This window comes from Pseudomonas sp. BMW13 (genome assembly GCF_013357275.1).
GTDB lineage: Bacteria > Pseudomonadota > Gammaproteobacteria > Pseudomonadales > Pseudomonadaceae > Aquipseudomonas > Aquipseudomonas khazarica.
Map to the genome: position 1 here is coordinate 113,922 of NZ_SUKD01000001.1, position 55,448 is coordinate 169,369.

The 55,448-nt window shown below is 66.8% G+C and carries 52 protein-coding genes (2 of these 52 cut by a window edge); 28 read left to right on the forward strand and 24 right to left on the reverse strand.

Annotated elements, in window-relative coordinates:
- The 6 genes from E4487_RS00525 to glyQ all read right to left on the reverse strand — a co-directional run.
- A protein-coding gene (locus tag E4487_RS00525; RefSeq protein WP_175252510.1) for a bifunctional alpha/beta hydrolase/class I SAM-dependent methyltransferase crosses the window boundary here: on the reverse strand, positions 1 to 770 show its 5' end (the start). Its footprint begins 985 nt before the window's first position; 770 of the gene's 1,755 nt are visible here — the first part of the coding sequence; its start codon is at positions 768 to 770; the stop codon falls past the left edge of the window.
- 25 nt (positions 771 to 795) lie between these two features.
- On the reverse strand, positions 796 to 1,401 hold the full coding sequence (locus E4487_RS00530) for a CDP-alcohol phosphatidyltransferase family protein (protein WP_152487458.1): 606 nt from the start codon (positions 1,399 to 1,401) through the stop codon (positions 796 to 798).
- A gap of 209 nt (positions 1,402 to 1,610) precedes the next feature.
- Positions 1,611 to 2,378, reverse strand: coding sequence for a 1-acyl-sn-glycerol-3-phosphate acyltransferase (locus E4487_RS00535; protein ID WP_134676629.1), 768 nt, complete (start codon positions 2,376 to 2,378; stop codon positions 1,611 to 1,613).
- Between the two features lie 13 nt (positions 2,379 to 2,391).
- Positions 2,392 to 2,922, reverse strand: coding sequence for a D-glycero-beta-D-manno-heptose 1,7-bisphosphate 7-phosphatase (gene gmhB / locus E4487_RS00540; protein ID WP_047592359.1), 531 nt, complete (start codon positions 2,920 to 2,922; stop codon positions 2,392 to 2,394).
- A gap of 83 nt (positions 2,923 to 3,005) precedes the next feature.
- A complete protein-coding gene (gene glyS, locus E4487_RS00545) occupies positions 3,006 to 5,060 on the reverse strand; it encodes a glycine--tRNA ligase subunit beta (RefSeq protein WP_037052321.1) in 2,055 nt (684 codons plus the stop codon).
- Complete coding sequence (gene glyQ, locus E4487_RS00550) at positions 5,057 to 6,004, reverse strand: glycine--tRNA ligase subunit alpha (protein ID WP_037052319.1); 948 nt, start codon at positions 6,002 to 6,004, stop codon at positions 5,057 to 5,059. The genes glyS and glyQ overlap by 4 nt, the downstream gene beginning before the upstream one ends.
- 171 nt (positions 6,005 to 6,175) lie before the next feature.
- Between glyQ and E4487_RS00555 the strand changes: the two genes are divergently transcribed.
- The 6 genes from E4487_RS00555 to E4487_RS00580 all read left to right on the forward strand — a co-directional run bounded on the left by E4487_RS00555 (position 6,176) and on the right by E4487_RS00580 (position 12,685).
- On the forward strand, positions 6,176 to 6,730 hold the full coding sequence (locus E4487_RS00555; protein WP_037052317.1) for a DNA-3-methyladenine glycosylase I: 555 nt from the start codon (positions 6,176 to 6,178) through the stop codon (positions 6,728 to 6,730).
- Entirely contained in the window at positions 6,727 to 7,338 is a 612-nt protein-coding gene (locus E4487_RS00560) for a pyridoxamine 5'-phosphate oxidase family protein (RefSeq protein ID WP_175252511.1), read from the forward strand. Before E4487_RS00555 ends, E4487_RS00560 begins: the two co-directional genes overlap by 4 nt.
- A gap of 56 nt (positions 7,339 to 7,394) precedes the next feature.
- The gene (locus E4487_RS00565; protein WP_175252512.1) at positions 7,395 to 8,282 is read left to right on the forward strand and encodes a lysophospholipid acyltransferase; all 888 of its coding nucleotides are present in this window, start codon (positions 7,395 to 7,397) and stop codon (positions 8,280 to 8,282) included.
- Between the two features lie 128 nt (positions 8,283 to 8,410).
- A complete protein-coding gene (locus E4487_RS00570) occupies positions 8,411 to 8,677 on the forward strand; it encodes a PilZ domain-containing protein (protein ID WP_037052309.1) in 267 nt (88 codons plus the stop codon).
- Between the two features lie 116 nt (positions 8,678 to 8,793).
- The gene (gene mprF / locus E4487_RS00575; RefSeq protein ID WP_175252513.1) at positions 8,794 to 11,430 is read left to right on the forward strand and encodes a bifunctional lysylphosphatidylglycerol flippase/synthetase MprF; all 2,637 of its coding nucleotides are present in this window, start codon (positions 8,794 to 8,796) and stop codon (positions 11,428 to 11,430) included.
- A 1-nt stretch (position 11,431) separates the two neighbouring features.
- Positions 11,432 to 12,685 (forward strand): virulence factor family protein, encoded by a 1,254-nt coding sequence (locus E4487_RS00580; RefSeq protein WP_373921495.1) that lies wholly within the window; start codon positions 11,432 to 11,434, stop codon positions 12,683 to 12,685.
- A gap of 103 nt (positions 12,686 to 12,788) precedes the next feature.
- Here E4487_RS00580 and ehuA read toward each other — a convergent pair whose 3' ends face one another.
- Genes ehuA through ehuB form a run of 4 tightly spaced genes read right to left on the reverse strand, consistent with a single transcriptional unit; the run spans position 12,789 to position 15,834 of the window.
- Complete coding sequence (gene ehuA, locus E4487_RS00585; protein ID WP_037052305.1) at positions 12,789 to 13,568, reverse strand: ectoine/hydroxyectoine ABC transporter ATP-binding protein EhuA; 780 nt, start codon at positions 13,566 to 13,568, stop codon at positions 12,789 to 12,791.
- Positions 13,569 to 13,609: 41 nt separating this feature from the next.
- Positions 13,610 to 14,272 (reverse strand): ectoine/hydroxyectoine ABC transporter permease subunit EhuD, encoded by a 663-nt coding sequence (gene ehuD, locus E4487_RS00590; RefSeq protein ID WP_037052304.1) that lies wholly within the window; start codon positions 14,270 to 14,272, stop codon positions 13,610 to 13,612.
- On the reverse strand, positions 14,269 to 14,928 hold the full coding sequence (gene ehuC, locus E4487_RS00595) for an ectoine/hydroxyectoine ABC transporter permease subunit EhuC (RefSeq protein ID WP_037052301.1): 660 nt from the start codon (positions 14,926 to 14,928) through the stop codon (positions 14,269 to 14,271). Before ehuC ends, ehuD begins: the two co-directional genes overlap by 4 nt.
- Before the next feature lie 60 nt (positions 14,929 to 14,988).
- Complete coding sequence (ehuB, locus tag E4487_RS00600) at positions 14,989 to 15,834, reverse strand: ectoine/hydroxyectoine ABC transporter substrate-binding protein EhuB (protein WP_175252514.1); 846 nt, start codon at positions 15,832 to 15,834, stop codon at positions 14,989 to 14,991.
- Positions 15,835 to 16,087: 253 nt separating this feature from the next.
- Between ehuB and E4487_RS00605 the strand changes: the two genes are divergently transcribed.
- The 6 genes from E4487_RS00605 (at position 16,088) to E4487_RS00630 (ending at position 22,910) form a co-directional block, all read left to right on the forward strand.
- On the forward strand, positions 16,088 to 17,485 hold the full coding sequence (locus E4487_RS00605; RefSeq protein ID WP_047590717.1) for a PLP-dependent aminotransferase family protein: 1,398 nt from the start codon (positions 16,088 to 16,090) through the stop codon (positions 17,483 to 17,485).
- A 488-nt stretch (positions 17,486 to 17,973) separates the two neighbouring features.
- Entirely contained in the window at positions 17,974 to 18,945 is a 972-nt protein-coding gene (eutB, locus tag E4487_RS00610) for a hydroxyectoine utilization dehydratase EutB (RefSeq protein WP_175252515.1), read from the forward strand.
- A gap of 9 nt (positions 18,946 to 18,954) precedes the next feature.
- Positions 18,955 to 19,932, forward strand: coding sequence for an ectoine utilization protein EutC (eutC, locus tag E4487_RS00615; protein ID WP_037052291.1), 978 nt, complete (start codon positions 18,955 to 18,957; stop codon positions 19,930 to 19,932).
- Positions 19,933 to 20,015: 83 nt separating this feature from the next.
- Positions 20,016 to 21,206 (forward strand): ectoine hydrolase DoeA, encoded by a 1,191-nt coding sequence (gene doeA, locus E4487_RS00620; protein WP_175252516.1) that lies wholly within the window; start codon positions 20,016 to 20,018, stop codon positions 21,204 to 21,206.
- A 119-nt stretch (positions 21,207 to 21,325) separates the two neighbouring features.
- Positions 21,326 to 22,327 carry a N(2)-acetyl-L-2,4-diaminobutanoate deacetylase DoeB gene (gene doeB / locus E4487_RS00625; protein ID WP_175252517.1) on the forward strand — a complete coding sequence of 334 codons (1,002 nt, stop codon included), beginning with the start codon at positions 21,326 to 21,328 and terminating at the stop codon, positions 22,325 to 22,327.
- A 106-nt stretch (positions 22,328 to 22,433) separates the two neighbouring features.
- The gene (locus tag E4487_RS00630; protein WP_037052284.1) at positions 22,434 to 22,910 is read left to right on the forward strand and encodes an Lrp/AsnC family transcriptional regulator; all 477 of its coding nucleotides are present in this window, start codon (positions 22,434 to 22,436) and stop codon (positions 22,908 to 22,910) included.
- Positions 22,911 to 22,956: 46 nt separating this feature from the next.
- On the opposite strand, the gene choX (E4487_RS00635) is transcribed toward E4487_RS00630, so the two are convergent.
- Positions 22,957 to 23,883 (reverse strand): choline ABC transporter substrate-binding protein, encoded by a 927-nt coding sequence (gene choX, locus E4487_RS00635; protein ID WP_175252518.1) that lies wholly within the window; start codon positions 23,881 to 23,883, stop codon positions 22,957 to 22,959.
- A 204-nt stretch (positions 23,884 to 24,087) separates the two neighbouring features.
- Between choX (E4487_RS00635) and E4487_RS00640 the strand changes: the two genes are divergently transcribed.
- The 4 genes from E4487_RS00640 to E4487_RS00655 all read left to right on the forward strand — a co-directional run bounded on the left by E4487_RS00640 (position 24,088) and on the right by E4487_RS00655 (position 28,646).
- On the forward strand, positions 24,088 to 24,654 hold the full coding sequence (locus E4487_RS00640) for a C40 family peptidase (RefSeq protein ID WP_175252519.1): 567 nt from the start codon (positions 24,088 to 24,090) through the stop codon (positions 24,652 to 24,654).
- Between the two features lie 144 nt (positions 24,655 to 24,798).
- Positions 24,799 to 25,449 (forward strand): 7-cyano-7-deazaguanine/7-aminomethyl-7-deazaguanine transporter, encoded by a 651-nt coding sequence (locus E4487_RS00645; protein ID WP_175252520.1) that lies wholly within the window; start codon positions 24,799 to 24,801, stop codon positions 25,447 to 25,449.
- 231 nt (positions 25,450 to 25,680) lie between these two features.
- Positions 25,681 to 27,147 (forward strand): NAD-dependent succinate-semialdehyde dehydrogenase, encoded by a 1,467-nt coding sequence (locus E4487_RS00650; protein ID WP_150607359.1) that lies wholly within the window; start codon positions 25,681 to 25,683, stop codon positions 27,145 to 27,147.
- A 122-nt stretch (positions 27,148 to 27,269) separates the two neighbouring features.
- Positions 27,270 to 28,646: an aspartate aminotransferase family protein gene (locus tag E4487_RS00655; RefSeq protein WP_175252521.1), complete on the forward strand. Its 1,377-nt coding sequence runs from the start codon at positions 27,270 to 27,272 to the stop codon at positions 28,644 to 28,646.
- 211 nt (positions 28,647 to 28,857) lie between these two features.
- Here the strand turns inward: E4487_RS00655 and E4487_RS00660 are convergent, their stop codons facing one another.
- The 5 genes from E4487_RS00660 to def all read right to left on the reverse strand — a co-directional run bounded on the left by E4487_RS00660 (position 28,858) and on the right by def (position 33,449).
- On the reverse strand, positions 28,858 to 29,172 hold the full coding sequence (locus tag E4487_RS00660) for a tetratricopeptide repeat protein (RefSeq protein ID WP_037052268.1): 315 nt from the start codon (positions 29,170 to 29,172) through the stop codon (positions 28,858 to 28,860).
- Positions 29,173 to 29,258: 86 nt separating this feature from the next.
- Entirely contained in the window at positions 29,259 to 30,632 is a 1,374-nt protein-coding gene (gene trkA / locus E4487_RS00665) for a Trk system potassium transporter TrkA (protein ID WP_037052265.1), read from the reverse strand.
- 11 nt (positions 30,633 to 30,643) lie between these two features.
- Positions 30,644 to 31,957, reverse strand: coding sequence for a 16S rRNA (cytosine(967)-C(5))-methyltransferase RsmB (gene rsmB, locus E4487_RS00670; RefSeq protein ID WP_150607365.1), 1,314 nt, complete (start codon positions 31,955 to 31,957; stop codon positions 30,644 to 30,646).
- Positions 31,954 to 32,886 carry a methionyl-tRNA formyltransferase gene (fmt, locus tag E4487_RS00675; RefSeq protein WP_047592741.1) on the reverse strand — a complete coding sequence of 311 codons (933 nt, stop codon included), beginning with the start codon at positions 32,884 to 32,886 and terminating at the stop codon, positions 31,954 to 31,956. The genes rsmB and fmt overlap by 4 nt, the downstream gene beginning before the upstream one ends.
- Positions 32,887 to 32,942: 56 nt before the next feature.
- Positions 32,943 to 33,449 (reverse strand): peptide deformylase, encoded by a 507-nt coding sequence (gene def, locus E4487_RS00680; protein ID WP_175252522.1) that lies wholly within the window; start codon positions 33,447 to 33,449, stop codon positions 32,943 to 32,945.
- 153 nt (positions 33,450 to 33,602) lie between these two features.
- Between def and E4487_RS00685 the strand changes: the two genes are divergently transcribed.
- The 3 genes from E4487_RS00685 (at position 33,603) to E4487_RS00695 (ending at position 36,648) form a co-directional block, all read left to right on the forward strand.
- Positions 33,603 to 34,640, forward strand: coding sequence for a LysM peptidoglycan-binding domain-containing protein (locus E4487_RS00685; protein ID WP_037052257.1), 1,038 nt, complete (start codon positions 33,603 to 33,605; stop codon positions 34,638 to 34,640).
- 86 nt (positions 34,641 to 34,726) lie between these two features.
- A complete protein-coding gene (gene dprA / locus E4487_RS00690) occupies positions 34,727 to 35,842 on the forward strand; it encodes a DNA-processing protein DprA (protein WP_037052254.1) in 1,116 nt (371 codons plus the stop codon).
- A 248-nt stretch (positions 35,843 to 36,090) separates the two neighbouring features.
- Positions 36,091 to 36,648 carry an L-threonylcarbamoyladenylate synthase gene (locus E4487_RS00695; protein ID WP_037052251.1) on the forward strand — a complete coding sequence of 186 codons (558 nt, stop codon included), beginning with the start codon at positions 36,091 to 36,093 and terminating at the stop codon, positions 36,646 to 36,648.
- A 97-nt stretch (positions 36,649 to 36,745) separates the two neighbouring features.
- Here E4487_RS00695 and E4487_RS00700 read toward each other — a convergent pair whose 3' ends face one another.
- Positions 36,746 to 37,723 carry an NADPH:quinone reductase gene (locus tag E4487_RS00700; RefSeq protein ID WP_037052249.1) on the reverse strand — a complete coding sequence of 326 codons (978 nt, stop codon included), beginning with the start codon at positions 37,721 to 37,723 and terminating at the stop codon, positions 36,746 to 36,748.
- A 148-nt stretch (positions 37,724 to 37,871) separates the two neighbouring features.
- Between E4487_RS00700 and hemF the strand changes: the two genes are divergently transcribed.
- The 3 genes from hemF (at position 37,872) to E4487_RS00715 (ending at position 40,127) form a co-directional block, all read left to right on the forward strand.
- On the forward strand, positions 37,872 to 38,789 hold the full coding sequence (gene hemF / locus E4487_RS00705; protein ID WP_037052384.1) for an oxygen-dependent coproporphyrinogen oxidase: 918 nt from the start codon (positions 37,872 to 37,874) through the stop codon (positions 38,787 to 38,789).
- 155 nt (positions 38,790 to 38,944) lie between these two features.
- Positions 38,945 to 39,766, forward strand: coding sequence for a shikimate dehydrogenase (gene aroE, locus E4487_RS00710; protein WP_175252523.1), 822 nt, complete (start codon positions 38,945 to 38,947; stop codon positions 39,764 to 39,766).
- Positions 39,767 to 39,776: 10 nt separating this feature from the next.
- Positions 39,777 to 40,127, forward strand: a complete 351-nt coding sequence (locus E4487_RS00715) for a DOPA 4,5-dioxygenase family protein (protein WP_175252524.1) — start codon at positions 39,777 to 39,779, stop codon at positions 40,125 to 40,127.
- 32 nt (positions 40,128 to 40,159) lie between these two features.
- Here E4487_RS00715 and E4487_RS00720 read toward each other — a convergent pair whose 3' ends face one another.
- The 3 genes from E4487_RS00720 to betC all read right to left on the reverse strand — a co-directional run bounded on the left by E4487_RS00720 (position 40,160) and on the right by betC (position 44,412).
- Entirely contained in the window at positions 40,160 to 41,731 is a 1,572-nt protein-coding gene (locus tag E4487_RS00720; protein WP_175252525.1) for a SulP family inorganic anion transporter, read from the reverse strand.
- Positions 41,732 to 41,789: 58 nt separating this feature from the next.
- Entirely contained in the window at positions 41,790 to 42,710 is a 921-nt protein-coding gene (choX, locus tag E4487_RS00725) for a choline ABC transporter substrate-binding protein (protein WP_134676648.1), read from the reverse strand.
- A gap of 193 nt (positions 42,711 to 42,903) precedes the next feature.
- Positions 42,904 to 44,412 carry a choline-sulfatase gene (gene betC / locus E4487_RS00730; protein WP_037052235.1) on the reverse strand — a complete coding sequence of 503 codons (1,509 nt, stop codon included), beginning with the start codon at positions 44,410 to 44,412 and terminating at the stop codon, positions 42,904 to 42,906.
- A 113-nt stretch (positions 44,413 to 44,525) separates the two neighbouring features.
- Here betC and E4487_RS00735 point away from each other — a divergent pair, with 113 nt between their 5' ends.
- Positions 44,526 to 45,446, forward strand: a complete 921-nt coding sequence (locus tag E4487_RS00735) for a choline sulfate utilization transcriptional regulator (RefSeq protein WP_037052233.1) — start codon at positions 44,526 to 44,528, stop codon at positions 45,444 to 45,446.
- Positions 45,447 to 45,537: 91 nt separating this feature from the next.
- Positions 45,538 to 46,440: a D-alanyl-D-alanine endopeptidase gene (gene pbpG / locus E4487_RS00740; protein ID WP_037052230.1), complete on the forward strand. Its 903-nt coding sequence runs from the start codon at positions 45,538 to 45,540 to the stop codon at positions 46,438 to 46,440.
- 43 nt (positions 46,441 to 46,483) lie between these two features.
- Here pbpG and E4487_RS00745 read toward each other — a convergent pair whose 3' ends face one another.
- Positions 46,484 to 47,419 carry a LysR substrate-binding domain-containing protein gene (locus E4487_RS00745; protein WP_037052229.1) on the reverse strand — a complete coding sequence of 312 codons (936 nt, stop codon included), beginning with the start codon at positions 47,417 to 47,419 and terminating at the stop codon, positions 46,484 to 46,486.
- A gap of 224 nt (positions 47,420 to 47,643) precedes the next feature.
- Between E4487_RS00745 and dkgB the strand changes: the two genes are divergently transcribed.
- Positions 47,644 to 48,447, forward strand: a complete 804-nt coding sequence (gene dkgB, locus E4487_RS00750) for a 2,5-didehydrogluconate reductase DkgB (protein ID WP_175252526.1) — start codon at positions 47,644 to 47,646, stop codon at positions 48,445 to 48,447.
- 79 nt (positions 48,448 to 48,526) lie between these two features.
- Here dkgB and E4487_RS00755 read toward each other — a convergent pair whose 3' ends face one another.
- The 3 genes from E4487_RS00755 to E4487_RS00765 all read right to left on the reverse strand — a co-directional run bounded on the left by E4487_RS00755 (position 48,527) and on the right by E4487_RS00765 (position 52,651).
- On the reverse strand, positions 48,527 to 50,734 hold the full coding sequence (locus E4487_RS00755; RefSeq protein WP_175252527.1) for a TonB-dependent siderophore receptor: 2,208 nt from the start codon (positions 50,732 to 50,734) through the stop codon (positions 48,527 to 48,529).
- A gap of 135 nt (positions 50,735 to 50,869) precedes the next feature.
- Positions 50,870 to 51,817, reverse strand: a complete 948-nt coding sequence (locus tag E4487_RS00760; protein ID WP_037052378.1) for a helix-turn-helix transcriptional regulator — start codon at positions 51,815 to 51,817, stop codon at positions 50,870 to 50,872.
- Positions 51,818 to 51,907: 90 nt separating this feature from the next.
- On the reverse strand, positions 51,908 to 52,651 hold the full coding sequence (locus E4487_RS00765) for an SDR family oxidoreductase (RefSeq protein WP_175252528.1): 744 nt from the start codon (positions 52,649 to 52,651) through the stop codon (positions 51,908 to 51,910).
- Between the two features lie 232 nt (positions 52,652 to 52,883).
- Here E4487_RS00765 and E4487_RS00770 point away from each other — a divergent pair, with 232 nt between their 5' ends.
- The 3 genes from E4487_RS00770 to E4487_RS00780 form a co-directional block, all read left to right on the forward strand.
- Positions 52,884 to 54,326 (forward strand): SulP family inorganic anion transporter, encoded by a 1,443-nt coding sequence (locus tag E4487_RS00770; RefSeq protein ID WP_037052208.1) that lies wholly within the window; start codon positions 52,884 to 52,886, stop codon positions 54,324 to 54,326.
- A gap of 147 nt (positions 54,327 to 54,473) precedes the next feature.
- A complete protein-coding gene (locus E4487_RS00775) occupies positions 54,474 to 55,076 on the forward strand; it encodes a nucleotidyltransferase domain-containing protein (protein ID WP_175252529.1) in 603 nt (200 codons plus the stop codon).
- Positions 55,066 to 55,448: the 5' portion of a hypothetical protein gene (locus E4487_RS00780; RefSeq protein WP_175252530.1), read on the forward strand. Its footprint extends 52 nt past the window's final position; only the first 383 of its 435 coding nucleotides appear in the window; the start codon lies at positions 55,066 to 55,068; its stop codon lies off the right edge, out of view. Before E4487_RS00775 ends, E4487_RS00780 begins: the two co-directional genes overlap by 11 nt.

The window sequence follows — 55,448 nt, forward strand, 5'->3', positions numbered from 1 at the left end:
AAGCCGGGCAGCAGGTGCTTCTCCTTGCGTACGCTGCCGAGGCGCTCGAAGAAGGCTTCCTGCGGTTTGCGCTGTACGACGAAGTCCGCAGCGGAAATCAGCAGCTGGGTCGGCACCTGAATCGCCTGGGCATCGGCGACGATGCGATCGGCCGCCTCGTACAGGCCCAGGAGCATGGTGACCGAGATGGGGCGGGCGATCAGCGAATCGTTGTCGAACGAGGCGATGCGCTCCGGGTCGTGGGTCAGGAACCTGGCCTTGACGTAGCTGTTGACGAAGAAATTGCCGCGCCAGGCATGCAGCAACTTCAAGCCGGGGCGGGCGAACGGCACGTAGAGCTTGACCTTGAAGGCCGGCGAGGCGAGCACCAGGCAGCGCACCTTGGGGGCATAGTCGTGGGCCCAGGTGGCGATGATCACCGCCCCGACGCTCTGCGCGACCACGGCCAGGTCCTGCTCGACGATGCCATGCCGGCTGCCGATGTGCTCGACGAAGGTCTGCACGTCACGCACGCTGGTGGCGAAGCTCGGGCTGTCGCCCCGCGCGCCGGGCGAAAGGCCGTGGCCACGGGCGTCCCAGGCGAAGAAGTCGCAGTGTGGCAGGTCCAGCTCATCCACCAGGTGAGCCATGCGCCCGCCGTGCTCATGGCCGCGATGGAACAGCAGGACCGCCTGTCGCGGGCCCTCTTCGGGGGCGCTGGCGGGCCAGTGGCGATAGCTCAGTTCGACGCCGTCGTGGGTGGTGAAGGTGTGCAGTTGGACGGGGCGCATGGAATCTCCTTATTCCGAGGATGGCTCAGGCCGTTTCGGCCAGCCCATGGCGAACGCGGTTGTAGAGGGTATAGAGCAGCAGGGCCAGGACCAGCGCCAGCAGGGCGTTGATCCACCAGGCCGAGAGCAGCCCGGTGGCGACGCCGGCACCGAGCACGCCGAAGCAGAAGGCGCGGTCGCTCTTGCCCATCGGGCCGTCGTAGCGGCGTGACGCGCCGACCATGGGGCCGAGCACGCCGGCGTATTCGCTGATCACTGCCAGCAGGACCACGACCACCACCAGCAGCGGTGAGACGCCCGGCAGCAGGGCGAAGGGCAGGTACAGGGCGCTGTCGGCGATCACGTCGCAGAGTTCGTTGAGGTAGGCGCCGAGTTTCGATTGCTGGCCGAATTCACGGGCCAGCATGCCATCGACGGCATTCAGCGCCATGCGCAGCAGCATCCACAGCGGGATCAGGGCGAACAACCAGGCCAGCTGGCTGTAGGCCGCGAGCAGGGCACCGAGCAACAGGGAAACGATCGCGGCCGTCAGGGTCACCTGGTTGGCGGTGACGCCACGCGCATGGAGGCGTTCGACGCCCGGGCGCAACAGATTCTGGAAGGCAGGCTTGAGCTGGTAGATCGATGGCATGGCAGCGAATTCCTTTTCCCGATCGGATCATCGGCCATCTGCAGGGGCGAGACTGTGCGCCCGTCGAGCCTTGTGAGGCATGCATTGGCATTCAGGCAAGTTATACCCTACAGGCCGATTTTCCTAGTGCTGCCCAATCTCCAGGAAAATCATGTGCTTGAACCTTATGATGGCGCATTGCTGGTATTTGACGCACAGCTTATCCACAGCTAGAGCGATTCGCCGAGGCGGCTCAGTACCGGTTCTTCACCGCGCATCGCCGCCTGTTGCTGGCAGACCCACTGGAAGGCACGCTCGTTGAGCTCGGCGATGGCACGCGGGCCCTCGCCCTCGGCATGCATGGGCGCGCCGATGATCACCTGGATGGTGCCGGAGCGCTTGCCCCAGCCCTCCTTGGGCCAGAACTCGCCGGCGTTGTGGGCGATGGGCAGTACCGGCAGGCCGGCGTTGACCGCGAGCGCCGCGCCGCCGCGGGAGAACTTGCCGATCTGCCCTGGCTGAATGCGCGTGCCTTCGGGGAACACCAGGACCCAGGCACCCTGCTTGAGGCGCTCGTCGCCCTGCTTGGCCATCTGCTTGAGCGCCGCCTTGGGGTTGCTGCGGTCGATGGCGATGGGCTTGAGCAGGGCCATGCCCCAGCCGAAGAACGGCACGCGCAGCAGCTCGCGCTTGACCACTTGCGACAGCGGCTCGAAGAAGCCGGAGAGGAAGAAGGTTTCCCAGGTGCTCTGGTGATTGGCGAGGATCACGCACGGGCGCTCGGGGATGTGCTCCAGGCCACGCACCTCGTAGCGGATGCCGACGATCACCTTGGCCAGCCAGACCGCGCAGTTGCACCAGGCCTGGACCACGAAGCGATAGCGCTGGCGGAAGGGCAGCAAGGGCGCGACCAGCAGGCTGATCAGGCACCAGAAGAAGGAGCTGGACGACAGGAGCAGGTAGAAAAGCGTGATTCTGAGGGCCTGCACGATCGCCATTGAACTTCGCACCTTATGAGAGCAGTCGATCGGCGACAGCCGCCAGATCGTCGAATACCAGGGTTCCTGGCGGCAATGCCTTGGCCAGGGTTCGTTCGCCCTTGCCGGTCTTCACCAGCACAGGTTGACAGTCGACGGTCAGCGCCGCCTGCAGGTCACCGCTGCTGTCACCGACGAACCAGATACCTGCCAATTCCGTGCCGTAGTGCGCAGCGATCTGCCTGAGCATACCCGGCTTTGGCTTGCGGCAGTCGCAGCCATCGTCCGGGCCGTGTGGACAGTAGACGATCAGACCGACTTCACCGCCCTGCTCCGCCACCAGCTCGCGCAGGCGCGCATGCATCGACTCCAGGGTCGCCAGGTCGTAGTAGCCTCGGGCGATTCCGGACTGGTTGGTGGCCACGGCCACCGTCCAGCCGGCACGCGACAGGCGCGCGATGGCGGCAATCGACGAGGGAATCGGCAGCCACTCGTCGAGGCTCTTGATATAGGCGTCGGAGTCTTCGTTGATGACACCGTCGCGGTCGAGGATCAGTAACTTCATAGCAGCAAGCTCCGAGCCGCAAGCTACAAGTCAGCGACGGCCTGCTTGCCGCCATGCTGCCTGTAGCTTGCCGCTGCCGTGTGTCAGCCGAGCAGGGAGATATCCGCGACGCCGAGGAACAGGCCACGCAGACGGGCCAGCAGGGCATAGCGGTTGGCACGTACGCGTGCATCCTCGGCGTTGACCAGCACCGCCTCGAAGAAGGCGTCCACCGGCTCGCGCAGGCTGGCCAGCTTGGCCAGGGCCTCGTCGTACTGGCGGCCAGCGGCCAGCGGCTGTACGGCCTGGTCGGCCTGCTGGATCGCCGCGTGCAGGGCGAACTCGCTGGGGTTGTCGAAGTAGTGCGCTTCGACCTGGGCGGCGACGCCACCTTCGGCCTTGCTCAGCAGGTTCGACACGCGCTTGTTGGCGGCGGCCAGGGCCTCGGCCTGTGGCAGTTTGCGGAAGGCCTGCACGGCCTGCACGCGCTGGTCGAAGTCCAGCGGCGAGGTCGGGTTGACCGCCCGCACGGACTGGTACACGGCGACGTCGATGCCTTCGTCTTCGTAGCGCGCACGCAGGCGGTCGAAGATGAATTCCAGCACCTGGGCCGCCAGGCCATCGTGCTTGACCTTGCCGGCGTACTGGGCGACGGCGAAATCGACGGCGGCAGCCAGGTCCAGGTCCAGACCCTTCTCGATGAGGATGCGCAGCACGCCGAGGGCAGCGCGGCGCAGGGCGTAGGGGTCCTTGGAGCCGGTGGGCAGCATGCCGATGCCGAAGATGCCGACCAGGGTGTCGAGCTTGTCGGCCACGGCCACCGCGGCACCGGTCAGGGTGCTCGGCAGCTCGGCACCGGCACCGCGCGGCATGTACTGCTCGTTCAGGGCCAGGGCGACGTCTTCCGGCTCACCGTCGTTGAGCGCGTAGTAGTAGCCGGCGATGCCCTGCATTTCCGGGAACTCGCCGACCATCTCGGTGGCCAGGTCGCATTTGCTCAGCAGGCCGGCACGGGCGGCACGCTGGGCATCGCCACCGACTTCGCGGGCGATGAAGCCGGCCAGCGCCGAGACGCGCTCGGCCTTGTCGAACACCGAACCGAGCTGGGCCTGGAACACCACATTGGCCAGGCGCTGGTTGAAGCCTTCGAGCTTCTGCTTCTTGTCCTGCTTGAAGAAGAACTCGGCGTCGGTCAGGCGCGGGCGCACGACCTTCTCGTTGCCGGAAACGATCTGCGCCGGGTCCTTGGACTCGACGTTGGCCACGGTGATGAAGCGCGGCAGCAGCTTGCCGTTCGCGTCCAGCAGGCAGAAGTACTTCTGGTTGTCCTGCATGGTGCTGATCAGCGCCTCCTGCGGCACCTCGAGGAAGCGTTCCTCGAAGGAGCAGACCAGCGGCACCGGCCATTCGACCAGGGCGGTGACTTCGTCCAGCAGCGCCGGCGGCACGATGGCCGTGCCCTGCTCCGCGGCGGCCAGCTGGTCGACGCGCTGGCTGATCAGCGTACGGCGCTCGGCGAAGTCGGCCAGCACATAGGCGCTGCGCAGGTCCTCGGCGTAGTTCGCCGGGCTGCTGATGCGCACGTCACGGTTGGCGTGGAAGCGATGGCCACGGGACACGCGGCCAGCCTTCTGGGTGAGGATCTCGCAGTCGACCACGCTGTCGCCGAAGAGCATCACCAGCCACTGGGTCGGGCGCACGAATTCGTCGCGGCGAGCGGCCCAGCGCATGCGTTTGGGAATCGGCAGGTCGTTGAGCGAGTCGGCGACGATGGTCGGCAGCAGGTTCACGGCCGGCTGGCCAGGGATGTGCTGGGCGAAACGCAGTTTCGGCCCGCTGCGGTCGATCTCGGCAATGTCCACGCCGCACTTGCGGGCGAAGCCCAGGGCGGCCTGGGTGGGATTGCCGTCGGCGTCGAAGGCGGCCTGGATGGGCGGGCCGTCGAGGTTCATGCTGCGGTCGGCCTGCTGCTCCTCGAGCTGCTCGACCAGCACCGCCAGGCGGCGCGGCGCGGCATAGGCACGGGCGCTGGCGTAGTTCAGGCCAGCGGCCTTGAGGCCCTTCTCGATACCGGCGAGGAAGGCGTCGCCCAGGGTTTTCAGGGCCTTAGGTGGCAGCTCTTCGGTGCCCAGCTCGACCAGGAAATCTTGTGCACTCATGCTTGCGCCTCCAGCTTGGCCAGTACTTCGTCACGCAATTCCGGGGTGGCCATGGGGAAGCCGAGTCGGGCACGTGCCTGCAGGTAGCTCTGCGCCACGGCGCGGGCCAGGGTGCGTACACGCAGGATGTACTGCTGACGCGCGGTCACCGAGATGGCGCGGCGAGCGTCGAGCAGGTTGAAGGTGTGCGAGGCCTTGAGCACCATCTCGTAGGTCGGCAGCGGCAATTGCAGCTCGATCAGGCGGTTGGCTTCGCTCTCGTAGAAGTCGAACAGTTCGAACAGTTTCTCGACGTTGGCGTGCTCGAAGTTGTAGGTCGACTGCTCCACTTCGTTCTGGTGGAACACGTCGCCATAGGTCACGGTGCCGAACGGACCGTCGGTCCAGATCAGGTCGTAGACCGAGTCGACGCCCTGCAGGTACATGGCCAGGCGCTCCAGGCCATAGGTGATCTCGCCGGTCACCGGGTAGCACTCGATGCCACCGACCTGCTGGAAGTAGGTGAACTGGGTGACTTCCATGCCGTTGAGCCAGATTTCCCAGCCCAGGCCCCAGGCGCCGAGGGTCGGCGACTCCCAGTTGTCCTCGACGAAGCGGATGTCGTGGACTTCCGGATCGAGGCCGATGGCCTTGAGAGAACCCAGGTACAGCTCCTGGAAGTTCTCCGGGTTGGGCTTGAGGACCACCTGGAACTGGTAGTAGTGCTGCAGGCGGTTGGGGTTTTCCCCGTAACGGCCGTCGGTCGGGCGGCGCGAGGGCTGCACGTAGGCGGCGTTCCAGGTTTCCGGGCCGACGGCGCGCAGGAAAGTGGCGGTGTGGAAGGTGCCGGCGCCGACTTCCATGTCATAGGGTTGCAGCACGACGCAGCCCTGTTCGGCCCAGTAGTTCTGCAGGGCCAGGATCAGGTCCTGGAAGGTGCGTGCGGCAGGCTTGTTCTGGCTCACGAAGAAATCACCTGTGGAGGCTTGCGAGGGAAAGCCGGGGAGTATATCGAAACTCGACGCAAGCCGCAGGGTACGGCACATCGGCATCATCCAATGGCGGCGCCGACTGTATTTATATCCAGTTGTTTTGCGGCTATAGTCACCCCCTCATCCTGACCGAGGCCTACCGCCATGCCCCGTTGCTTCTGGTGTACCGACGATCCGCTCTACCAGGCCTACCACGACGAGGAATGGGGTGTGCCGCAGCGCGATGCGCGCCATCTGTTCGAGATGCTGCTGCTCGAAGGCGCGCAGGCCGGGCTGTCGTGGATCACCGTGCTGAAGAAGCGCGAGCGCTATCGCCAGGTGCTGCACGGCTTCGACCCCGAGCGCCTGGCGCGGTTGAGCGACGAGGAGATCGAGCTGCTGATGCAGGACCCCGGCATCATCCGCAACCGCCTCAAGCTCAAGGCCGTGCGCCAGAACGCGCAGGCCTGGTTGCGCCTGGAGGACCCGGTGACGCTGCTCTGGTCGTTCGTCGGCGGCGCGCCGAAGATCAACCACTTCAGCGACCGCAGCCAGATGCCGGCCGTGACCCCCGAGGCCGAGGCGATGAGCAAGGCGCTGAAGAAGGCCGGCTTCACCTTCGTCGGCCCGACGATCTGCTATGCCTTCATGCAGGCCACGGGTATGGTGATGGACCACACCACCGACTGCGACCGTTACGCGCAATTGAAGGGCTCATGACCACCATCACCACGCTGGATGAATTGCTCGCACTGTACGGCGAAAGCCACGAACGCTCGCGGCGCAAGGAGCTGCCACGGCTGATCGCACCCTACCGTGCGCTGATCGAGGCCTCGCCCTTCGTGGTCCTGGCCAGCACCGGCGCGGACGGCATGGACTGTTCGCCACGAGGCGATGCGCCGGGGTTCGTGCAGATTCTCGACGACCAGACCCTGTTGCTGCCGGACCGCCCCGGCAACAACCGCATCGACAGCCTGCGCAACATCGTGCAGAACCCTCAGGTGGCGCTGCTGTTCCTGATCCCCGGAGTCGGCGAGAGCCTGCGGGTCAATGGTCGCGCGGAAATCTCTCTCGACCCCGAACTGCTCGAACTGGGGCGCGCCCAGGGCAAGTTGCCACGCAGCGTGCTGCGCATCCACATCGACAGTTGCTACTTCCAGTGTTCCAAGGCGGCGCTGCGCTCCGGGTTGTGGGATGCCGCGCGTCAGGTCGAGCGGGCCAGCCTGCCCCGTGCCGGCGATATCTTCCGCTGCATCCTCGACGACGAGTTCGACGTCGAGGCTTACGAGCGCGACCTGCAGCAACGGGTTCGGACGAGCCTGTACTGACTGCACTGCTCCTGCGCCGCTACAATTGACGCCTTTCCGAGCGGTTGGAGTCTGTCGTGGAGAAACTCAAGGGCGCCCTGGTCGTGGGGTTCCTGCGCTTGTTCGCACTGCTGCCCTGGCGTGCCGTGCAGGCCGTGGGCAATGCCATCGGCTGGTTGATGTGGAAGCTGCCGAACGGTTCGCGTGACGTCGCGCGCATCAACCTGGCCAAGTGCTTTCCCGAGCTGAGCGAGGCCGAGCGCGAGCGCCTGGTCGGGAAAAGCCTCAAGGACATCGGCAAGACCCTGACCGAAAGCGCCTGCGCCTGGATCTGGCCGGCGCAGAAGTCGCTCCAGCTGGTCCGCGAAGTGGAAGGCCTGGAAGTGCTGCAGCAGGCGCTGGCCTCCGGCAAGGGCGTGGTCGGCATCACCAGTCACCTGGGCAACTGGGAAGTGCTCAATCACTTCTACGGCAACCAGTGCAAACCTATCGTTTTCTACCGCCCGCCGAAGCTCAAGGCGGTCGACGAGTTGCTGCAGCAGCAACGCGTGCAGATGGGCAACCGTGTGGCCCCGTCAACCAAGGAAGGCATCCTGCGCATCATCAAGGAAGTGCGCTCGGGCGGCGCCGTGGGTATTCCCGCCGATCCGGAACCGAGCCGTTCGGCGGGGGTGTTCGTGCCCTTCCTCGGTACCCTGGCCCTGACCAGCAAGTTCGTCCCTGGCATGCTCACCGGCGGCAAGGCGGTCGGGGTGTTCCTGCATGCCGTGCGCCTGGATGACGGCAGCGGTTACAAGGTGATTCTCGAGGCCGCGCCGGAAGGCATGTACAGCGAAAACGTGGAAGAGGGCGTGGCGGCGATGAGCGAAGTGATCGCACGTTACGTGCGCACCTATCCGAGTCAGTACATGTGGAGCATGAAGCGCTTCAAGAAACGCCCGGATGGCGAGGGCAAGTGGTACTGACGTCCTGCTTCAGGGCAGGATTGTCGAAGAAGGCGCCATGATGGCGCCTTTTTTCTGCCACCTGCTGGGCCTCGGCGCGGTAATGCGCTATTAAAGGCGACATCGCTCGACCAATCCTCGGAGCCGTCATGTCCAACCAGCGTCAGCAGGTACGTACCCCGATGAAGTGCCGGATCAAGATCAGCCATCCGAGTTTCGGTGAGCTGCTGGCACAGACTCGCGACCTGTCCGACAGCGGCGTGTACGTGAAGCATCCGGACATGGCCGGCCTGGCCGTTGGCACCCACGTCACCGGGCAGGTCCAGGATCTGCCTTTCCCCGCGCCCATCCTGCAGATGGAAGTGATGCGGGTGGATGCCGAGGGCGCGGGCCTGCGTTTCCTCGACGAAGCCTGACGGCGCAAACGCTGCGGTACGCGTGACGAAAAGCGGAAAGCCGAGGAACATTTCGTTACATCTGCACTCTGACCAAGACCTCGCTCCGAGGTGGCGTCCATCAGAGGCGTTTCGACATGAGTCGAGCGGTATCCGAACTCCCCGCTAACGGCGCCGATGCGCCGGAACTTCCTCCCCCTTCTCGCCCCGGCTGGCTGCACCGTCAGCGTCACCTGATCGGCCTCGGCCTGTCGTTGCTGCTGTTCGGCCTGGCGCTGCTGGCCTGTTGGCATCTGGTGCGCGAGATCAACCCGGATCAGGTGCGCGACTCACTGGCGGCGGTACCGCCACGGGCGTTGTTCGCGGCCATGCTGGCCACCGTGCTGGGTTTTCTGCTGATGCTCGCCTACGAGTGGTCGGCCAGTCGTTATGCCGACGTCCGCCTGCCCGCGTCGACCCTGGCGCTGGGGGGCTTCTGCGCCTTCGCCATCGGCAACGCGGTGGGCTTGTCGGCGCTGTCCGGGGGCTCGGTGCGCTATCGCCTGTACACGCGCAATGGGCTCGGCGCGGGCGATGTGGCGCGAATGAGCCTGTTCGCCAGCCTGTCGCTCGGCATCAGCCTGCCGATTCTCGCGGCCCTGGCCGCCCTCTTCGACCTGGCGGACGCCTCGGCGGCGCTGCGCCTGCCGGCGCCGTTGCTGGCGTTGCTGGCCGTGGCGGTGCTGCTCGCCGCCCTGACGCTGGTCCTGCTGCTGGCGCGCAAACGCCTGGCCGAGCGGCCTGCCCCCGGCTGCTGGCAAGTGGACCTGGGGCGCTTCAGCCTGCGCCTGCCCGGCGTGCGCATGAGCCTGGTGCAGCTGCTGATCAGCAGCCTCGACGTGCTGATCGCCGCCAGCGTGCTCTACTGCCTGCTGCCCGAGGCGCCGCCGTTCTCGTCCTTCGTGCTGATCTACATGCTGGCGCTGGCCGCCGGTGTGCTGAGTCATGTGCCGGGTGGTGTCGGGGTGTTCGAGGCCGTGCTGCTGGCGGCGTTCTCCTCGCGCATCGACCCGGCCGGGCTGGTCGCGGCCATGCTGCTCTACCGTCTGCTCTACGTGCTGCTGCCGTTGCTGGTCGCCGGGCTTCTGCTGCTGGCGGTGGAGGCGCGGCGCTTGTGGTTCCCGCGCCACGTGGCAAGGGTGGCCAGCAACCTGGCGGTACCGCTGCTGGCACTGCTGGTGTTCTGCGCCGGCGCAGTGCTGCTGTTTTCCGGGGTCACGCCGACCATGGACGAGCACCTCGAGGCCCTGGGTTTTCTCATGCCGCCGCCGCTGATCGCCGCCTCGCACCTGGCGGCGAGCCTGGTCGGCACGCTGTGCCTGCTGCTGGCGCAGGGGCTGCGCCGGCGCCTTTCCGCCGCCTGGGTGCTGACCCTGGTGTTGCTCTGCCTGGGCGTGGTGCTGTCGCTGCTCAAGGGCTTCGACTGGCCGGAGGCGCTGGTGCTGGCGGCTATCGCCGGGGTGCTCGCGCTGTTTCGCCGGGAGTTCTACCGACCCAGTCGGCTGCTCGACATGCCGGCCTCGGGCCTGGCGCTGGCGGCCACCAGTGGCGTGATCGCGGCCTCGGTCTGGCTGCTGCTGTTCGTCTATCAGGATGTCGCCTACAGCCACCAGCTGTGGTGGCAGTTCGAACTGGACGGCAATGCCCCGCGTGGCCTGCGTGCCGCCCTGGGCAGTGCCCTGGTGCTGCTGGCGGTCGGCCTGACCTGGCTGCTGCGTGCCACGCCACCGAGCATCCGCCTGCCTGACGGCGAGGCCTTGGCGCGGGCACGAACCATCGTCGAGGCCTCGCGGCAGCCGGAAGGTGGCCTGGCGCTCAGTGGCGACAAGGCGCTGCTGTTCCACCCGGATGGCCAGGCGTTTCTCATGTACGCCCGCCGTGGCCGCAGCCTGGTGGCGTTGTTCGACCCCATCGGCCCGCCAGCGGCGCGCGCCGAGCTGATCTGGCAGTTCCGCGACCTGTGCGACCGTCACCATGCGCGGCCGGTGTTCTACCAGGTGCGGGCGGAGAACCTGCCCGGCTACATCGACATCGGCCTGACCGCACTGAAACTGGGTGAGGAGGCGCTGGTGGATCTGCACACCTTCGACCTGGCCAGCAACGGCAAGGAGATGAAGGCGCTGCGCTACACCTGGAACCGTGGCCAGCGCGATGGCCTGAGTCTGGAGCTGCATGCCCCCGGCGCGGCACCCCTGGACGCTTTGCAGGGCATATCCGCTGCCTGGCTGGCGGGCAAGCAGGTACGCGAGAAGGGCTTCTCCCTCGGCCGCTTCAGCCCCGAGTACCTGGCGCACTTTCGGATTGCGGTGGTGCGCTTCGAGGGGCGCGCGGTGGCCTTCGCCAACCTGCTGGAGTGCCAGACGCGAGCGGTCGCCAGCCTCGACCTGATGCGCGTGCTGCCGGATGCGCCGAAGTCGACCATGGAATTCCTCATGCTCGGGCTGATCCAGCAATTCCAGGGCGAGGGCTATGCGCGCTTCAGCCTCGGCATGGTGCCGCTGGCTGGCCTGCAGACGCGCAAGGGGGCGCCGCTGCCGTTGCGCCTGGGCGCGCTGGTGTTCGATCGCGGCGAGAGCTTCTACAACTTCCAGGGGCTGCGCCGCTTCAAGGACAAGTTCCTGCCGCAGTGGGAACCGCGCTATCTGGCCGTGCCGGCCGGGCTCGACCCCTGGGTGGCATTGGCCGACACCGCCGCGTTGATCGCCGGCGGTCTGGGTGGACTGGTGAGGCGTTGAGATGAACAAGGCGACAGGGGTACTGGGCGGGTTGTTGCTGGTGGCTGCCCTGGCGGTGGGCGGGGTGACCTGGTGGTGGTCGATGCGTGCGCTGCCGCATCTGCAGACGGTGCAGATCCAGGGGCTGAGCGCGCAGCTGCTGAGCCAGGGCGAGGCGCGCCAGCGCCTGCTGCTGATCGCGCCGCCCGAGCAGGCGCTGGACGAGGCGCTGCTGCGACGGCTGGCCGACGCAGGAGACGTGCGTGTGCTGCAGATGCCCTTCGTGGCGCACGACTGCGGCGCGCAGCGGCGCCTGATCGATCAGGCCGGCGGGCTGCTGGGCGGCAAGCCGACCCTCGTCGCCGGCGTCGGGCCGGCCGCCGCTTCGGCCTGGCGCTGGCTGGCGACGCAGGACGATGACCAGGCGCAGGCGCTGTCGGTGGGCTTCGACCTGGGCCAGCCCGATTGCGCCGAAGCGCTGCCGAAGAAGGCCGCGCACGGCCACTGGATCGCCCTGTGGAACGACAACCCCGGCGATGCCAACGCGCGCTTCCTGCGCGAGCAGGGCAATGGCGAGCCGCGCATCGGCACCCTGGGGACGCCGCTGCCGACCCTGCTGGCCGACCAGTTGCAGCAGCTGCTTGCCGGCCAGGGCGCGCCGCTGCCGGTGGTCGAGCACCCTTCGGCGCAGGCGGCCGATACCCTGACCCTGTTCTACTCCGGTGACGGCGGCTGGCGCGATCTCGACCGGGCCTCGGCCGAGCACCTGGCCGCAGCCGGCTATCCGGTGGTGGGCATCGATACCCTGCGCTACTACTGGCAGCGCAAGAGCCCGGAACGCAGTGCCGCCGACCTGTCGCGCCTGATGCAGGAGTACCGCGAGAAATGGCACATCAGGCGCTTCGTGCTGGCGGGCTATTCCTTCGGCGCCGACGTGCTGCCGGCGATCTACAACCGTCTGCCGGCGAGTGACCAGCAGCAGGTGGATGCCATGCTGCTGCTGGCCTTCGCCCGCAGCGGCAGCTTCGAGATCGCCGTCAGTGGCTGGCTCGGCAAGGATGGCGCGGAGGCTGCCACCGGACCGGAGCTGCGCAAGGTTCCGGCGGCCAAGGTGTATTGCATCTACGGCAGCGAGGAAGCGACCGAGAGCGGCTGCACCGAAGCCGGAGCCCCCGGAGAGCGCCTGCAGATCAGCGGTGGCCACCACTTCGACGGTGACTACGCGGCGCTGGCGCAGAAGATGCTGGCGGCGATCAGGGCGCGGCAGCAGCGTTAGTCTCGTTGGCGCATGCCACTGAACTGGCGTGATTCCGTAGGAGCGGATTCATCCGTGAACAATCGCGGCTGAAGCCGCTCCCACGACAGGGCCTGCGACGGCCTCAGTGGGCCTCGTTCACCGCGCTGAGAAATGCCTGCGTGCGTTCCTGCTGCGGATTGCCGAACAACTCCTCGGGGGTGCCCTGTTCGTGGATGCGGCCCTGGTGGAAGAAGCACACGCGGTCGGCGAACTCGCGGGCGAAGCCCATCTGGTGGGTGACCATCAGCATGGTCAGGTTGTGCTCGCTGCCGAGGCGGCGGATCACCCCCAGCACTTCGCCGCACAGCTCCGGGTCGAGCGCCGAGGTGACCTCGTCGAACAGCATCACCTTGGGCCGCATCGCCAGCGCACGGGCGATCGCCACGCGCTGTTGCTGGCCGCCGGACAGTTGCGAGGGGAAATGGCGCAGCTTCTCGCTCAGACCGACCATCGCCAGCAGCTCCTCGGCGCGTTCGCTGGCTTCCTTCCGGCCCAGGCCGAGCACCTGCATCGGCGCCTCGATGACGTTCTGCAAGGCGCACATGTGCGGGAACAGGTTGAAGCTCTGGAACACCATGCCGATCTTGCCGCGCACCTTGCGCTGGTAGCTGGCGCTGGCCGGCACCAGACGGCCGTCGCGGGTACTCATGTGGGTCAGCGGCTCGTCGTCGACGGCGATCAGGCCTTCGTCGATGCTTTCCAGGGTCATCAGTGCGCGCAGCAGGGTCGACTTGCCCGAGCCACTGGGGCCGATGATCGCCACCTTCTCGCCGGGGGCGACATCCAGGTTGAGCTTGTCGAGCACGGTGAGGTTGCCGTAACGCTTGGTCACGTCGGTGAAGCGGACGATGGGCTGGGGCATGCTGGAACTCCCTGCAGCGGCGGTCGAGTTGATAAAAGCAGTCATCGGGCAGTGACCTCCAGGCGATCTTCCATGCGCCGCACGCACCAGGCCAGGACCAGGCTGAGGGCGAGGAAGAACAGGCCGACCAGGGTGATGGGCTCGAGGTAGCGGAAACTCTCCGAGCCGATGTTCTTGGCTTGCTGCATGATCTCCACCACGGTGATCGCGGACAGCACCGGGGTGTCCTTGAGCATGGCCACCAGGTAGTTGCCCAGCGCGGGGAGGATCGGCCGCAGCGCCTGCGGCAGGATGATCTGCCGGTACGCCGACAGCGGCGCCATGTTCAGCGCCGTCACCGCTTCCCACTGGCCGCGCGGCACGGCGTCGAGGCCGGCGCGATAGACCTCGGCGGTGTAGCAGGCGTAGTGCAGGGCGATGCCGAGGATCCCCGCCTGCAGCGCGGTGAGGTTCAGCCCGTAGTTGGGGAACACGTAGAACAGGAAGTACACCTGGATCAGCAGCGGCGTGCTGCGGATGAATTCGATCAGCCCGGCCACCGGCCAGGACAGCCACAGGTGCCTGCTGCGCCGGGCGATGGCCAGCAGCAGGCCGACGACGATGGCGATGGCGAAGCCGGCGAAGGTGATCAGCAGGGTATTGAGCGAGGCCTTGAGCAGGTCCGGGAGGATGCTCAGGGCGAAGTCCCAGTCGAAGAAGTTCATTGCAGGCCTCCGCGCATCCGGCCACGGGCAAGGCGTCGTTCCAGCAGGCGCATGCCGAGGTTGATCACCTGTGCCATGAGGAAATACAGCAGCAGCGCCAGGGCGAAGATCTCCAGGGTCATGAAGGTCGCCTGGTCCAGCTGGCGGGCGCGGAAGGCCAGGTCCGACAGGGTGATCAGCGACACCAGCGAGGTGTTCTTCAGCAGCTCGATCAGCAGGTTGGTGCCGGGTGGAATCGCCGCCAGCAGGGCCTGCGGCAGGATGATGCGGGTGAAGCGCCGCAACGGCGTCATGTTCAGCGCGGTGCAGGCTTCGTACTGGCCCTTGGCGACCGAACGGATGGCGCCGCGCATGACTTCCGCGCCATAGGCGCCGATGTGCAGGCCGAGGCCGACCACGGCCACGGCGAAGGCGCTCATCTCGATGTTGAACGGCGGCATCGGCAGCACGAAGTACAGCCAGAACAGCTGCACCAGCAGCGAGGTGCCACGGAAGATCTCGATGTAGGTGATCGCCAGCCAGCGCAGCGGGCCGATCGGCGACAGCCGGCCGAGGGCGGCGAGCACGGCGCTGGCAATCGCCAGCAGCGAGCCCCAGAAGGTGACTTGCACGGTGACCCAGGCGCCTTGCAACAGCAGGGGGAGAAGATCGGTCATGAATGTCTACCGGTCGAAGGATTCATGCCGCGCACTGGCGTGCGCGGCAGACACCGCAGGTTACTGAGCGCAGAGTTCGGCAGCGGTCTTGTCGGTGATGTTGGACTGGTCGAAGCCGAAGGGCTTCACCGTGGCCAGGTGATCCTCGCTGCCGAGCCATTGCTTCAGCGCGGCGTTCACCGCATCGCGCAGGTCCTTGTCTTCCGGGCGGAAGGCCAGGGCGCCATAGCCGGTGTGGGCCGGGTCGTCGTTGAATTCGGCGATGGCCTCGACGCCGTCGCCACCCTTCTCGGCCAGGCCCTTCATGGTCAGCTGGGTGCCGACCGCCGCATCGGCGCGGCCAGCGCGCACGGCCTGCAGCTGGGCGGTGGTGTCCGGTACCTGGAGAATCTGCTCGTCGGTGATACCGGCGCTGCGGGCGTATCCCAGATTCACCGTACCGGCCATGATCGCCACCTTGGCACCGCTCTTGGCGATGTCGGCGTAGCTGTGCAGATTCTTCGGGTTGCCGGCCTTGGTCAGCAGGGTGTCGGGCAACTGGTAGTGCGGATCGGTGAACAGCACCTGCTTGCAGCGTTCGGGGGTGATGTACATGCCGGCGGCGATCAGGTCGAAACGGCTGGCACGCAGGCCGGGGATCAGCGAACCCCATTCGGTGAGCACCGGGTTGATGGTCTTGACGCCCATCTGCTCGAAGATCTTCCTGACGATCTCCGGCGACTCGCCGGTGACGCTGCCGTCCAGCGCGGTGTAGGCGAAAGGCGTCTCGTTGGCGTAGCCGATGCGCACGCTGCTGCTGTCCTTGACCTTGTCCAGGGTCGAGGCCTGGGCGCCGGCGACGAAGCCGCCGAGCAGGGCGCAGGTCAGTGCGAGGTGACCGAAGCGGGAGGGGATAACGCTACTCATCTTGGTGTTCTCCTGTTTCTTGTAGTCCGCCAGCGGCGGCGTGCTGTGTTAGGAGGCAGGTAAATCAAGAGCGTTGGCGCGCAGATCGGGACCTGCGCCGGCCGGGTGGTGTTGTTCTGGGGTGCCGAGGCACTGTTCTCCACCCTTGGCCCGAGCATACAAAGGCTTTTTTCGCTGCGGCATTGCACTAGGACAATTGAATCGCACTGCCCCACGCGGGATGCTTGCCTGCAGTCGCCAGAGGAAGCCATCGATGCAGAACTGGAAGAAGGCCCTGGCCAACGCGCGTCCGGGCGAGTCGAAATACAAGCTCCTGGTCCAGGCGGTCGCCGCCGACATCGAACAGGGTAACCTGATCGACGGTCAACGGTTGCCCCCGCAGCGCCAGGTCTCCGATGCCCTGGGCATCAGCGTGCAGACCGTGACCAACGCCTACAAGGAGCTGGAGCGTCAGGGCCGCGTGCGCTGCGAGGTGGGCCGTGGCAGCTTCGTCTCGCGGCGTACCAGCGAGCGGGTGGCCAGCAGCATGCTCGACCGCAGCGAGCAGGCGCTGATGGACTTTTCCAACGCGCGCATCCTCCACACCGAGGCCCACGATCGCCTGTGGCGGCAGACCTGCCTGGAGCTGGCGCAGGAACCTGACCAGCCCTGGATTCACGCCTTCCGCCCGATTGCCGGCATGCAGCACCAGCGCGAGGCGGCGGTACGCTGGCTGGCACGTCTGGGCATGGATGTGGGGACCGAGGACGTGTTGCTGACCAGCGGCGCGGCCCACGGCATCTTCCTCGCCCTGGCGACGCTGGCCGGCCCGGATGACGTGGTGCTCTGCGAAGGCCTGACCGACCACGGCGCCATCGGCAGCTCGCAGGTGCTCGGCTTTACCCTCAAGGGACTGGAGATGGACCGCCACGGGTTGAATCCCGAGCACTTCGAGGACATGTGCGGCAACGAGCGCATCACCGCGCTGGTCTGTACGCCCAACCTGAACAACCCGACCAGCGCGCTGATGCCCGATGAGCGCCGCCGCGAGATCGCCGAGATCGCCCGTCGCTATGGCGTGTACATCATCGAGGACGACGTCTACGGCCCGCTGCTGGCCGGTCAGCAGGCCTCGCGGCCGCTGAGCCATTACGCGCCGGAGCTGTCGTTCTACTGCACCAGCCTGACCAAGTCGGTGCTCACCGGCCTGCGCATCGGCTACCTGGTGATGCCCAAGCGCCTGGCGCTGCGCACCGAGAGCATCCTGCGGGTCAACAGCTGGATGGCGCCGTCGCTGCTCGGCGAAGTGGCGACGCGCTGGATCGACTCCGGCGAAGCCGAGGACCTGGTGCAGCTGCAGCGTCAGCTCCTGGCCAACCGCCAGGCGCTGGTCGAGCAGGAGCTGGGCGAGCACCTGATCGGCAACCACCCCTACTCGCTCAACAGCTGGCTGCGTGTGCCGGAGGGCTGGGAGACCGACAGCCTGCTGCGCGAGCTGCGCCGACGCAACGTGGCGCTGACCCTGCCCGACCCCTTCGTCCCGCCTGGCATGCCCAGGCCACGCGCGGTGCGGCTGTGCGTCGGCGCCGAATGCAGCGAGGCGAAGATGCGCCAGGGCGTGCAGATCGTCCGAGACGTGTTCGGCCAGTACCCGAAGGTGCATGATTTTTGAGAACCGTAGGGTGGACGTCGCCTTTCCTCGTCCACCGAAGCGGTGGATCGGTGAAGCGTGATCCACCCTACGTTCACTGGCGTGAGGCGTACGTTTCGCGGCTGAAGCCGCTCCTACGACCCGCCCCGTAGCCCGGATGAAATCCGGGAACGTAGGGTGGACGTCGCCATTCACGTCCACCGCAACGGTGGATCGGTGAAGCGTGATCCACCCTACGTTCACTGGCGTGAGGTGTACGTTTCGCGGCTGAAGCCGCTCCTACCACCTGCCGTAGCCCGGATGAAATCCGGGAATGTAGGGTGGACGTCGCCTTTCACGTCCACCGTGATGGTGGATCGATACAGCGTGATCCACCCTGCGTTCGCCGGCGTGACGACACCCTTGCGGCAATGCCTATCCGCAAGCCGAAGAAAAAATCGTCCTAGTACATTCGGCCAGTCAATTTCCCGCTCATACACTCGGCCGCACACCTTCACGGAACGTGCGCCATGCCCTCCATTGCCTTCGATGACCTGCTCCAGGCCCGCCAGCGTATCGCCGGCCTGGTACGCCAGACGCCGCTGGAGCACTCGCCCAGCCTGAGTCGCCTGCTCGGCGTGCCGGTGTGGCTGAAGCTGGAGTCGCAGCAGGCCACCGGCAGCTTCAAGCTGCGTGGCGCGAGCAACGCGGTGGCGCAGCTGGATGCCGGGCGCAAGCGCTGCGGCGTGGTCACCGCCTCCACCGGCAACCACGGTCGCGCACTGGCCTTTGCCGCCGCGCAGCAGGGCGTGAAGGCCATCGTCTGCCTGTCCGAGCTGGTGCCGCAGAACAAGGTGCGCGCCATCCGCGAGCTGGGCGCCGAGGTGGTGATCAGCGGCCGCAGCCAGGACGATGCCCAGCTCGAAGCGCTGCGCATCGCCCGCGAGCAGGGCGCGGCGTTCATCCCGCCCTTCGACCATCCCCATGTGATCGCCGGCCAGGGCAGCCTGGGCCTGGAGATTCTCGAGCAATGCCCGGACGTCTGCGAGGTGCTGGTGCCGCTGTCCGGCGGCGGCCTGTTCGCCGGCGTGGCGCTGGCGATCAAGGCGGCCAGCCCGGCGATTCGCGCTCACGGCGTCAGCATGCGGCTGGGGGCGGCGATGCACGCCAGCCTGGAGGCCGGCGCGCCGGTCGAGGTGGAGGAGCTGCCGACCCTGGCCGACTCCCTCGGCGGCGGCATCGGCCTGGACAATCGCTACACCTACGCCATTACCCGCGACCTGTGCGACCAGGTGCATCTGCTCGACGAGGCGTCCATCGCCCGCGGCATCCGCCACGCCTACCGCGAGGAGCGACTGGTGGTCGAAGGTGCGGCCGCAGTGGGCATCGCCGCGCTGCTCGACGGCCTGATTCAACCGCGTGGCCCGGTGGTGGTGGTGATCAGCGGGCGCAACATCGATATCGACCAGCACCTGCGCATCATCAATGGTGCGGAAGCCTGAGGAGTGGCCATGGCCAAGACCCTGATTCTCAACCAGGCCGACCTGCGCGCCTGCGTCGGCCTCGACAGCGCCAGCCTGGCGGTGGTGGAGAACGCCTTCCGCCTGCTCGCCACCGCCGCCGTGGCCATGCCGCCGATCCTGCGTCTGGACGTCCCCGAGCACAACGGCGAGGTGGATGTGAAGACCGCCTACCTGCCGGGCGTTGCGCACTTCGCCATCAAGGTCAGCCCCGGGTTCTTCGACAACCCCAAGCTTGGCCTGCCCAGCCTCAACGGTCTGATGATGCTGTTTTCCGCGCAGACCGGCCTGGCCGACGCCCTGCTGCTCGACAACGGCTACCTCACCGCCGTGCGCACCGCGGCTGCCGGCGCCGTCGCGGCCCGCTGGCTGGCGCGCGAGGACGCCGGGGTGGTCGCCATTCTCGGCGCCGGCGAGCAGGCGCGCTTGCAGCTGCAGGCGCTGCGCCTGGTGCGCGAAGTACGCGAGGTGCGTATCTGGGCACGCGACCCGGCCAAGGCCCGGGCCATGGCCGCCGAGTTGGAGGATGCCCGCGCCGTGGACAGCGTCGACGCCGCCCTGGAGGGCGCCGATATCGCCGTCAGCACCACACCCAGCCGTGAACCGCTGATCCAGCCACGGCACCTGCGCCCTGGCCTGCACATCACCGCCATGGGCTCGGACGCCGAACACAAGAACGAGATCGCCCCGGCCGTGCTGGCGCAGGTCGACGCCTATGTCGCCGACCGCCTGAGCCAGACCCGCGTGCTCGGCGAGCTTAACCACGCCATCGCCGCAGGCCTGGTGGCTGCCGATGCCGACTTCGCCGAACTGGGCCAGGTGATCGCCGGCCAGCGGCCCGGGCGCAGCGCCGATGAGCAGATCACCCTGTGCGACCTGACCGGCACCGGCGCCCAGGACACCGCCATCGCCAGCCTGGCCTATCAGCGTGCGCGGCAGGCCGGCAAAGGCCTCAACTTCGATTCATGACCCTGTGAGAGGAGCTTCGTCGCGGCGCAAACGGAACGTCGCCCGGCCCCTCTCACAGCCCAAAAAACCACGGGGATTCATCCATGTCCGAAATCGTCGTCAACCTCCCCTTCAGCCGAGAGGAATATGCCCAGCGCCTGGCCAAGACCCGCAGCGCCATGCAGGCCAGGGGCATCGAGCTGCTGATCGTCAGTGACCCGTCCAACATGGCCTGGCTCACCGGCTATGACGGCTGGTCGTTCTACGTGCACCAGTGCGTGCTGCTGGCGCTCGACGGCGAGCCGGTCTGGTATGGCCGTGGCCAGGATGCCAATGGCGCCAAGCGCACGGTGTTCATGGAGCAGGGCAACATCGTCGGCTACCCCGATCACTACGTGCAGTCCACCGAGCGCCACCCGATGGACTACCTGTCCCGTGAGGTCATCGCCGCACGTGGCTGGGACAAGCTCAGCATCGGCGTGGAGCTGGACAACTACTACTTCAGCGCCGCCGCCTACGCCTCGCTGCAACGCAATCTGCCCAACGCACGCTTCGTCGACTGCACCGCGCTGGTCAACTGGCAGCGGGCGATCAAGTCGCCGACCGAGATCGGCTACATGCGCATCGCGGCGAAGATCGTCGAGAAGATGCATGCGGCGATCTTCGACAAGATCGAGCCCGGCCTGCGCAAGAACGAGCTGGTCGCCGAGATCTACCGCACCGGCATCCTCGGTGCCGACGGTCATGGCGGCGACTACCCGGCCATCGTGCCGCTGCTGCCCACCGGGGCGGACGCCAGCGCGCCGCACCTGACCTGGGACGATTCGCCGATGCGCAGCGGCGCCGGCACCTTCTTCGAGATCGCCGGCTGCTACAAGCGCTACCACTGCCCGCTGTCGCGCACCATCTACCTGGGCAAGCCGCCGCAGCATTTCCTCGATGGCGAGAAGGCGGTGGTCGAGGGCATCGCCGCCGGCCTGGAGGCGGCCAGGCCGGGCAACACCACCGGCGATATCGCCCGTGCCTTCTTCAAGGTGCTGGAGAAGTTCGGCATCCACAAGGACAGCCGCTGCGGCTACCCCATCGGTATCAGTTATCCGCCGGACTGGGGCGAACGCACCATGAGCCTGCGTCCGAGCGACGAGAGCGTGCTGCAGCCGGGGATGACCTTCCACTTCATGCCCGGCCTGTGGCTGGACGACTGGGGCCTGGAAATCACCGAATCGATCCTGATCACCGAACGCGGCGTGGAAACCCTCTGCGACGTGCCGCGCCAGCTGTTCGTGAAGGATTGATTGCCCTCGGTCGCAGGAGCCGGCTTGCCGGCGATCCGCATCAACAGCTTATCGCTGGCAAGCCAGCTCCTACGGAAAGCGACGCCACAGAGACATACATTCATGCCGGGCTTTGCATCATGACCCAACTGCGCGACAACCCCATCAGCCCCACGCTCGACTTCGAGCGTGACGGCGTGCAACACGGCTATCTCAAGCTGCCCTATTCCCGTGACGATTCGGCCTGGGGCGCGGTGATGATCCCGGTGACCGTGGTGAAGAACGGCAGCGGCCCCACCGCGCTGCTCACCGGCGGCAACCACGGCGACGAGTACGAAGGCCCGCTGGCGCTGAGCAAGCTGGCCCAGCGCCTGCGCGCCGAGGACATCACCGGCCGGGTGATCATCGTGCCGTTCATGAACACCCCGGCGGTGCAGGCCGGCAGCCGTACCTCGCCGATCGACAAGGGCAACCTCAACCGCAGTTTCCCCGGCAAGCCGGATGGCACGGTGACGCAGAAGATCGCCGACTACTTCCAGCGCACGCTGCTGCCCATGGCCGACGTGGTGCTGGACATCCATTCCGGTGGCAAGACCCTGGACTTCCTGCCCTTCGCCGCCTGCCACGTGCTCCCGGACAAGGCCCAGGACGCGGCCTGCGCCGCCGGCATGCGCGCCTTCGCCGCGCCCTACTGCATGCGCATGCTGGAGCTGGACGCGGTGGGCATGTACGACACCGCCGCCGAGGAGCAGGGCAAGGTGTTCGTCACCACCGAGCTGGGTGGCGGCGGCAGCAGCACGGCGAAGAGCCTGGCCATCGCCGAGCGCGGCGTGCGCAATCTGCTGATCCATTGCGGCCTGCTGCAGGGGGAGATCGAGGCCGGCGAGTCGGTGATGCTCGACATGCCCGATGGCGACTGTTTCGTCGCCAGCGAGGACGACGGCCTGCTGGAGATGTGCCGCGACCTGGGCGACAGGGTGGAGAAGGGCGAGGTGATCGCGCGCGTGCACAGCCTGCGGCGCACCGGCGCGCCCGCCAGCGAGTACCGCGCCCGGCGCAGCGGCCTGCTCGCCGCCCGGCATTTCCCGGGGCTGGTGCAGTGTGGTGATACCCTCGCGGTCATCGCCGAGGTGGTGGGCTAACCTGTCGCGACTAAAGCCCCTCCCTCAGACTTACAGATCGTGGGAGGGGCTTTAGCCGCGACCGGGGGCCATACACCCCATGAACGCTCAATCGACCGAGGCACCGATGCACAAGCTCGACCGCTATGACCTGAAGATCCTGCGCATCCTCGCCGAGGACGGGCGGATCACCAAGTCGGCCCTGGCCGAGGCGATCAACCTCTCGGTGACCCCGGCCTGGGAGCGCGTGCGCAAGCTGGAAAGCGCCGGGCTGATCAAGGGTTACCGCGCGCTGATCGACTGGGCGGCGCTGTTCCGCAGCCAGCAGGTGCTGGTGGAAATCACCCTGGCCCGGCATACCGCGCAGGACATGCGCCGCTTCGAGCAGCGCCTGAGCGAGGCGCCGGAGGTGGGCTTCTGCTACGCCACCGGCGGCGGCGTCGACTACATCGCCATGATCCGCGCCCGTGACATCGACCACTACCAGCGTTTCATCGACCAGCTGCTGCTGGAAGACCTCGGCATCGAGCGCTACTTCACCTACATCGTCACCAAGACCATCAAGGCGGACGCGTCGGGTGCGCCCGCCGAACTGGACGACTGACCTACGCCAGGCCTGAGATGTCGGGCATCTGCAGGCTGACGTGGCATCAGAGCCTGGCCTTCACCGCGGCCAGGCCGTCAGCGCCGTCGCGGGTGGTCACCCCGTCCAGCCAGCGCTCCAGCACCTGCGGGTTGGCCTTGATCCAGGTGCTGATCGCCGTGGCGCTGGCCACCTTGCGGTTGAGCACCTCATCCATGATGGTGTTTTCCATCTCCTGGGTGAAGGTCAGGTTGCTCAGCAGCCTGCCGATGTTCGGGCACTCGGCGACATAGCCCTTGCGCGCCAGGGTGTTGACCGAGCCAGTGCTGCCGAAGAATTTCTCGCCGCCCTTGAGGTACTGCATGTCGAACTGCACGTTCATCGGGTGCGGCGTCCAGCCGAGGAACACCACGAACTCGTCGCGCTTCACCGCGCGGCCGACCTGCACCAGCATCGCCTGTTCGCTGGACTCCACCAGCTTCCAGTCGCCGAGGCCGAACTCGTTGCCCTCGATCATCTGGCGGATGTAGTCGTTGGCCGGCGAGCCGGAGCCGATGCCGTAGATCTTCCAGTCGAAGCGCTCGGCGAAGCGCTTCAGGTCGCTGAAGTCCTTCACCCCTGCGGCGTAGGTGTAAGTGGGCACGGCCAGGGTGTACTCGGTGCCGCCGAGGTTCTCCACCACCTTGTCCACCTGACCGCTCTCCACGTAGCGCGCGTAGTCGTGCTGGCCTGCCGGCATCCAGTTGCCGAGGAACACATCCACCTGGCCCTTCTGCAGCCCGGCGAAGATGATCGGTACGGCCAGGGTGCGGGTCTGTGCCTTGTAGCCGAGGCCGTCGAGCAGCAGGCTGGCGATGCCGTTGGTCACGGCGATGTCGCTCCAGCCCGGATCGGCGAGGGTGACTGCGCTGCAGCTGGCGCTGTCGGTCTGTGCCTGGGCGCCAAGGCTGACGGCCAGCAGCGAGGCGGCGAACAGGGTGGTTCTCAGGTTCATGCACGAGTCCTTTGCGGTGGTGGGCAGCCGGGTGACCTTAACGGTCGAGCGGGTGCGGCTCAACAGTCGGGGCGCAAATGGCGGTGATCGGTCACGAATGTGCAGCTTCAGGCCGGGAACCGTTCGTCGATTGACGAGGCCGGCAGTGAACCAGGTGGGCTTTTCGATGGTCCGTCTCCGGGACGGGCGGGAAGCCCGTTTTCTATGCAATGCCTTGATTCGGAGGGGGTTCCGTTCGCTGGCCAGTCACCAGGATCACTGGGTTTGAACAAGTTTTTCACGTCACTTTGCCTGGGAGGCGCTCTTTTACTGGGAATTTGTACCCAAGTCTCCGCCACCTTCCGTATCCAGACCATTCCCGCCACCGCGCCAGCGGCCGAGCCGGCGCCGGCCCGCGAGGTGATCGACCGCGCCCTGGGCGCCCTGGGCATACCCTATCGCTGGGGCGGCACCAGCCCCCGGCAGGGCTTCGATTGCAGCGGCCTGGTGCAGTACGCCTTCAAGACCCAGAGCGACCTCGACCTGCCACGCACCTCTCGCGCCCTGTCACGCCTGGACGCGCCTTCGGTGAAGCGCAGTGACCTGCAACCGGGCGATCTGCTGTTCTTCCGTATCCGTAGCCGCTCTGTGGACCACGTGGCCATCTACCTGGGCGACGGCCGCTTCATCCATGCCCCGCGACGTGGCAGCAACGTGCGCATCGACCACCTCAGCAACGCCTATTGGCAGCGTCATTTCCAACTGGCCAAGCGAGTCGTGCCGGAAGCCTGAACAATCGAGCGGACCAACGGCGCGGGAGCGCTCGGGCAAAACCTATCCCGCGAGTCAACAACGCGCTAGAATGCGCGCCGCTCGTGGCCATGTCGGCTGCGGCAGTGGGTTCCCTCACCCCACTTCACGAAAAAGGACATCGACATGACCCTGATTCCCGCGTCGGTCAGTCGGCCCGTGCTGGCCGGCCTGATCGCCTTCCACATCCTCATCATCATCGCCAGCAACTACCTGGTGCAGCTGCCGATCACTCTGTTCGGCTGGCATACCACCTGGGGTGCGTTCAGCTTCCCGTTCATCTTCCTCGCCACCGACCTCACCGTGCGCCTGATTGGCAAGCATGCCGCGCGCGTGGTCATCGCCCGCGTGATGCTGCCGGCGCTGCTCGCTTCCTATGTGGTCTCGGTGCTGTTCCACGAGGGGGCCTTCGGCGGCCTGGCAACGCTGGGCGAGTTCAACCTGTTCGTCTTCCGCATCGCCGTGGCCAGCTTCCTCGCCTATGCCTTCGGCCAGTTGCTGGACATTCAGGTGTTCGACCGCCTGCGCAGGATGCGTCAGTGGTGGGTGGCGCCCACCGCCTCGACCATCTTCGGCAACCTGCTGGACACCTTCCTGTTCTTCTCGGTGGCCTTCTGGCACAGCGACGATCCGTTCATGGCGGCCAATTGGGTGGAAATCGCCACGGTGGACTACGTGATCAAGCTGGCCATCAGCCTGATGCTGTTCGTGCCGCTGTACGGCATGCTGCTCAGCGCCATCGTGCGTGCCCTGCCGCAACGTACTGCCACGACGTGAAGCACGCTCGCCGCTAAAGCGCCTCCCACGGTGGCCGGTGGCGAGTGTGTGTGAGGGACTTTAGCCGCGATTGTCTGAGTGCCGCTGCCGAGGCGCGACGGGGCCTCAGAAATCTTCTGTTCGCCGTGGTCCTTCAGAAAAAACTGCGGTAGCGCCTGGCCGGCTTGGAAAAAACACCAAGCCGCCCTTCCCTAGCATGTCTCCCATGCCCATCGGCCCGGAGACATCGCCATGCCCCTCGACCACCCCCTGCTGTTCAAGTCGCTCTGCTATGTCGACGGTCACTGGGTACACAGTGACGACGGTGCCAGCGTCGCGGTGCAGAACCCGGCCGACCAGAGCCTGATCGGCCATGTACCGATGCTCAGCGCGCAGCAGATCGGCAGCGCCGTGGATGCCGCCCAGCGTGCCTTCATCGCCTGGCGCGAGCAGAGCCTGGACGCCCGCGCGGCGTTGCTGCGGCGCTGGGCCGAGCTGATCCTGCAGCATCAGGAAGACCTGGCGCGCATCCTCAGCCTGGAGCAGGGCAAGCCGCTGGCCGAGGCGCGTGGCGAGATCCGCTACGCCGCCAGCTTCATCCCCTGGTTCGCCGAGGAGGCGCGCCGGCTCTACGGCCAGACCATCCCCAGTCATATCCCCGGTGCCCAGCTGGGTACGCTCAAGGAGCCGGTGGGCGTCTGCGCCCTGCTCACGCCCTGGAACTTCCCCAGCGCGATGATCACTCGCAAGGCTGCCGCTGCCCTGGCCGCCGGCTGCACCGTGGTGGTCAAGCCGGCGCACGAAACGCCCTACTCCGCCTTCGCCCTGGCCCAGCTGGCCGAGGAAGCGGGCTTCCCCGCCGGTGTGTTCAACGTGGTGCTGGGTGAGCCGCAGATGGCCATGGAGACCCTGGTCAAGGATGCGCGGGTGCGTTCGGTGAGCTTCACCGGCTCGACCCGCGTCGGCAAGCTGGTGCTGCAGGCTGCCGCCGATGACGTGAAGAAGGTGGCCCTGGAGCTGGGCGGCAACGCGCCGCTGATCGTCTGCGCCGATGCCGACCTCGATCACGCCGTGCAGGTGGCGCTGGACGCCAAGTTCCAGACCTCCGGGCAGGACTGCTGCGCGGCCAACCGTATCCTGGTGCAGCGCCCGGTCTACGAGGAATTCCTGCAACGCTTCGCCAGGGCCGTGCGCGACCTGCGCGTGGGGCCGGGGCATGACGAACGCAACCAGATCGGCCCGCTGATGCACCAGGCGGCGCTGGACGGCACGGCTGCGCGGGTGGCCGATGCCATCGAGCAGGGGGCGCGGCTGCTGGTCGGTGGCGAGCCCCATGCGCTGGGCGGCTGGTTCTGGCAGCCGACGCTGCTGGCCGACGTCACAGGCGGCATGCGCATCTACCGCGAGGAGAACTTCGCGCCCATCGCCGGCGTGCGCGCCTTCGACAGCCTGGACGACGCCGTGGCCATGGCCAACGACACCGAGTACGGCCTGGCCGCCTACATTTGCTCCAACCGGGTGGACGTCGTCCATCCGCTGATTCGCCGCCTCGAGCATGCCATGGTCGCGGTCAACGGCAGCAAATTCACCGGCCACCCGATCCCCTTCGGTGGCATGAAAGCCTCCGGCCTCGGCCGCGAAGGCGCTACGGAGGGCTTCGAGCCCTTCGTCGAAACCAAGTACTTCTGCATTCATCACCAGGGCCAGCGCTACCCCTGATGCACCCGGAGAGCCGCTGGGAGGGACTTCAGCCGCGCCTGACCTTGCAGGCGCTGCAAGCCCCTCCCACAAACCTGTGAATGACCTTTATCGCCACCCCAGCGAGTCAGATGGAGACCGCCATGACCGACTACCAGAAGCTGTTCGAGCAGGACCGTGCCCACTTCATGCACCCGTCCACCCACGCCCACGATCATGCCAGCGGCGCGCTCAAGGGCCGCATCATCAAGGGCGCTTCGGGCATCCGCATCCAGGACCAAGAGGGCCGCGAGCTGATCGACGCCTTCGCCGGTCTGTACTGCGTGAACATCGGCTATGGCCGCACCGAGGTGGCCGAGGCCATCTACAAGCAGGCCAAGGAGCTGGCCTACTACCACACCTACGTCGGCCACTCGACCGAGGCCATCATCGAGCTCTCGGCGCGCATCATCGACTGGGCGCCGCAGGGCATGAAGAAGGTCTACTACGGCATGTCCGGCTCGGACGCCAACGAGACCCAGATCAAGCTGGTGCGTTACTACAACAACGTGCTCGGGCGCCCGGCGAAGAAGAAGATCATCTCGCGCCAGCGCGGCTATCACGGCTCGGGCATCATGACCGGCAGCCTCACCGGCCTGGCCAGCTTCCACCAGCATTTCGACCTGCCGCATGCCGATATCAAGCACGCCGCCTGCCCGCACTTCTACAAGGCGCCGGCCGGCATGGACGAAGCCGCCTTCGTGCAGCACTGCGCCGAGGACCTGGAGCGCCTGATCCTGGCCGAGGGCCCGGAGACCGTGGCGGCCTTCATCGGTGAACCGGTGATGGGCACCGGCGGCATCATCGTGCCGCCCAAGGGCTACTGGCAGGCGATCCAGGCCGTGCTGGCGAAGTACGACATCCTGCTGATCGCCGACGAAGTGGTCTGCGCCTTCGGCCGCCTGGGCACGCCGATGGGCAGCCAGATGTTCGGCATGCAGCCGGACCTGATCACCACCGCCAAGGGCCTGACCAGCGCCTATGCACCGCTGTCGGCGGTGATCGTCGGCGAGAAGGTGTGGAACGTGATCGAAGAGGCCTCCAGTCGCGACGGTGCCATGGGCCATGGCTGGACCTACTCCGGCCACCCGATCTGCGCCGCCGCTGCGCTGGCCAACCTGGATATCCTGGAGAAGGAAAACATCGCCGCCAACGCCGCCGATGTCGGTGCCTACCTCAACCAGCAACTGTGCCAGACCTTCGAAGGCCACCCGCTGGTGGGCGAAGTCCGTGGGGTCGGCATGCTCGCCGCGCTGGAATTCATGGCCGACCGCGAGGCGCGTACGCCCTTCGATGCCGCGCTCAAGGTCGGCCCGCGTGTCTCGGCGGCGTGCCTGGAACGCGGCATGATCGCCCGCGCCATGCCGCACGGCGACATCCTCGGCTTCGCCCCGCCGCTGGTGCTGAACAGGGCCGAGGCGGACGAGGTGGTGGGTATCGCCAAGGCGGCGGTGGACGCGGTGGCCAGCGAGGTGCTCTGAGCCGCTGCAGTGCGCAGGAGCGTGCGCTTCAGCCGCATGCTCCCTGCCCCCGTGCCGTTGGCGACGTCAAGAGCGCGTCGCCGGAGTGCCTGGCGCAGAGCGCGCTACGGCATGCGTGGGAGGGGCTTCAGCCGCGAGCGACTGGAGGCTGTCCCCGGATTGCATCCGGGCTACGTTGGTGTGCGTCGATAGCTCGCGCTGGCCTTGTCGATCAGCGCGGCTTGTCCAGCTTGCGCAGGAACACGCTCATTTCCTTCTCGGCCTGCTTGTCGCCCTTGGCCTGGGCGGCGGCGATGCCCTGCTGCCAGGCCTGGCGCGCGGCGTCGTGCTCGCCCTGGGCCAGCAGCGCCTTGCCCAGCAGCTTCCACGCCGCCGAATAGCCCGGGTCGAACTCGACGCAGCGTTGCAGGTGTTCGGCGCCCTGTGCGGCGTCACCGCCGTCCAGGTGGGCCTTGCCCAGGCCGAAGCGCAGCAGGGCGTTGTCCATGCCCTTGGCCAGCATCTTTTCCAGTGCCTCGGTACTCATTTCGCCCTCCTTCGTTGGCCTGCCACAAGCCTCAAGCTGCAAGCCACAAGCGCTTTACGTGCCGCTTGAAGCTTGCGGCTTGCTGCTCAGAAGAACGTCAGGCCGGCCTGGAACAGGCGCTCGACGTCGCGGATGTACTTCTTGTCGACCAGGAACAGGATCACGTGGTCGCCGGACTCGATCACCGTGTTGTCGTGGGCGATCAGCACTTCCTCGTCGCGGATGATGGCGCCGATGGTGGTGCTCGGTGGCAGGGCGATGTCCTCGATGGCACGGCCGATGACCTTGCTCGACTTGGCATCGCCATGGGCGATCACTTCCAGCGCTTCCGCCGCGCCTCGGCGCAGGCTGTGCACGCTCTCGATGTCGCCACGGCGCACGTGGGTCAGCAGGGTGCCGATGGTGGCCAGCTGCGGGCTGATGGCGATGTCGATCTCGCCGCCCTGCACCAGGTCGACGTAGGCCGGGTTGTTGATGATGGTCATCACCTTGCGCGCGCCGAGGCGCTTGGCCAGCAGCGACGACATGATGTTGGCCTCGTCGTCGTTGGTCAGGGCGAGGAAGATGTCGGCGTCGTTGATGTTCTCTTCCACCAGCAGGTCGCGGTCCGAAGCACTGCCCTGCAGCACGATGGTGCTGTCGAGGTTCTCCGAGAGGTAGCGGCAGCGTGCCGGGCTCATCTCGATGATCTTCACCTGGTAGCGGCTCTCGATGGCCTCGGCCAGGCGCTCGCCGATGTTGCCGCCGCCGGCGATGACCACGCGCTTGTAGCTGTCCTCGAGGCGACGCATCTCGCTCATCACCGCACGGATGTGGGCCTTGGCGGCGATGAAGAACACCTCGTCATCGGCCTCGATGACGGTGTCGCCCTTGGGCATGATCGGCCGGTTGCGGCGGAAGATGGCGGCCACGCGGGTATCCACCGTGGGCATGTGCTGGCGCAGCTGGCGCAGCTGCTGGCCCACCAGCGGTCCGCCGTAGTAGGCCTTGACCGCCACCAGCTGGGCCTTGCCCTCGGCGAAGTCGATGACCTGCAGGGCGCCGGGGTATTCGATCAGGCGCTTGATGTAGTTGGTCACCACCTGCTCGGGGCTGATAAGCACGTCGACCGGGATCGCCTCGTTGTCGAACAGCGCTTCGCGGGTCAGGTACGCCGCCTCGCGCACGCGGGCGATCTTGGTCGGCGTGTGGAACAGGGTGTAGGCGACCTGGCAGGCGATCATGTTGACTTCGTCGCTGTTGGTCACCGCGACCAGCATGTCGGCGTCATCGGCGCCGGCCTGGCGCAGCACGGTGGGGAACGAGCCCTTGCCCTGCACGGTGCGGATGTCCAGGCGGTCGCCGAGGTCGCGCAGGCGGTCGCCGTCGGTGTCCACCACGGTGATGTCGTTGGCTTCGCTGGCGAGGTGCTCGGCCAGGGTGCCACCGACCTGACCTGCGCCGAGAATGATGATTTTCACTGATCGCTCCGTTAGCCGTGGGTCGCCACGGCAGTCTTTATCAGCTTGGCATAGTAGAAGCCGTCATGGCCGTCCAACTGCGGCAACAACTGGCGGCCGTGTTCTGGCTGCAGGCCGAATTCACCAGCGATGGCGAGCTCCTGCGCATCGGCCGTGCGGGCGAGGAAGGCGGCGATGGTGTCGCTGTTTTCCGTCGGTAGCACCGAACAGGTGGCGTAGAGCAGGATGCCGCCCGGGGCCAGCGTCGGCCACAGGGCATCGAGCAGCTCGCCCTGCAGCGTGGCCAGGGCGGGAATGTCTTCGGCCTTGCGGGTCAGCTTGATGTCCGGGTGACGGCGGATCACCCCGGTGGCCGAGCAGGGCGCGTCGAGCAGGATGCGCTGGAACGCCTGGCCATCCCACCAGGCGCCGGTATCGCGGCCATCGGCGGCGATCAGCGTGGCCTCGAGCTGCAGGCGTTCGAGGTTTTCCCGCACGCGGGCCAGGCGCTTGGCTTCCAGGTCGACGGCGACCACTTCGGCCAGTCGCGGCTCGACCTCGAGCAGGTGACAGGTCTTGCCACCCGGTGCGGCGCAGGCATCGAGCACGCGCTGACCAGGTGCCAGCTCGAGCAGCTCGGCGGCCAGCTGCGCGGCCTCGTCCTGCACGCTGACGCGGCCTTCGCTGAAGCCGGGCAGGCTGGTCACGTCGCAGGGCTGCAGCAGGCGCACGCCATCGCGGCTGAAGTCGCAGGGCGCGGCCTCGATGCCGGCGGCGCGCAGTTCGACGAGGTAGTCGTCACGGCTGCCATGGCGGCGGTTGACCCGCAGGATCAGCGGCGGGTGGGCGTTGTTGGCGGCGCAGATGGCCTGCCAGTGCTCGGGCCAGTGCGCCTTGAGCGATTTCTGCAGCCAGCGCGGATGAGCGGTGTGCAGCACCGGGTCGCGATCCAGCTCGGCGAGCAGCGCCTCGTGCTCGCGCTGCGCACGACGCAGCACGGCGTTGAGCAGGCCCTTGGCCCAGGGCTTCTTCAGCGCGCCGGCGCAGCCGACCGTTTCGCTGATGGCGGCGTGCTCCGGGATGCGGCTGTGCAGCAACTGGTAGAGGCCGACCAGCAGCAAGGCTTCGACGTCCTTGTCGGCGGCCTTGAAGGGTTTTTCCAGCAGCTTCTCGGCGAGCAGTTGCAGGCGCGGTTGCCAGCGGGCGGCGCCGAACGCCAGGTCCTGCGCCAGGGCGCGGTCGTGGTGTTCGACCTTGTCCAGCTGCGGCGGCAGGCTGCTGCCCAGCGAGGCCTTGCCGGACAGCACGGCGGTCAAGGCGCGGGCGGCGGCCAGACGTGGGTTCATTGACCGAGCACCAGGCCGGGGGCGAACTGTTCGCGACGACTGTTGTACAGGTCGCTGAAGGCCAGCGGCTTGCCGCCGGGCAGCTGCAGGCGGGTCAGGCGCAGCGCGCCCTCGCCGCAGGCCACGGTCAGGCCGCTCTTGTCCGCGGCGAGAATGCTGCCGGGGACGCCAGTGCCGTCCGCCAGCTCGGCGGCATGCACCTTCAGCGCCTCACCGTTCAGCGTGCTGTGGCAGATCGGCCAGGGGTGGAAGGCGCGCACCAGGCGCTCCAGCTCCACGGCTGGTCGGCTGAAATCGAGGCGTGCCTCGTCCTTGTTCAGCTTGTGCGCGTAGTTGGCCAGGGCATCGTCCTGCACCTCGCCCGCGAGGGTGCCAGCCGCCAGGCCGTCGACGGCCTGCAGGACGGCCTGCGGGCCGAGCCGGGCCAGGCGATCATGCAGGCTGCCACCGGTGTCCTCGGCAGAGATCGGTGTCGTCACCTTGAGCAGCATTGGCCCGGTATCCAGGCCGGCCTCCATCTGCATCACGGTGACGCCGCTCTCGGCATCGCCGGCCTGCACCGCGCGCTGGATCGGCGCGGCGCCGCGCCAGCGCGGCAGCAAGGATGCGTGACTGTTGATGCAGCCCAGGCGCGGGGTGTCGAGCACCACCTGCGGCAGGATCAGGCCGTAGGCCACCACCACCATCAGGTCGGGTTGCAGCGCCGCCAGTTCGGCCTGAGCCTCCGCATTGCGCAGACTGGCCGGTTGGTAGACGGCGATGCCGTGCTCCAGAGCCAGCTGCTTGACCGGGCTGGGCATCAGTTTCTGGCCACGCCCGGCCGGGCGATCCGGCTGGGTGTAGACGGCGATGATGTCGTGCTGGCTGGCCAGCAGGGCCTTGAGGTGCTCGGCGGCGAATTCCGGGGTGCCGGCAAAGACGATACGCATGGGGCAGTCACCAAAGAAAAAGGCTTGCCGTGGCAAGCCTTTCGGGTAAACGGGGGTCAGGCACGCTGGCGATGCTGTTTTTCCAGCTTCTTCTTGATCCGGTCGCGCTTGAGGTTGGACAGGTAATCGACGAACAGCTTGCCGTTGAGGTGATCGCACTCATGCTGGATGCACACGGCGAGCAGGCCTTCGGCGATCAGCTCGTACGGCTGGCCATCGCGGTCCAGCGCCCTGATCTTGACCTTCTGCGGGCGATCGACGTTCTCGTAGAAGCCGGGCACCGACAGGCAGCCCTCCTGGTACTGGTCCATCTCGTCGGTCAGCGATTCGAACTCGGGGTTGATGAACACCCGCGGCTCGGACTTGTCTTCGGACAGGTCCATGACTACCACGCGTTTGTGCACGTTGACCTGGGTTGCGGCCAGACCGATACCCGGAGCGTCATACATGGTCTCGAACATGTCATCGACCAGCTGACGGATGGAGTCGTCCACGACGTCCACCGGTTTAGCGATGGTACGCAGGCGTGGATCAGGAAATTCGAGGATATTCAGGATCGCCATATGCGTTTGTGATGCACTTGTGGAATAAAGTCAAAATCCGCTGCTAAGATGATGAACAGCATTGAAAAACGGCTTCACGCCGCGTATTCAGCGGGTTTGGCACGCGGCGCTAGGGCGCTTCACGTGAAGACACATAATAAAGGGATTCACCGTATGAGGAAATCACTACTCGCCTTGCTCCTGGCAGCTGGCGGAATGGCCCTGACCTGCATGGCTCAGGCCGCAGTGCAACTCAAGGACGGTCATCCGGACCGTTACACCGTCGTCAAGGGCGATACCCTCTGGGACATTTCCGGCAAGTTCCTCAGTCAGCCGTGGAAGTGGCCGGAGATCTGGCACGCCAATCCGCAGGTGGCCAACCCGCACCTGATCTACCCCGGCGACACCCTGAATCTCGTCTACGTGGATGGCCAGCCGCGCCTGATGCTCAATCGCGGCGAGTCGCGCGGCACCATCAAGCTGTCGCCGCAGGTGCGCAGCACGCCGATGGCCCAGGCGATCCCGACCATTCCGCTGGAGGCGATCAACAGCTTCCTGCTGAGCAACCGCATCGTCGATACGCCCGAAGAGTTCAACGGCAAGCCCTACATCGTCGCCGGCAACGCCGAGCGCGTGGTCAGCGGCGCCGGTGACCGTGTCTATGCCCGTGGCCAGTTCGACGAGCAGAACCCGATCTACGGCGTGTTCCGCCAGGGCAAGACCTACACCGATCCGGATACCAAGGAATTCCTCGGTATCAACGCCGACGATATCGGCACCGGTGAGATCGTTGCCGAGGAAGGCGATATCGGCACCTTCGTGCTGAGCCGTTCGACCGAGGAAGTGCGCCTGGGTGACCGTCTGTTCCCCACCGAGGAGCGGGCGATCAACTCCTCCTTCATGCCCAGCGAGCCGACCAGCGAGATCAAGGGTGTGATTCTCGACGTGCCGCGCGGTGTCAGCCAGATCGGCCAGTTCGACGTGGTCACCCTGAACAAGGGCACCCGTGACGGCCTGGAGATCGGCAACGTGCTGGCGGTGTACAAGACCGGCGAGACCGTGCGCGATCGCGTGACCGGCGAGAACGTCAAGGTCCCGGACGAGCGCTCCGGCCTGCTGATGGTGTTCCGCACCTACGACAAGCTCAGTTACGGCCTGATCCTGCAGGCGAGCCGCCAACTGGCGGTGATGGACAAGGTTCGCAACCCGTAACACCCGACGAGCCCCGCTGATGCGGGGCTCGTGCTTTCTACCGGTGTCGCCAGGATGGCGACTGCACCGCTCAGGGAAGAATCGCCATGTCTGCGTCCTCCTCGCTGTCCCCCAGCATTTCTCCCGCCGAACTCGAAGCGCGCCTGCGCCTGCATCTGTTGCCGGAGCTGGGGCCACGTCGCTTTCGCAAATTGCTCAGCGCCTTCGCGAGTGCCTCGGCCGCGCTCAGTGCGCCGGCCAGTGCCTGGCGTTCGCTGGGCATGCCGGCCGCCTGTGCCGAGCCACGGCGCAGCGCCGAGATCCGTCAGCGGGCCACGGAGGCGCTGCGCTGGCTGGATGAGCCAGGCCAGCACCTGCTGATGTGGGACGATCCACGCTATCCGGCGCTGTTGGCGGAGCTGGCGGATGCACCGCCGCTGCTGTTCGTGGCGGGCGACCCGCTGGTGCTGGAGGCGCCGCAACTGGCGATGGTCGGCAGCCGCCGCGCATCTGCGCCGGGGCTGGACAACGCCCGTGCCTTCGCCCGCAGCCTGGCGGCGGGCGGTTTCGTGATAACCAGCGGCCTGGCCCTGGGGATCGACGGGGCGGCCCATCAGGGCGCGCTGGACGCGGGTGGCCGGACCGTCGCGGTGCTCGGCACCGGCCTGCAGCGCCTCTATCCGCGTCGCCATGAACGCCTGGCGAGGCAGATCGCCGAACAGGGCGGCGCGCTGGTTTCCGAGTTGCCGCTGGATTGCCCGCCCCAGGCGAGCAACTTCCCGCGGCGCAACCGCATCATCAGTGGCCTGTCGCTCGGGGTGCTGGTGGTCGAGGCCAGCCCGTCGAGCGGTTCGCTGATCACCGCCCGGCTGGCGGCCGAGCAGGGGCGCGAGGTCTACGCCATCCCCGGTTCGATTCATCATCCGGGCGCGCGTGGCTGTCACCAGCTGATTCGCGACGGCGCCACGCTGGTGGAGAGCACCGAGCATGTTCTGCAGGCCTTGCGGGGCTGGCACGCGTTACCCGTTGCACCCGCGTCGGCGCCGCCGGCCCGCGTCGAGCATCCACTGCTGGCCCTGCTGCATGCGGCGCCGCACAGCACCGAGGCGCTGGTCCAGGCCAGTGGCTTGCCGCTGGCAGAGGTTCTCGCCGCCCTGACCGAGCTGGAGCTCGAGGGGCGGGTGTGCAGCGAGGCCGGGCGCTGGTTGGCGCGCCAGGCGTGAGCGGCGTCTGCTGTTCGCCGCCGTGCGATCCGCGCATCCCCTTCCGCCCGGCTGTCCGTAGGGTGGATGGCGCTTCATCCATCCACCAGGCTGCATCAGGCTCACTCGCCACGGTGCTTGTAGAAGGCGCCCAGCGGCCCGCTTTATCGTGGCGCAGGCGCCGATGTGGTCCCCGCATGGTCGCCGGGCTACAGTCGCCGCCCCGTCTTGGATAGACTGCCGGCCATTCGTTCAGCGGGAGACAGTCGATGGCCAGCAACTGGCAGATACAGCAAACGGCGCGTGTGGTGCGTGAGGGTGGCGTCATCGCCTATCCGACCGAGGCGGTCTGGGGGTTGGGCTGCGACCCGTGGAACGAAGAGGCGGTGGACCGACTGCTGGCGCTCAAGGAGCGCCCGATGCACAAGGGTCTGATTCTGGTGGCCGATGCCATCGAACAGTTCGACTTCCTGCTCGGGGACCTGCCCGACGTCTGGCAGGAGCGCCTGGCTGGCAGCTGGCCGGGACCGAACACCTGGCTGGTGCCGCATCAGAACCGTCTGCCCGAATGGGTCACCGGCATGCATGACACCGTCGCCCTGCGCGTCACCGATCACCCGCTGGTGCGCGCGCTGTGCCGCTACACCGGGCCGCTGATTTCCACGTCGGCCAATCCGGCTGGCCGCCCGTCGGCGCGTTCGCGCCTGCGCGTCGAGCAGTATTTCCCCGGCGAGCTGGACAAGGTGCTGGGTGGCGCACTGGGTGGTCGGCGCAACCCCAGCCTGATCCGTGACCTGCGCACGGGCGATGTGATCCGCCCGTCCTGAAGCGCTGAAAGCTCGCGGCCAAAGCCCCTCCCACACGTAGCCCGGATGCACTCCGGGGGGCTTGAATCGTCCCCCGGAGTGCATCCGGGCCACTGGCTCAGGGCAGCAGGATGGTCGAGCCGGTGGTCTGCCGTGAGCTCAGTGCGTCCTGCGCGGCGGCGGCGTCCTTCAGCGCGTAGCGGCTGCTGATCTCCACCTGCAGCTGGCCGCTGGCGATCATGCCGAACAGTTCGTCGGCCATGGCCTGCAGGCGCTCGGCGTTGGTGGCATAGCCGGCCAGGGTCGGGCGGGTGACGAACAGCGAGCCCTTCTGCGCCAGGATCCCCAGGTTGACCCCGGTGACCGCACCCGAGGCGTTGCCGAAGCTGACCAGCAGGCCGCGCGGCGCCACGCAGTCCAGCGAGGTTTCCCAGGTGTCCTTGCCGACGCCGTCATAGACCACCGGGCACTTGGCCCCGTCGGTCAGCTCCAGCACGCGCTGCGCCACGTTCTCATGGCTGTAGTCGATGGTCGCCCAGGCGCCCTGCTCCCGGGCGCGTGCGGCCTTCTGCGCCGAACTGACGGTGCCGATCAGCCTGACGCCCAGCGCCCTCGCCCACTGGCAGGCGAAGGAACCGACACCACCGGCGGCGGCATGGAACAGGATGGTCTCGCCGCCCTTCAGTTCGCAGGTCTGGCGCAGCAGGTACTGCACGGTCAGGCCCTTGAGCATCACTGCGGCGGCCTGCTCGAAGCTGATGCCGTCCGGCAGCTTCACCAGCTTCTCGGCGGGCAGCACGTGCAGCTCGCTGTAGGCGCCGAGCGGGCCGGTGGCGTAGGCGACGCGGTCGCCCACGGCGAAGCCGCTGACCTCGCTGCCCACCGCCTCGACCACGCCGGCACCCTCGGTACCCAGGCTCGAAGGCAGGGCCGGTGGCTGGTACAGGCCGCTGCGGAAATAGGTGTCGATGAAGTTCAGGCCGATGGCCTGGTTGGCCACCCGCACTTCGCGCGGGCCCGGGGCGGCCGGCTGGTAGTCACGGTACTCGAGCACGTCGCTGCCGCCGTGCTGGCTGAACTGAATGCGCTTGGCCATCTCCGATTCCTTGTCTGACATGAGCCGCCGGCTGGCGGCGAAAGGGCCTATCCAATCCTCCCGATTGACTGACGTCAACTGCGGAGCGGGGTTGTCGAGTGCTATGCTGCCCTCCGATTTCGACCTGCTCCCTGTTCAAGGTGCCGCCGTGACTGACCGTACCGAGGCCGTTAAGGCCTATCTGCTCGACCTGCAAGACCGTATCTGCTCCGCCCTGCAAACCGAAGACGGCCAGGCCGTGTTCATCGAGGATGCCTGGCAGCGTCCGGCCGGCGGCGGTGGCCGCACGCGGGTGATCGAGAACGGTGCGCTGATCGAGAAAGGCGGGGTCAACTTCTCCCACGTGTTCGGCGACAGCCTGCCGCCTTCGGCCAGCGCCCACCGTCCGGAACTGGCCGGACGTGGCTTCCAGGCCCTCGGCGTGTCGCTGGTGATCCACCCGGAAAACCCCCATGTGCCCACCTCGCACGCCAACGTGCGCTTCTTCAGCGCCGAGAAGGAAGGTGAGGAACCGGTGTGGTGGTTCGGTGGCGGCTTCGACCTGACGCCCTACTACGCCAACGAGGAAGACTGCGTGTTCTGGCACCAGGTCGCGCATGACGCCTGTGCGCCGTTCGGTGCCGAGGTGTACGCGAAGTACAAGGCCTGGTGCGACCGCTACTTCCACCTCAAGCACCGTGGCGAGCCGCGCGGTATCGGCGGGCTGTTCTTCGATGACCTCAACGAGTGGGATTTCGACACCTGCTTCGCCTTCATCCGCGCCATCGGCGATGCCTACATCCAGGCTTACCTGCCCATCGTGCAGCGCCGCAAGCTGACCCCCTTCGGTGAGCGCGAGCGCGAGTTCCAGGCGTTCCGTCGTGGCCGCTACGTCGAGTTCAACCTGGTGTTCGACCGTGGCACCCTGTTCGGCCTGCAGTCCGGCGGGCGTACCGAGTCGATCCTCATGTCGCTGCCGCCGCACGTGCGCTGGGGTTACGACTGGAAGCCGGAGCCGGGCAGTGAAGAAGCGCGCCTGACCGAGTACTTCCTCACCGACCGCGACTGGTTGTCGACCAATCCATGATGTAGCCCGGATGTAGTCCGGGGCCATTCCATGAGCGCTCCCGGATTGCATCCGGGCTACGAGTCATCCCCGTACCTCGTAGGAGCCCGCTTGCGGGCGATCTGGCTGCAGAGCGAATCGCCAGCAAGCTGGCTCCTACACAGATAGGATTTTCCATGGACCGCTACTGCGTCTTCGGCAACCCCATCGGCCATAGCAAGTCGCCGCTGATCCATCGTCTGTTCGCCGAACAGACCGGGCAGGCGCTGACGTACGAGGCGCGTCTGGCGCCCCTCGATGACTTCGCCGGCGATGCCCGTGCCTTCTTCGCGGAAGGCCTTGGCGGCAACGTCACCGTGCCCTTCAAGGAAGAGGCCTTTCGCCTTGCCGACGAGCTGACCGAGCGTGCCCGCCGGGCCGGCGCGGTGAATACCCTGAAGAAGCTGGAGGACGGTCGCCTGCTCGGCGACAACACCGACGGCGCCGGGCTGACCCGCGACCTGCAGGACAACGCCGGCTTCAGCCTGGCCGGCAAGCGCATCCTCGTGCTGGGCGCCGGTGGTGCCGTGCGCGGCGTGCTCGAGCCCTTCCTGGCGCAGCACCCGGCGAGCCTGGTGGTGGCCAACCGCACGCTGTGCAAGGCGGAGAAACTGGTGCTGGAGTTCACCGAGCTGGGTCCGCTGGAGGCCGTCGGTTTCGACTGGATCGACGCGCCGGTCGACCTGATCGTCAACGGCACCTCGGCCAGCCTCGGCGGCGAGTTGCCGCCGATTGCACCGGGCCTGATCCAGCCCGGCCACACGGTGTGCTACGACATGATGTACGGCCGCGAGCCGACCGCCTTCAATCGCTGGGCCGCCGAGCAGGGTGCGGCGCAGTGCCTGGACGGCCTCGGCATGCTGGTCGAGCAGGCTGCCGAGGCCTTCGCGCTGTGGCGCGGCGTGCGCCCCGACACGGCGCCGGTGCTGGCCGAACTGCGTCGTCAACTGATGGCCTGAGGAGCGGCAGATGGACGAGATGGTGCGTATCAGTGGTTACCATGCCCACGTCTATTTCGATGCCACGACGCTGGAGCAGGCGCGCGCCCTCTGCGAGGACGCGGCGAAGCGCTTTCCAGTGAAGATGGGGCGGGTGCACGAGCGTCTGGTCGGGCCACATCCGTGCTGGAGTTGCCAGCTGGCCTTCCGCGCCGACCTGTTCGCCGACCTGGTGCCCTGGCTGATGCTCAACCGCGGTGGCCTGGACGTCCTGCTGCACCCGATCACCGGCAACGAACTGCGCGACCATCGCGACTGTGCGATGTGGATCGGGCGCTCGCACGTGCTGGATCTGTGCGTGCTCGATGACGCCGAGGACTGAGGGTCAGCCGCGTAGGGTGCGACGCCGCTCACTCAGTCTTCGAACTGCACCGGGCAGTGCTCCGCGCCTTCCAGCTTGAGAATCTCCTCGATCACCTGGGGCCGCGCCTGGCGTAGCACCAGGCTGCGCTGCAGGGCCTGCAGGCGGCGCGCTTCCTGATGCAGCATCTCCACCCCGGCGTAGTCGATGAAGTTGATGTGCCGCGCGTCGATCACCAGGCGCTGGCCACGGCTGCGTTGCAGCAACTGCTGGATGTACTGGCAGGCGCCGAAGAAGATCGAGCCATCGATGCGCAGCACCTCGTCGTCGCCGTCATGCCACAGGCGTACGCGCGGCTGCGAGGTGCGCTTGAGGTAGAAGAACAGCGATGCCAGCACGCCCGCGTAGATCGCCGTCTGCAGCTCCAGCACCAGGGTGGCGGCGAAAGTCAGCAGCATCACCGCGAACTCGGAGCGGCTGACCCGGCGCAGTGCTCGAATCGCCGGCAGGTCCACCAGCCCCCAGCAGATCAGCAGGATGCCTGCGGCCATCACCGGCAGCGGGATGTGGGTCAGCAGCGCCGCACCGAACACGGCGAACAGGGCCACCAGCAAGGCCGAGAAGATCCCCGCCAGGGGGGTGCGCGCACCCGCCTGCAGGTTCAGCGCCGAGCGGGTGAACGAACCGGCCGACAGCGAGCCGGAGAACCACGGGCCGACGATGTTCGACAGACCCTGGGCGCGGACTTCCTGGTTGGCGTCGAGGAACTGATGCGATTTCACCGCCAGGGCGCGGGCGATGGACAGGCTGGTGACCAGCCCGAGCATGCCGCAGGCCACCGCTGCAGGCAGCAGGCGCAGGACGTCGTCGAGGTCGAAGCTGAGCATCGTCAGTGGCGGCAGGCTGCCGGCGAAGGGGGCGACCAGGGCGATCTCCCCGACCAGGTGCGCCGGTAGCAGCCAGGCCACCAGGCTGCCGCCGACCAGGCCGATCAGCAGTGCCGGTGCCTTGGGCCAGAAATGCCGGATGGCGACGCTCAGCAGCAGGGTGAGGGCGGCCAGCGCCAGGCTGGGCCAGTGCGTCTCGGGCAGGTGCTGGCCGATCTGCAGCAGGCTGCTCAGCGCGGTGGCCTGGCTGGGCATTTCCACGCCCAGCAGGTTGGGGACCTGGCCGAGGGCGATGACCAGCGCCGCGCCGAGGGTGAAGCCGAGCACCACCGATTGCGAGACGAAGTTGACCAGCGCGCCGAAGCGCAGCAGGCCGAGCAGCCACTGGAACAGGCCGGCGAGAAAGGTCAGCAGCAACACCAGGGCGATGAATTCTTCGCTGCCCATGCGCGCCATGGGGCTGACGCTGGTGAACAGCACGATGGAGATGGCCGCCGTCGGCCCGCAGATCAGGTGCCAGGACGAGCCCCACAGGCAGGCGACGATCACCGGCACGATGGCGGCGTACAGGCCGTATTCGGCCGGCAGCCCGGCGATCAGGGCATAGGCCAGCGATTGTGGCAGGGCCAGGATGGCGCCGGTCAGGCCCACCAGCAGGTCGTTGCCCAGGGTCTTGCGGCTGGTGCCAGGCAGCCAGCGCAGAAATGGCAACAGGGTCTGTCGATCGGGTAGGCGCATGGTCAGGGTCGAGGGTGGGCCGCAGGCGACTCCACCCTACTCACTTGTGCCGGCTAATTCAAAGCCGGGCTTTCACCGCTGCCAGGCCGTCGCCACCGTCACGGGTGGTCACGCCCTGCAGCCAGCCGTCGAGCACCTGCGGGTTGGCCTTGAGCCAGGCCTTGATCGCGGCATCGTTGCTGGCCTCCTTGCTCAGCACCTGGTCCATGATGCTGTTCTCCATGTCCTGGGTGAAGGCGAGGTTGCTCATCAGCTTGCCGACGTTGGGGCACTGCGCGGCATAGCCCTTGCGCGCCAGGGTGTTGACCTGGCCGCTGTCACCGAAGTACTTCTCGCCGCCGCGCAGGTACTGCATGTCGTACTGCACGTTCATCGGGTGCGGGGTCCAGCCGAGGAACACCACGAACTGCTCGCGCTTCACCGCGCGGCCGACCTGCACCAGCATCGCCTGCTCGCTGGACTCCACCAGCTTCCAGTCGCCCAGGCCGAACTCGTCAGCGGCGATCATCTGCTTGATCGACTCGTTGGCGGGTGAGCCGGAGGCGATGCCGTAGAGCTTCCTGCCGAACTGGTCGGCGTGCTTGTCGAGGTCGGCGAAGGTCTTCACCCCGGCCTCATAGGCATAGCTCGGAACCGCCAGGGTGTACTCGGTGCCCTCGAGGTTCTGCGCCAGCTTGTCCACCTCGCCGCTGGCGACGAACTTGTCGTAGTTGCTCTGCTGCGCTGGCATCCAGTTGCCGAGGAACACGTCGACCTGGCCCTTCTGCAGCCCGGCGAAGATGATCGGCACGGCCAGGGTCTGGCTTTTTGCCGTGTAGCCCAGGCCTTCGAGCAGGAAGCTGGCGATGCCGTTGGTCACGGCGATGTCGCTCCAGCCCGGATCACCCAGCTTGACCGTGGAGCAGGCTGCGTCCTCGGCCCAGACATTGCCGGCGCTGCAGAGCGCGGTGGCGAGTAACAGCACGCTGAATCGGTTCATGGCGTCTCTCCTTTTTTCTTCTGTTTTGGGCACTTTTAAAAACGTAGGCGAGGCAGCCAGCGCAAGGCAGAAACAGGCGAAAAAGCGGAGTTTACGAGTTGTAAATGAGCATTTTGAGCCTGTTTTTAACGCAGCGATGGCAACGCAGGTAGTTTTTAGAGGTGTCCTTTTGGGGGCGGCAGTCGGTAACGGTTCATACCTGAGGGAAGCGCGCGCGGCGTTCCAGGTCGTCGAGGTCGATGTGGTTGCGCATGTACTGCTGGCTGGCGTCGACCCAGGGCTGGTGGTCCCAGCTGGTCAGCCGGCCCTGGCTCAGGGCGGCGGCGACCAGGCGCCGGCGGCGCTGGCTGGCCAGGGTCGCGGCATGGATCGCCGCCAGGTCCCAGCGCTCTCGGGCTTCGGCGAGAAAGCCGGCGACGGTGCTGCGATGCGCGCTGCTCTCCGCGAGGTTGTGCTGCTCCTGCGGATCCGCATGCAGGTCGAACAGCAGCAGCGGGTCGCGCTCGGAGTAGACGAATTTCCACGGCCCGCGGCGGATCATCATCAGCGGGCTGTCGGTGCCCTCGGCCATGTATTCGCCGAGCACCTCGTCATGCCCGCCCTCGCCCTTGAGGTGCGGCAGCAGCGAGCGCCCCTCCAGTTCCAGGTCGGCATCGAGCTGGCCGCCGCCGAGTTCCACCAGGGTCGGCAGCAGGTCGAGGGTCGACACCGACTGGCTGACCCGCTGCGCGGCGAAGCGCTGCGGCGCGTGCACCAGCAGTGGCACGCGGGCGGACATCTCGAACCAGTGCATCTTGTACCAGAGGCCGCGCTCGCCAAGCATGTCGCCATGGTCGCCGGAGAAGACGATCAGGGTGTCCTCGGCCAGGCCGCACTCTTCCAGGGTCTTCAGCAGTTTGCCGATGTTGTCGTCGATATAGCTGCAGGAGCCGAAGTAGGCGCGCCGCGCATCGCGGATCTTGTCCTCGGGCAACGGTTTGTCCCACAGGTCGATGACCTTCAGCAGGCGCTGCGAGTGCGGGTCCTGCTCGCTCTGCGCGATGTGCTGGCGCGGCATGGGGATGTCCACGCCCTCGTAGCGATCCCAGTACTCGCGCGGGATGGTGTAGGGGTCGTGCGGGTGGGTCATCGACACGGTCAGGCAGAACGGCTGCTCGGGTGTCAGGCGCACGTGGTCGTAGAGGTACTGGCGCGCCTTGAACACCACTTCCTCGTCGAAGTCGAGCTGGTTGCTGCGCACGCAGGGGCCGGCCTGCAGCACCGACGACATGTTGTGGTACCAGGTGGCGCGCGTGTCCGGCTCATCCCAGTTCACCGCCCAGCCGTAGTCCGCCGGGTAGATGTCGCTGGTCAGGCGCTCCTCGTAGCCGTGCAACTGGTCCGGGCCGCAGAAGTGCATCTTGCCCGACAGCGCCGTGCGGTAGCCGAGGCGACGCAGGTAATGGGCGTAGGTCGGCACGTCGGCGGGCAGGTCGGCGGCGTTGTCGTAGGCGCCGATCTTCGACGGCAGGCGGCCGCTGACCAGGGTGAAGCGCGAGGGCGCGCAGAGCGGGCTGTTGCAGTAGGCCGAGTCGAACACCACGGCCTGCTCGGCCAGCTTCATCAGGTTGGGCATCTGCACCGGCGAGGCGGCATCGTGCAGGGGCAGGATCGGCGCGGCCATCTGGTCGGCCATGATGAAGAGGATGTTCGGGCGTTTCATGGCGGCGGGTATTCCATACTGTTGGTTTATGCGACAGTGCTGGGGCCATGATTCCGGTAGAACCCCGACAGGGTAAACCCGGCTGAGAAACATGCCTCGGATAAGCAGAACTTATGTTTAAAGCCATCGATGGCCTGTCCCTCGACGCATTGCGGGTGTTCGAGTCGGCCGCGCGCCAGCTGAGCTTCACGGCGGCCGCGAACGAACTGGGCAGCAGCCAGCCGGCCATCAGCCAGCAGATCAAGCGCCTGGAGCAGCAGCTGGCCACGCGCCTGTTCGACCGCGTCTACCGTGGCATCGTGCTGACCGAGGCGGGCGAGCTGCTGCTGGCTCACGTGCAGGAGGGCCTGGCCAGTCTCGACGCCGGACTGGCGGCGGTCACCGCACGGCAGCAGCACGAGGTGCTGCAGGTGGCCACCGACTTCGCCTTCGCCGCCTATTGGCTGATGCCGCGCCTGCAGCGTTTCAATCGCCTGTACCCGGAGGTGGACGTCAGCCTGATCACCAGCGAGCGCGATCCGGCCACGGTACCCAGCGACATCGATGTGGCGATCCGCTTTGGCGATGGCCGCTTCAAGCACGGCGAGGCGCACCTGCTGTTTCGCGAGGAGGTGTTTCCGGTGTGCAGCCCGCGCCTGCTGGGCGAGCGCCAGCCGCCGTTGCCGGTTGCGGCGCTGGCCGAGCTGCCCCTGCTGCACCTGCGCCCCGAGCACCGCTCGCGCTGGTTCGACTGGGACGGGCTGTTCCGCGCACTGGGCATCAGCAGCCTGCCCACGCCCGGCGCGCTGCGCTTCGACAACTACACCCTGCTGATCCAGGCAGCCATTGCCGGCCAGGGGGTGGCCATCGGCTGGCGCCATCTGGTCGACGAACTGCTGGCCCAGGGCCTACTCTGTCGTCTGGGTGATGCCGAAGCGCAGTCGGCGTTCGGTTATTACCTGGTATTGCCCGAGCGCAAGCGGCGCCAGCGCCTCACCGCGCGCTTCGTCGACTGGTTGCAGGCCGAGCTGGATGCGCCAGGCGCAAGTGTTTGATCGGGCCATACTGCAAGAGCGCGGGCACAATCCCTATACTGGTTGTTGCCGCCATCTCGTCGGCTTCCTCATACAACCGGTGAAGTGAACCGTGAAATTCCGTCATTCGATTTTAGGCTTGCTGCTGTGCGGCAGCCTTGCAGTTTCGAACCTTCAGGCTGCGCCTACCCAGCCCAAGCAGGAGCTGGCCGCCGGTAGCGCGCTGTTAGTGGATCTGAAGACCGGAAAGGAACTCTATTCCAGCAACCCCGACCTGCGTCTGCCGATCGCTTCGGTGACCAAGCTGATGACCGCCATGGTCACCCTCGACGCCAAGCTGCCGCTGGACGAGGTGCTGCCGGTCAACATCCGCGACACCAAGGAAATGCAGGGCGTGTTCTCGCGCGTGCGCGTGGGCAGCGAGCTCAGCCGTCGCGACATGTTGCACCTGGCGCTGATGTCCTCGGAGAACCGCGCGGCGGCCAGCCTCGCCCATCACTATCCGGGGGGGCAGGTCGCCTTCATCAGGGCGATGAACGCCAAGGCGAAGGCCCTGGGCATGAACCGCAGCCACTTCGTCGAGCCCACCGGCCTCTCCGAGGAGAACGTGTCCACCGCCCGCGACCTGGCATTGATGGTCAAGGCCGCGGCCCAGTACCCGCTGATCCATCAGTTCACCACGGACTCGGAAGCCACAGTGGCCTTTCGCAAGCCCAACTACACCCTGGGCTTTCGCAACACCAATGCCCTGGTGCGCAAGGCCGACTGGAACATCAACCTGAGCAAGACCGGCTTCACCAATGCCGCCGGTCGGTGCCTGGTGATGGCCACCACCATGGCCAATCGTTCGGTGGCGTTCGTCGTGCTCGGCGCGTTCGGCAAGTACACCCACATGGCCGACGCCAACCGCCTCAAGCGCTGGATGGAGACCGGCAAGGTCACGCCGGTGCCGGCAGCGGCGCTCAGCTACAAGCAGCAGAAGCTCGCCGAGTGGAGCCTGCAGGCGGCGCAGTGAGCGTTTGGCGGGACAAGGGGGCGACTCGCTGAGTCGCCCTTTTTCATCGTGCCTCGGGTGCGTTGCCGGGGTTGTTCCTGCCGCCTTGGCCCGGGTCACCCAGGTGTTCGCTGAGAAAGTCCAGAAAGCAGGTGATGCGTGAGGCCAGCGCGGTGTTGCGGTAGTACACCGCATTGATCGGCTGGCGCACCTCCACGCGTTGTTCGGCCAGCACCTCCACCAGCGCACCACGGGCGCGGGCCGCGTCTGTCATGAAGTCCGACAGGCACACCAGCCCTTCGCCGGCCAGGGCCAGTTCGAGCATGGTGTCGCCGCTGGAGGCGCGCAGGCTCGGGGTGATCCGCCAGCGCTCGCCGAGGGCATGGCGCAGTGGCCATTCATTCAGGCTGTCGGGTTCGGTGAAGCCGATCAGGCAGTGCCCCTGCAGGTCTTCGCTGCGCGCCGGGTGGCCATGCCTGCGCAGGTACTCCGGGCTGGCCAGCACGCGCCGGCGGCTGTGATACAGCGGTCGGGCATGCAGGCTGGAGTCCGGCAGGTGACCGATGCGGATGGCCAGGTCGGTACGCCGCTCGAGCAGGTCGATGATGCGGTCGTCGCTGTTCAGCTCCAGCTCGATCTGCGGGTAACGTGCGCGAAACTCGCCGATCAGCGGAACGATCACGTGCAGCATGAAGGGCGAGGCAGTGTTGATGCGCAGGCGCCCGGCGGGTGCCTGGCGACGCAGGGCCATCTGCTCCTCGGCCTCCTCCACGCTGGCGAGGATGCGCCGGGCCTGGGCGAGAAACAGCTCGCCCTCCTCGGTCAGCTCCAGGCGTCTCGTGGTACGGCGCAGCAGGGTCACCGCGAGCTTTTCTTCCAGGCGGCTGAGGGCGCGGCTGACGCCGGAGGCGGTCTGCTCCAGCTGCTCGGCGGCGGCGCTGATCGAGCCGCTGTCGACCACGCTGACGAAGGCGAGCATTTCTTCCAGGCTGGTCTTCATTGTTGAACTTCAGTCAAAGGTGTTTGCCAGGTTGTCGGCTTTTTCCGCATGAGTCTGGCCCGGATACTGCCTCTCCAGCAAGCCTGCTCACCCTGTCTGGCCGGAGGCCATGTGCATCCTGGCTGCGGCCGTGCAACTTTTCCCGCAGTGAGCGGGCCGAACCTTTCATTCCCTGAGCCACCCGGCGCTCGTTCAGTGCGGTGCAACCCATGAGGAGACACGTCATGACATTCCTTCCCCCTGTCGGCCTTGGCACATTCCGCCTCAAGGACCAGGTCGCCATCCACGCTGTGCGCAGCGGCCTCGAACTGGGCTACCGGCATGTCGACACCGCGCAAGCCTACGGCAACGAAGCGGCGGTCGGTCAGGCCATCGCCGAGAGTGGCGTGGCCCGCGACGAGCTGTTCGTCACCACCAAGGTCTGGACCGAGAACCTCGGCCGTGGCCGGGTGCTCGCCAGCCTGCAGGAGAGCCTGCAACGCCTGGCTCTGCAGCGCGTCGACCTGACGCTGATCCACTGGCCATCGCCGCACGACGAGATTCCCGTGGCGCAGTACCTGGAGGAACTGCTGGAAGCCAAGCGCCAGGGGCTGACATCGGCCATCGGTGTTTCCAACTTCACCATCGCCCATCTGCGCGAGGCCATCGCTGCGGTGGGTGTCGAGGAGATCGCGACCAACCAGGTGGAAATCCATCCGCTGCTGCAGAACCGCAAACTGGTCGATTTCGCCCGCCAGCAGGGCATCCACCTGACGGCCTACATGCCGCTGGCCTACGGCAAGGTGCTGGTCGAGCCGGAGATCCAGCGCATCGCTGCCGCGCATGGCGCCAGCCCGGCGCAGGTGGCCCTGGCCTGGTCGCTGCAGCAGGGCTATGCGGTGATTCCGTCGTCGACCAAACGCGAGAACCTGGCCGCCAACCTGGCCGCCGCCGACCTGCGCCTGAGCGACGCCGACATGGCCGCCATCGCCGCCCTGGAGCGCGCTGAGCGGGTGGCCAACCCGGGCTTCGCGCCGCGCTGGGATTGAGCTTGCCGGTCCGCGCAAGTGACGTCAGCGCGGGGCTCATGCGAGAAGCTGCCAACCGGGGCTGGATGGCAGCCGACGCTCAGAATCTCGCGCTCAGGGTCAATTGCAGGTTGCGCGGCTCGCCATACCAGAGCTGGCTGTAGAAGCCGATCTGCTCGAGGTATCGCTTGTCGAAGACGTTGTTGAGGTTGGCGGTCGCCGCGATGTGTTCGCTGATCTGGTACCTGGCCATCAGGTCGACCAGGGCATAGCTGTCCGCGCTGACGTCCACCGGGCCGTTGGGGCTGCCGGTGTTGGCGCGTGAGATGCCGCTGCGCCAGGTCGTGCCACCGCCCAGGGTCAGGTCCCGCAGTACACCGTCCAGCCGGTAAGTGGTGAACAGCTTGAACTGCGTGCGTGGGTGGGTGGTATTGATCGCCTTGCCCTCGGCATTGCGGGCGATGAAGTGGGTGTAGCTGGTGGACAGGTTCCACGCCTCGCTCAGCGCGCCGCTCAGTTCCAGGTCGAAGCCGTCGACCACGGCCCCCTCGCCGGCCTTGTAGGCCTGCTGGCTGGGGTCGGCGATCAGGAAGGTATCGGGAATGGCCTCGGCCAGGCCCTCCTGCCTGGTGCGATAGACCGACAGGGCGGCGTTCAGCTGGCCGTCCAGGTAGCCCGCCTTGATGCCGAGTTCGTAGCTGTCGCCGCTGACCGGATCGAGGAAGCTGCCATCCGGCGCGCGCTGCGTCTGGTTCTTGAAGATGCTGGTGTAGCTCGTGTACAGGCTGTAGGTCCGGTCGAGTTCATAGACCAGGCCGGCGTAGGGCGTGACCTCGTCGCTGTAGCGATAGGTGCGCTGGGTGCCGAAGTAGTTCTGTTCGATCTCCCAGGTGCTGACGCGGACCCCCAGGATCAGATGCAGCGGATCGGCCAGCGACAGGCGCGTCACCGCATAGCCGCCGGTCTGGCGGATATCGGTGCGGTCGCCGTTGGCGCGCGTGCCCGACCAGATGGGCTCGGCAATCGCGCCGTTGCTCCAGTCCAGTTGCGAGTCGGCAATCGGCGCGGTGCCGGGCAGCGGCAGGTACTGGTCCATCTGCAGGTCGTCGGCGATGCTCATCCAGCCGAACGCGGCGTCATGCGTGCGGCCCAGCAGCTCGAACGGCCCGCTGCCGGTCAGGTGCCAGTCGTCGCGGGTGCGCTCGCCGTCATACTTGAGGAAGCTGGCGCTCATGCCTGCGTCGTTGCGCTCCGGATAGCCGCCGCGAAACACATAGCGCATCGCGTAGTCGGCCTCGGTGCGGCTGTAGGCCGCGCGTAGTGTCCAGTCGTTTTCCAACTGGTGTTCGAGATCGATGAAGGCGGTGTTCGACTCGGTGCCGAAGTACGACCACTGGGTGTTGTTGGCCGTGGAGCGTCCATAGTGGGTGCGCGACCCGTCGGCGTAGAACATCGGCACGCCCGCGCCCATGCCGTCGGTATCGTTCTTCTGGTGTTCGAGGCTCAGCGTGAGTTGCGTGCGTGGGGTCAGCTCCGCGCTGATCACGCCGTACAGGGTTTCACTGTCGTAGTGCTGATAGTCGATGAAGGTATCGCGCTCGGAGTAGGCTGCCACCACGCGGGCTGCGATCCGGCCGTCGGCCGTCAGCGGGGTGGAGACATCGATATCGCCACGGCGCTGGTCCCAGCGTCCGCTGCCGAGCGAGCCGCCGATGGCGAACTCTGGCAGCGGGCGCTTGCGGATGAAGTTGACCGCTGCCGAAGGGTTGCCGGCGCCGGTCAGCAACCCTGTGGAGCCCCGCACGATCTCGACGCGATCGTAGATCGCCGAGTCGACATCGGTGGCGCCGAAGTTCCAGAAGTTGTTGATCGGCGAAGCCAGGCCATCGAACTGGAAGTTGTCGATGTCAAAGCCGCGAGCGGAGAACGACACGCGATTGCTGTCGCTGCGGCTCATCGAGATACCGGGGGCGCTGGCGAGTATCGCGGCGGTGTCGCGCAGGCCGCGATCTTCGATCTGCTGGCGGGTGACGACGCTCACCGATTGCGGCGTCTCGCGGATCGACAGCGGCAGGCCCACGGCGGTGGACATGCTGCCGGTGGTGTAGCTGCCGGTACCCTCGGTTTCGGACTGCGGCAGCTGCGTGCCCTGCACGTTCATCGCCGGCAGCGTCAGGCTGCTTTCGTGTGCGTCTGTGTCTTCAACGTCCTCTTGCGCAGCTGCGCCTGCCGTCAGGGGCAGCAGGGCGCTGGCGAGCAATGCGCGGCGCAGGGTCGGGGCGAGCGGGAGGATCGAGCATTTCGACATTGCAGGCGTCTCATCGGGAAAGTTTGTCGATGAGAATTATTCACATTTGACCGGGCGATACCTTTGCTCGATGCCAGTGTTCCTTTGCCGGATGCCAGGCCTGGAACGACGCTGCGAGGATGCTGTCGGGCCTGGCTAGATGGATTCGCGGGGCGCTACGCCGAAGTGCTGCCGGTATGCGGTGGCGAAGTTGCTGGCATGGCGGTAGCCGACGTAGTGGGCGACATCCTGAACGCGCCAGCCCTGTCCGAGGTACTGCCTGGCCAGCTCCATGCGGCGCTGGCGCAGGTAGGCCATGACGCTGACGCCATAGGCCTGCTGGAACTTCTGGCGCAGGGAGCTGGGGCTCATGCACGCCAGCTGTGCCAGCTGATGCAGGCTGTGCTCGGCTCCAGGTTCCTGATGCAGGTAGTCGCGTACCCGCTCCAGCAGGCTGCGGTCACGTGGGTTGAGCGAGGGCGCGTGGCGCTCGTCGGCGTCGATGGCGTTCAGGCCATGTGCCAGCAGCTGCAGTGCCAGGCCTTCGTGCAGCAGGCGCTGCAGGCAACCGTGCGAGCGTTCGCCGGCCAGGGCCTGCAGGGCAGGCTGCAGGTCTGCCGGAACGCTCCAGCGTTGCGTGTACACGCGGCGCTGTCGGAGGCTGGCACGCAACAGATCGGCCAGTTGCTCGTCCGCCAGGTCATCGATGTCAGCGATGGACAGGTTGAGACCACGCAGGTGGTGATGAGCGTGATGCCGGGCACTCTGGCCGGGCCCGTCCTGGCTGAGCAGGGTGACGCCCTGACCCGGCGTGAGGGTGGTGGAGGTGGTGCCGTCGAGCTGGGCCTGTCCTTCCAGCAGGACGATCATGGTGAGACTGGGGGCGGTGAAGGACTGCGCCTGGTAGCCGTGCAAGGTGTGCACCTCGGAGCTGACCAGGGTCATGCCCAGACGGGTTTGCTGCTCGTTGATGTAGCCCCGCATCACGCACGGGTTGTCTTCATGCTGTGGGCCAATCAGGCTGTAGTGCACATGATGACGGCGGCCCAGCTGGCGCAGGTCATCCAGCGAGTAGAGGCATGGGGCGTGCAGGGGCTGGACCATGGGCGTCACCCGGGCGGCGAAAACGCAGATGATAACATTGATTATCATTTGCGTATTTCGATGATATGGCGCGCCCTTGCTGCCCTGGGACTAGCGCCCGCCGGCGATATCCAGCAGTGCGCCGGTGGTGTAGCTGGCCTTGTCGTCGAGCAGCCAGACGATCGCCTCGGCGACTTCCTCGGCACGTCCGGCGCGTCCCAGCGGGGTGCCCTTGCCCAGGCGCTCGGCACGATCCGGCTGGCCGCCGCTGGCGTGAATGTCGGTATCGATCAGCCCCGGACGCACGGCGTTGACCCGCACGCCCTCGCCGCCCAGCTCCTTGGCCAGGCCACGGGTCAGGACGTCCATGGCGCCCTTGGCCCCGGCATAGTCGACGTACTCGAAGGGTGAGCCGAGGCTGGCAGCCACCGACGACACCAGCACCATCGAGCCGCCCGCGCCGCCACGGCTGCGGGCCATGCGCCGGGCGCCTTCGCGGGCGGTGAGATAGCTGCCCAGCACGTTGACCTCGAACATGCGCCGCAGGCGCTCGTCGCTCATGTCCAGCAGCGGCAGGGGCGGTGCAACGATGCCGGCATTGACCACCAGACCCTGCAGCGGTCCGAGTGTGTCCATGGCTTCGAACAGCCGCTGCACGTCGGCTTCGATGGCCACGTCGCCCTGCAGCGCGACGGCCTGGCCGCCGGCCGCCTGGATCTGCGCCACCACCGCGTCGGCGGCCGCGCGATCCTCGCGATAGTTGACGCCGACCGTCCAGCCCTGCGCGGCGGCCAGCAGGGCAGTGGCGCGGCCGATGCCACGGCTGGCACCGGTAATCAGCAGGTTCTTGCTCATCAGCGGGATCCTCGTCGGTTTCCGCTCAGGTTACCCGCGCGCGCCATCCAGCCCAAGCCGCATTGCACGCAGATCGGAATGCCGCCACCGCCCTCTGCTGGCGAGCTTGGCCCGTTGCCATCAGTCAGTGTTTTGCCCGCTTCACTGGTTGCCCAGGCGCATGGGCGCTACCATGCGCCCCCCTTTTTTCTTCATCCGCCATCGCCCGGTCCAGCCGGCTAGCCGAGACGTCATGAAACCCGCACGCATACGCGCCGACCTGCTGGCCGGCCTGACCTCCTCCTTCGCCCTGGTGCCGGAGTGCATCGCCTTCGCCCTGGTCGCCCAGCTCAACCCGCTGATGGGGCTGTACGGCGCCTTCATCATCTGCACCCTCACCGCCCTGTTCGGGGGCCGTCCCGGCATGGTTTCCGGTGCGGCCGGCTCGATGGCCGTGGTGATCGTCGCCCTGGTGGTGCAACACGGTGCGCAGTACCTGCTGGCCACCGTGCTGCTCGGCGGCGTGCTGATGATCCTGTTCGGCCTGCTGCGCCTGGGCAAGCTGGTGCGCATGGTGCCGCACCCGGTGATGCTCGGCTTCGTCAACGGCCTGGCCATCGTCATCGCGATGTCGCAGCTGGAGCACTTCCATGCCGAAGGCGGCTGGCTGCAAGGGGCCGCGCTGTCCTGGATGCTGGGCCTGGTGGCGCTGACCATGGCCGTGGTCTACCTGCTGCCGAAGCTGACCCGCGCGGTGCCGCCGGCGCTGGTGGCGATCCTCGGCGTCGGCCTGCTGGTGTACCTGCTCGACCTGCCCACCCGCACCCTTGGCGACATGGCGCATATCGCCGGCGGCCTGCCGCAATTCGCCCTGCCGGACATTCCGTGGAACCTGGAGACCCTGCGCATCATCGCCCCCTACGCGGTGCTGATGGCGCTGGTCGGCCTGCTGGAAACCCTGCTGACCCTCAACCTCACCGACGAGATCACCCAGAGCCGCGGCAACACCAACCGCGAGTGCGTGGCGCTCGGTGCGGCCAACATGGTCTCCGGCGCGTTCGGCGGCATGGGCGGCTGTGCGATGATCGGCCAGACCATGATCAACCTCAGCTCCGGCGGCCGTGGCCGGCTGTCCGGCGTGGTCGCCGGGGTGATGATCCTGCTCTTCGTGCTGTTCCTTTCGCCGCTGATCGAGCGCATCCCGCTGGCCGCGCTGGTGGGCGTGATGTTCGTGGTGGCGCAGCAGACCTTCGCCTGGGGCTCGCTGCGGGTCGCCGGCAAGGTGCCGGCCAACGACGTGCTGGTGATCGTCGCGGTGACCGCCATCACCGTGGTCACCGACCTGGCCACCGCGGTGCTCTGTGGCATCGTCATCGCCGCGCTCAATTTCGCCTGGCAGCATGCCCGTGAGCTGTATGCCGACAGCGACCTGCAGGCTGACGGCAGCAAGCTGTACCGTGCCCATGGCACGCTGTTCTTCGCTTCCTGCACCACCTTCCTCAATCAGTTCGAGCCGGCCGACGATCCGCAGCAGGTGACGCTGGACTGCCGCCACCTGAGCTTCGTCGACTACTCCGCCATCGCCGCGCTGAAAACCCTGCGCGAACGCTACGAGCGCGCCGGCAAGCACCTGCGCGTGGTGCACCTGTCCGAGCGCTGCAAGCAACTGCTCAAGCGTGCCGGGGCGGGCGAGTAGGGGCCTCCGCCCATGTGCAGGCGTTAGCACGGGGCAGTGATCAGCGAGGGCGGTGCCGGCAGCGCTGCCTGCAATCTTGCTGAAAGAGCATTGAAGAGTCCCTGTTTAGGACTTATCGTTCCACTATTGGGACTCAGTGGGGCTTCTATGCCAACTCTTTCATTAAGCGAGGCGCTGTTCACCGGCACCCAGCGCAAGGTGCTGGGGCTGCTGTACGGCAAGCCGGAGCAGAGCTTCTATGCCAACGAGATTGCTCGTCATGCGCAGGTCGGCAAAGGCAGTCTGATGCGTGAACTGGAGCGGTTGCAGCAGGTGGGTATCCTGACCCTGACCCGCCAGGGCAATCAGACCCATTACCAGGCCAACCCGGATTGTCCGATCTATGCCGAGTTGCAAGGTATCGTACGCAAGACCTTTGGCATCGGTGCGCCGCTGCGCGAGGCGCTCGCGCCGCTCTCCGCGCAACTGACGTGGGCTTTCGTCTATGGTTCGCTGGCCAAAGGCCGCGAACATGCCGATAGCGATATCGACCTGATGCTGATCGGCGACAGCCTGCGCTATGCCGAGGTGATGGAACACCTGCTGCCGGTCGAGGCGCAACTGCGGCGTACCATCAATCCGACGCTGTACACTCCGGGCGAGTGGCAGGCCAGGAAAGCCGCTGGCAACAGCTTCGTGCTGCGCGTGGCGCAGCAGGAAAAGATCGAGTTGATCGGCCACGATCCGGAGGGAACCGAACATGGTCAGTAACGACAATCTTGAAAACCTGCTGCGCACGGGTGGCCTCAAGGCCGAACCGCCAGACCGCAGGGAATGCGAAGGACTGCTACGCTCGGCCATTGATCGCCTGCAGGATGCCCATGCACCCAAGCTGTCATTCGCCAGCCGCTTCGACCTCGCCTATAACGCTGCGCATGCACTGGCGTTGACCGCGCTGCGTCTGCGTGGCTATCGCTCCGACCGTCGATACCTGGTGTTCCAGTGCCTGACGCACACGCTGGCGGTCAGCAAGGCACAGGTGCGCCTGTTTGCGCTGTGCCATGATCGGCGCAATCTGGCGGAGTACGAAGGGTACATGGACATGGATGAGCCGCTGCTGGCCGAGTTGGTCGCGACGACCGA

Bases quoted from the DNA above. Each gene is read 5' to 3' on its own strand.
- E4487_RS00530 (WP_152487458.1), bottom strand. From the start codon at position 1,401: ATGCCATCGATCTACCAGCTCAAGCCTGCCTTCCAGAATCTGTTGCGC.
- E4487_RS00535 (WP_134676629.1), bottom strand. From the start codon at position 2,378: ATGGCGATCGTGCAGGCCCTCAGAATCACGCTTTTCTACCTGCTCCTG.
- gmhB (WP_047592359.1), bottom strand. From the start codon at position 2,922: ATGAAGTTACTGATCCTCGACCGCGACGGTGTCATCAACGAAGACTCC.
- glyS (WP_037052321.1), bottom strand. From the start codon at position 5,060: ATGAGTGCACAAGATTTCCTGGTCGAGCTGGGCACCGAAGAGCTGCCA.
- E4487_RS00555 (WP_037052317.1), top strand. From the start codon at position 6,176: ATGCCCCGTTGCTTCTGGTGTACCGACGATCCGCTCTACCAGGCCTAC.
- E4487_RS00560 (WP_175252511.1), top strand. From the start codon at position 6,727: ATGACCACCATCACCACGCTGGATGAATTGCTCGCACTGTACGGCGAA.
- E4487_RS00570 (WP_037052309.1), top strand. From the start codon at position 8,411: ATGTCCAACCAGCGTCAGCAGGTACGTACCCCGATGAAGTGCCGGATC.
- mprF (WP_175252513.1), top strand. From the start codon at position 8,794: ATGAGTCGAGCGGTATCCGAACTCCCCGCTAACGGCGCCGATGCGCCG.
- E4487_RS00580 (WP_373921495.1), top strand. From the start codon at position 11,432: ATGAACAAGGCGACAGGGGTACTGGGCGGGTTGTTGCTGGTGGCTGCC.
- ehuA (WP_037052305.1), bottom strand. From the start codon at position 13,568: ATGCCCCAGCCCATCGTCCGCTTCACCGACGTGACCAAGCGTTACGGC.
- ehuD (WP_037052304.1), bottom strand. From the start codon at position 14,272: ATGAACTTCTTCGACTGGGACTTCGCCCTGAGCATCCTCCCGGACCTG.
- ehuC (WP_037052301.1), bottom strand. From the start codon at position 14,928: ATGACCGATCTTCTCCCCCTGCTGTTGCAAGGCGCCTGGGTCACCGTG.
- ehuB (WP_175252514.1), bottom strand. From the start codon at position 15,834: ATGAGTAGCGTTATCCCCTCCCGCTTCGGTCACCTCGCACTGACCTGC.
- E4487_RS00605 (WP_047590717.1), top strand. From the start codon at position 16,088: ATGCAGAACTGGAAGAAGGCCCTGGCCAACGCGCGTCCGGGCGAGTCG.
- eutB (WP_175252515.1), top strand. From the start codon at position 17,974: ATGCCCTCCATTGCCTTCGATGACCTGCTCCAGGCCCGCCAGCGTATC.
- eutC (WP_037052291.1), top strand. From the start codon at position 18,955: ATGGCCAAGACCCTGATTCTCAACCAGGCCGACCTGCGCGCCTGCGTC.
- doeA (WP_175252516.1), top strand. From the start codon at position 20,016: ATGTCCGAAATCGTCGTCAACCTCCCCTTCAGCCGAGAGGAATATGCC.
- doeB (WP_175252517.1), top strand. From the start codon at position 21,326: ATGACCCAACTGCGCGACAACCCCATCAGCCCCACGCTCGACTTCGAG.
- E4487_RS00630 (WP_037052284.1), top strand. From the start codon at position 22,434: ATGCACAAGCTCGACCGCTATGACCTGAAGATCCTGCGCATCCTCGCC.
- choX (WP_175252518.1), bottom strand. From the start codon at position 23,883: ATGAACCTGAGAACCACCCTGTTCGCCGCCTCGCTGCTGGCCGTCAGC.
- E4487_RS00640 (WP_175252519.1), top strand. From the start codon at position 24,088: ATGCAATGCCTTGATTCGGAGGGGGTTCCGTTCGCTGGCCAGTCACCA.
- E4487_RS00645 (WP_175252520.1), top strand. From the start codon at position 24,799: ATGACCCTGATTCCCGCGTCGGTCAGTCGGCCCGTGCTGGCCGGCCTG.
- E4487_RS00650 (WP_150607359.1), top strand. From the start codon at position 25,681: ATGCCCCTCGACCACCCCCTGCTGTTCAAGTCGCTCTGCTATGTCGAC.
- E4487_RS00655 (WP_175252521.1), top strand. From the start codon at position 27,270: ATGACCGACTACCAGAAGCTGTTCGAGCAGGACCGTGCCCACTTCATG.
- E4487_RS00660 (WP_037052268.1), bottom strand. From the start codon at position 29,172: ATGAGTACCGAGGCACTGGAAAAGATGCTGGCCAAGGGCATGGACAAC.
- rsmB (WP_150607365.1), bottom strand. From the start codon at position 31,957: ATGAACCCACGTCTGGCCGCCGCCCGCGCCTTGACCGCCGTGCTGTCC.
- fmt (WP_047592741.1), bottom strand. From the start codon at position 32,886: ATGCGTATCGTCTTTGCCGGCACCCCGGAATTCGCCGCCGAGCACCTC.
- def (WP_175252522.1), bottom strand. From the start codon at position 33,449: ATGGCGATCCTGAATATCCTCGAATTTCCTGATCCACGCCTGCGTACC.
- E4487_RS00685 (WP_037052257.1), top strand. From the start codon at position 33,603: ATGAGGAAATCACTACTCGCCTTGCTCCTGGCAGCTGGCGGAATGGCC.
- dprA (WP_037052254.1), top strand. From the start codon at position 34,727: ATGTCTGCGTCCTCCTCGCTGTCCCCCAGCATTTCTCCCGCCGAACTC.
- E4487_RS00695 (WP_037052251.1), top strand. From the start codon at position 36,091: ATGGCCAGCAACTGGCAGATACAGCAAACGGCGCGTGTGGTGCGTGAG.
- E4487_RS00700 (WP_037052249.1), bottom strand. From the start codon at position 37,723: ATGGCCAAGCGCATTCAGTTCAGCCAGCACGGCGGCAGCGACGTGCTC.
- aroE (WP_175252523.1), top strand. From the start codon at position 38,945: ATGGACCGCTACTGCGTCTTCGGCAACCCCATCGGCCATAGCAAGTCG.
- E4487_RS00715 (WP_175252524.1), top strand. From the start codon at position 39,777: ATGGACGAGATGGTGCGTATCAGTGGTTACCATGCCCACGTCTATTTC.
- E4487_RS00720 (WP_175252525.1), bottom strand. From the start codon at position 41,731: ATGCGCCTACCCGATCGACAGACCCTGTTGCCATTTCTGCGCTGGCTG.
- choX (WP_134676648.1), bottom strand. From the start codon at position 42,710: ATGAACCGATTCAGCGTGCTGTTACTCGCCACCGCGCTCTGCAGCGCC.
- betC (WP_037052235.1), bottom strand. From the start codon at position 44,412: ATGAAACGCCCGAACATCCTCTTCATCATGGCCGACCAGATGGCCGCG.
- E4487_RS00735 (WP_037052233.1), top strand. From the start codon at position 44,526: ATGTTTAAAGCCATCGATGGCCTGTCCCTCGACGCATTGCGGGTGTTC.
- E4487_RS00745 (WP_037052229.1), bottom strand. From the start codon at position 47,419: ATGAAGACCAGCCTGGAAGAAATGCTCGCCTTCGTCAGCGTGGTCGAC.
- dkgB (WP_175252526.1), top strand. From the start codon at position 47,644: ATGACATTCCTTCCCCCTGTCGGCCTTGGCACATTCCGCCTCAAGGAC.
- E4487_RS00755 (WP_175252527.1), bottom strand. From the start codon at position 50,734: ATGTCGAAATGCTCGATCCTCCCGCTCGCCCCGACCCTGCGCCGCGCA.
- E4487_RS00760 (WP_037052378.1), bottom strand. From the start codon at position 51,817: ATGGTCCAGCCCCTGCACGCCCCATGCCTCTACTCGCTGGATGACCTG.
- E4487_RS00765 (WP_175252528.1), bottom strand. From the start codon at position 52,651: ATGAGCAAGAACCTGCTGATTACCGGTGCCAGCCGTGGCATCGGCCGC.
- E4487_RS00770 (WP_037052208.1), top strand. From the start codon at position 52,884: ATGAAACCCGCACGCATACGCGCCGACCTGCTGGCCGGCCTGACCTCC.
- E4487_RS00775 (WP_175252529.1), top strand. From the start codon at position 54,474: ATGCCAACTCTTTCATTAAGCGAGGCGCTGTTCACCGGCACCCAGCGC.